Source organism: Dysgonomonas sp. ZJ279, assembly GCF_011039205.1.
Taxonomy (GTDB): domain Bacteria; phylum Bacteroidota; class Bacteroidia; order Bacteroidales; family Dysgonomonadaceae; genus Dysgonomonas.
Genome location: NZ_JAAKEL010000016.1, coordinates 1 through 57,671 on the forward strand (window position 1 = coordinate 1; position 57,671 = coordinate 57,671).

General features: G+C 37.0%; 61 protein-coding genes, 2 pseudogenes and 1 riboswitch (1 of these 64 running past the window's edge). Of the genes and pseudogenes, 43 read left to right on the forward strand and 20 right to left on the reverse strand.

Going from position 1 to position 57,671, the window contains the following annotated elements; genetic code table 11:
* The first annotated feature begins 676 nt into the window (after nt 1-676).
* The 4 genes from G7Y57_RS13390 to G7Y57_RS13405 all read left to right on the forward strand — a co-directional run bounded on the left by G7Y57_RS13390 (nt 677) and on the right by G7Y57_RS13405 (nt 2,417).
* Entirely contained in the window at nt 677-1,177 is a 501-nt protein-coding gene (locus tag G7Y57_RS13390) for a DUF3408 domain-containing protein (protein WP_165025011.1), read from the forward strand.
* Nucleotides 1,178-1,299: 122 nt separating this feature from the next.
* Complete coding sequence (locus G7Y57_RS13395; RefSeq protein WP_165025014.1) at nt 1,300-1,584, forward strand: helix-turn-helix domain-containing protein; 285 nt, start codon at nt 1,300-1,302, stop codon at nt 1,582-1,584.
* 13 nt (nt 1,585-1,597) lie between these two features.
* On the forward strand, nt 1,598-1,891 hold the full coding sequence (locus tag G7Y57_RS13400) for a helix-turn-helix domain-containing protein (protein WP_165025017.1): 294 nt from the start codon (nt 1,598-1,600) through the stop codon (nt 1,889-1,891).
* Between the two features lie 328 nt (nt 1,892-2,219).
* Nucleotides 2,220-2,417, forward strand: coding sequence for a hypothetical protein (locus G7Y57_RS13405; protein ID WP_165025020.1), 198 nt, complete (start codon nt 2,220-2,222; stop codon nt 2,415-2,417).
* Between the two features lie 15 nt (nt 2,418-2,432).
* Here the strand turns inward: G7Y57_RS13405 and G7Y57_RS13410 are convergent, their stop codons facing one another.
* On the reverse strand, nt 2,433-2,825 hold the full coding sequence (locus G7Y57_RS13410; RefSeq protein ID WP_165025023.1) for a hypothetical protein: 393 nt from the start codon (nt 2,823-2,825) through the stop codon (nt 2,433-2,435).
* 224 nt (nt 2,826-3,049) lie between these two features.
* Here G7Y57_RS13410 and G7Y57_RS13415 point away from each other — a divergent pair, with 224 nt between their 5' ends.
* Complete coding sequence (locus G7Y57_RS13415) at nt 3,050-3,940, forward strand: HEPN domain-containing protein (protein ID WP_165025026.1); 891 nt, start codon at nt 3,050-3,052, stop codon at nt 3,938-3,940.
* Nucleotides 3,941-4,041: 101 nt separating this feature from the next.
* Nucleotides 4,042-6,279 (forward strand): TIR domain-containing protein, encoded by a 2,238-nt coding sequence (locus tag G7Y57_RS13420; RefSeq protein WP_165025222.1) that lies wholly within the window; start codon nt 4,042-4,044, stop codon nt 6,277-6,279.
* A 249-nt stretch (nt 6,280-6,528) separates the two neighbouring features.
* On the opposite strand, the gene G7Y57_RS13425 is transcribed toward G7Y57_RS13420, so the two are convergent.
* From G7Y57_RS13425 to G7Y57_RS13450, 5 genes are all read right to left on the reverse strand, one after another.
* Nucleotides 6,529-7,839 (reverse strand): site-specific integrase, encoded by a 1,311-nt coding sequence (locus G7Y57_RS13425; RefSeq protein ID WP_165025029.1) that lies wholly within the window; start codon nt 7,837-7,839, stop codon nt 6,529-6,531.
* Between the two features lie 63 nt (nt 7,840-7,902).
* A complete protein-coding gene (locus tag G7Y57_RS13430) occupies nt 7,903-9,144 on the reverse strand; it encodes a site-specific integrase (protein ID WP_165025032.1) in 1,242 nt (413 codons plus the stop codon).
* A gap of 696 nt (nt 9,145-9,840) precedes the next feature.
* The gene (locus tag G7Y57_RS13440; protein WP_165025035.1) at nt 9,841-10,401 is read right to left on the reverse strand and encodes a helix-turn-helix domain-containing protein; all 561 of its coding nucleotides are present in this window, start codon (nt 10,399-10,401) and stop codon (nt 9,841-9,843) included.
* A gap of 114 nt (nt 10,402-10,515) precedes the next feature.
* On the reverse strand, nt 10,516-10,917 hold the full coding sequence (locus G7Y57_RS13445) for a DUF5856 family protein (RefSeq protein ID WP_165025038.1): 402 nt from the start codon (nt 10,915-10,917) through the stop codon (nt 10,516-10,518).
* Nucleotides 10,918-11,137: 220 nt separating this feature from the next.
* The gene (locus G7Y57_RS13450) at nt 11,138-11,875 is read right to left on the reverse strand and encodes an SDR family NAD(P)-dependent oxidoreductase (protein WP_165025041.1); all 738 of its coding nucleotides are present in this window, start codon (nt 11,873-11,875) and stop codon (nt 11,138-11,140) included.
* Between the two features lie 238 nt (nt 11,876-12,113).
* Here G7Y57_RS13450 and G7Y57_RS13455 point away from each other — a divergent pair, with 238 nt between their 5' ends.
* The gene (locus G7Y57_RS13455; protein WP_165025044.1) at nt 12,114-12,536 is read left to right on the forward strand and encodes an organic hydroperoxide resistance protein; all 423 of its coding nucleotides are present in this window, start codon (nt 12,114-12,116) and stop codon (nt 12,534-12,536) included.
* Between the two features lie 76 nt (nt 12,537-12,612).
* Here G7Y57_RS13455 and G7Y57_RS13460 read toward each other — a convergent pair whose 3' ends face one another.
* The 5 genes from G7Y57_RS13460 to G7Y57_RS13480 form a co-directional block, all read right to left on the reverse strand.
* Nucleotides 12,613-15,309, reverse strand: a complete 2,697-nt coding sequence (locus G7Y57_RS13460) for a cation-transporting P-type ATPase (RefSeq protein WP_165025047.1) — start codon at nt 15,307-15,309, stop codon at nt 12,613-12,615.
* Nucleotides 15,310-15,399: 90 nt separating this feature from the next.
* Entirely contained in the window at nt 15,400-15,888 is a 489-nt protein-coding gene (locus G7Y57_RS13465) for a glutathione peroxidase (protein WP_165025050.1), read from the reverse strand.
* 249 nt (nt 15,889-16,137) lie between these two features.
* Nucleotides 16,138-17,187: an NAD(P)-dependent alcohol dehydrogenase gene (locus G7Y57_RS13470; protein ID WP_165025052.1), complete on the reverse strand. Its 1,050-nt coding sequence runs from the start codon at nt 17,185-17,187 to the stop codon at nt 16,138-16,140.
* Between the two features lie 33 nt (nt 17,188-17,220).
* Nucleotides 17,221-18,360, reverse strand: a complete 1,140-nt coding sequence (locus tag G7Y57_RS13475) for a PTS transporter subunit EIIC (RefSeq protein ID WP_165025055.1) — start codon at nt 18,358-18,360, stop codon at nt 17,221-17,223.
* Nucleotides 18,361-18,463: 103 nt separating this feature from the next.
* Nucleotides 18,464-19,642, reverse strand: coding sequence for a hypothetical protein (locus G7Y57_RS13480; RefSeq protein ID WP_165025058.1), 1,179 nt, complete (start codon nt 19,640-19,642; stop codon nt 18,464-18,466).
* A gap of 150 nt (nt 19,643-19,792) precedes the next feature.
* On the opposite strand from G7Y57_RS13480, the gene G7Y57_RS13485 reads away from it, so the two are divergent.
* Complete coding sequence (locus G7Y57_RS13485) at nt 19,793-20,032, forward strand: hypothetical protein (RefSeq protein ID WP_165025059.1); 240 nt, start codon at nt 19,793-19,795, stop codon at nt 20,030-20,032.
* A 14-nt stretch (nt 20,033-20,046) separates the two neighbouring features.
* Nucleotides 20,047-20,427 carry an ATP-binding cassette domain-containing protein gene (locus G7Y57_RS13490; protein ID WP_165025080.1) on the forward strand — a complete coding sequence of 127 codons (381 nt, stop codon included), beginning with the start codon at nt 20,047-20,049 and terminating at the stop codon, nt 20,425-20,427.
* A gap of 259 nt (nt 20,428-20,686) precedes the next feature.
* Here G7Y57_RS13490 and G7Y57_RS13495 read toward each other — a convergent pair whose 3' ends face one another.
* The 8 genes from G7Y57_RS13495 to G7Y57_RS13530 form a co-directional block, all read right to left on the reverse strand.
* Complete coding sequence (locus G7Y57_RS13495; RefSeq protein WP_165025083.1) at nt 20,687-20,896, reverse strand: hypothetical protein; 210 nt, start codon at nt 20,894-20,896, stop codon at nt 20,687-20,689.
* Nucleotides 20,897-21,014: 118 nt separating this feature from the next.
* A complete protein-coding gene (locus G7Y57_RS13500) occupies nt 21,015-21,422 on the reverse strand; it encodes a hypothetical protein (protein ID WP_165025086.1) in 408 nt (135 codons plus the stop codon).
* Nucleotides 21,423-21,501: 79 nt separating this feature from the next.
* Complete coding sequence (locus G7Y57_RS13505; RefSeq protein ID WP_165025088.1) at nt 21,502-21,783, reverse strand: hypothetical protein; 282 nt, start codon at nt 21,781-21,783, stop codon at nt 21,502-21,504.
* A 17-nt stretch (nt 21,784-21,800) separates the two neighbouring features.
* On the reverse strand, nt 21,801-22,973 hold the full coding sequence (locus G7Y57_RS13510; RefSeq protein ID WP_165025091.1) for an OmpA family protein: 1,173 nt from the start codon (nt 22,971-22,973) through the stop codon (nt 21,801-21,803).
* Nucleotides 22,974-22,984: 11 nt separating this feature from the next.
* Nucleotides 22,985-23,488 (reverse strand): outer membrane protein, encoded by a 504-nt coding sequence (locus tag G7Y57_RS13515; RefSeq protein ID WP_165025094.1) that lies wholly within the window; start codon nt 23,486-23,488, stop codon nt 22,985-22,987.
* Between the two features lie 81 nt (nt 23,489-23,569).
* Complete coding sequence (locus tag G7Y57_RS13520; protein ID WP_165025097.1) at nt 23,570-23,842, reverse strand: GlsB/YeaQ/YmgE family stress response membrane protein; 273 nt, start codon at nt 23,840-23,842, stop codon at nt 23,570-23,572.
* A 278-nt stretch (nt 23,843-24,120) separates the two neighbouring features.
* Nucleotides 24,121-24,624 carry an RNA polymerase sigma factor gene (locus G7Y57_RS13525; protein ID WP_410492650.1) on the reverse strand — a complete coding sequence of 168 codons (504 nt, stop codon included), beginning with the start codon at nt 24,622-24,624 and terminating at the stop codon, nt 24,121-24,123.
* A gap of 157 nt (nt 24,625-24,781) precedes the next feature.
* Nucleotides 24,782-25,348 carry a helix-turn-helix domain-containing protein gene (locus G7Y57_RS13530; protein ID WP_221412133.1) on the reverse strand — a complete coding sequence of 189 codons (567 nt, stop codon included), beginning with the start codon at nt 25,346-25,348 and terminating at the stop codon, nt 24,782-24,784.
* 426 nt (nt 25,349-25,774) lie between these two features.
* On the opposite strand from G7Y57_RS13530, the gene G7Y57_RS13535 reads away from it, so the two are divergent.
* The 5 genes and pseudogenes from G7Y57_RS13535 (at nt 25,775) to fsa (ending at nt 31,585) form a co-directional block, all read left to right on the forward strand.
* Complete coding sequence (locus G7Y57_RS13535; RefSeq protein ID WP_221412134.1) at nt 25,775-25,918, forward strand: hypothetical protein; 144 nt, start codon at nt 25,775-25,777, stop codon at nt 25,916-25,918.
* Between the two features lie 302 nt (nt 25,919-26,220).
* Nucleotides 26,221-27,357 (forward strand): ADP-forming succinate--CoA ligase subunit beta, encoded by a 1,137-nt coding sequence (gene sucC / locus G7Y57_RS13540; RefSeq protein ID WP_165025099.1) that lies wholly within the window; start codon nt 26,221-26,223, stop codon nt 27,355-27,357.
* A gap of 25 nt (nt 27,358-27,382) precedes the next feature.
* Nucleotides 27,383-28,254, forward strand: a pseudogene (sucD, locus tag G7Y57_RS13545) (succinate--CoA ligase subunit alpha).
* Nucleotides 28,255-28,285: 31 nt separating this feature from the next.
* Nucleotides 28,286-30,904: a bifunctional acetaldehyde-CoA/alcohol dehydrogenase gene (gene adhE / locus G7Y57_RS13550; RefSeq protein ID WP_165025102.1), complete on the forward strand. Its 2,619-nt coding sequence runs from the start codon at nt 28,286-28,288 to the stop codon at nt 30,902-30,904.
* 24 nt (nt 30,905-30,928) lie between these two features.
* A complete protein-coding gene (fsa, locus tag G7Y57_RS13555; protein WP_165025105.1) occupies nt 30,929-31,585 on the forward strand; it encodes a fructose-6-phosphate aldolase in 657 nt (218 codons plus the stop codon).
* 60 nt (nt 31,586-31,645) lie between these two features.
* Here the strand turns inward: fsa and G7Y57_RS13560 are convergent, their stop codons facing one another.
* Nucleotides 31,646-32,656, reverse strand: coding sequence for a LacI family DNA-binding transcriptional regulator (locus tag G7Y57_RS13560; protein ID WP_410492651.1), 1,011 nt, complete (start codon nt 32,654-32,656; stop codon nt 31,646-31,648).
* Nucleotides 32,657-32,855: 199 nt separating this feature from the next.
* Between G7Y57_RS13560 and G7Y57_RS13565 the strand changes: the two genes are divergently transcribed.
* The 29 genes and pseudogenes from G7Y57_RS13565 to thiC form a co-directional block, all read left to right on the forward strand.
* Entirely contained in the window at nt 32,856-33,950 is a 1,095-nt protein-coding gene (locus G7Y57_RS13565; protein ID WP_165025111.1) for an alcohol dehydrogenase catalytic domain-containing protein, read from the forward strand.
* A 153-nt stretch (nt 33,951-34,103) separates the two neighbouring features.
* The gene (locus G7Y57_RS13570; RefSeq protein ID WP_165025114.1) at nt 34,104-35,102 is read left to right on the forward strand and encodes a dihydroxyacetone kinase subunit DhaK; all 999 of its coding nucleotides are present in this window, start codon (nt 34,104-34,106) and stop codon (nt 35,100-35,102) included.
* Nucleotides 35,103-35,124: 22 nt separating this feature from the next.
* Nucleotides 35,125-35,784, forward strand: a complete 660-nt coding sequence (gene dhaL / locus G7Y57_RS13575; RefSeq protein ID WP_165025117.1) for a dihydroxyacetone kinase subunit DhaL — start codon at nt 35,125-35,127, stop codon at nt 35,782-35,784.
* A 21-nt stretch (nt 35,785-35,805) separates the two neighbouring features.
* The gene (gene rpiB / locus G7Y57_RS13580) at nt 35,806-36,267 is read left to right on the forward strand and encodes a ribose 5-phosphate isomerase B (RefSeq protein ID WP_165025120.1); all 462 of its coding nucleotides are present in this window, start codon (nt 35,806-35,808) and stop codon (nt 36,265-36,267) included.
* An 8-nt stretch (nt 36,268-36,275) separates the two neighbouring features.
* Complete coding sequence (locus tag G7Y57_RS13585; RefSeq protein ID WP_165025123.1) at nt 36,276-38,303, forward strand: transketolase family protein; 2,028 nt, start codon at nt 36,276-36,278, stop codon at nt 38,301-38,303.
* A 41-nt stretch (nt 38,304-38,344) separates the two neighbouring features.
* Nucleotides 38,345-39,142 (forward strand): hypothetical protein, encoded by a 798-nt coding sequence (locus tag G7Y57_RS13590; protein ID WP_165025125.1) that lies wholly within the window; start codon nt 38,345-38,347, stop codon nt 39,140-39,142.
* A 91-nt stretch (nt 39,143-39,233) separates the two neighbouring features.
* On the forward strand, nt 39,234-40,535 hold the full coding sequence (locus G7Y57_RS13595; RefSeq protein WP_165025129.1) for an MFS transporter: 1,302 nt from the start codon (nt 39,234-39,236) through the stop codon (nt 40,533-40,535).
* Nucleotides 40,532-40,972, forward strand: a complete 441-nt coding sequence (locus G7Y57_RS13600) for an RpiB/LacA/LacB family sugar-phosphate isomerase (RefSeq protein ID WP_165025132.1) — start codon at nt 40,532-40,534, stop codon at nt 40,970-40,972. The genes G7Y57_RS13595 and G7Y57_RS13600 overlap by 4 nt, the downstream gene beginning before the upstream one ends.
* 87 nt (nt 40,973-41,059) lie before the next feature.
* Nucleotides 41,060-41,671, forward strand: a pseudogene (gene ribB / locus G7Y57_RS13605) (3,4-dihydroxy-2-butanone-4-phosphate synthase); the annotation flags it as partial.
* A gap of 425 nt (nt 41,672-42,096) precedes the next feature.
* Entirely contained in the window at nt 42,097-42,228 is a 132-nt protein-coding gene (locus tag G7Y57_RS18025; protein WP_255491457.1) for a hypothetical protein, read from the forward strand.
* Between the two features lie 713 nt (nt 42,229-42,941).
* Entirely contained in the window at nt 42,942-43,739 is a 798-nt protein-coding gene (locus G7Y57_RS13610) for a site-specific integrase (RefSeq protein WP_165025137.1), read from the forward strand.
* A complete protein-coding gene (locus tag G7Y57_RS18030) occupies nt 43,726-43,932 on the forward strand; it encodes a HEPN domain-containing protein (RefSeq protein WP_255491458.1) in 207 nt (68 codons plus the stop codon). Before G7Y57_RS13610 ends, G7Y57_RS18030 begins: the two co-directional genes overlap by 14 nt.
* 33 nt (nt 43,933-43,965) lie before the next feature.
* The gene (locus tag G7Y57_RS18035; RefSeq protein WP_255491460.1) at nt 43,966-44,145 is read left to right on the forward strand and encodes a hypothetical protein; all 180 of its coding nucleotides are present in this window, start codon (nt 43,966-43,968) and stop codon (nt 44,143-44,145) included.
* A 188-nt stretch (nt 44,146-44,333) separates the two neighbouring features.
* Nucleotides 44,334-44,657, forward strand: a complete 324-nt coding sequence (locus G7Y57_RS13620) for an ArsR/SmtB family transcription factor (protein ID WP_165025140.1) — start codon at nt 44,334-44,336, stop codon at nt 44,655-44,657.
* Nucleotides 44,658-44,739: 82 nt separating this feature from the next.
* A complete protein-coding gene (locus tag G7Y57_RS13625) occupies nt 44,740-45,207 on the forward strand; it encodes a GNAT family N-acetyltransferase (protein WP_165025143.1) in 468 nt (155 codons plus the stop codon).
* Between the two features lie 5 nt (nt 45,208-45,212).
* Nucleotides 45,213-45,635, forward strand: a complete 423-nt coding sequence (locus G7Y57_RS13630; RefSeq protein WP_165025146.1) for an arsenate reductase ArsC — start codon at nt 45,213-45,215, stop codon at nt 45,633-45,635.
* Complete coding sequence (gene arsB / locus G7Y57_RS13635; RefSeq protein WP_165025149.1) at nt 45,632-46,678, forward strand: ACR3 family arsenite efflux transporter; 1,047 nt, start codon at nt 45,632-45,634, stop codon at nt 46,676-46,678. The genes G7Y57_RS13630 and arsB overlap by 4 nt, the downstream gene beginning before the upstream one ends.
* Nucleotides 46,679-46,682: 4 nt before the next feature.
* A complete protein-coding gene (gene arsM, locus G7Y57_RS13640; protein ID WP_165025152.1) occupies nt 46,683-47,492 on the forward strand; it encodes an arsenite methyltransferase in 810 nt (269 codons plus the stop codon).
* A 516-nt stretch (nt 47,493-48,008) separates the two neighbouring features.
* Nucleotides 48,009-49,025, forward strand: coding sequence for a hypothetical protein (locus G7Y57_RS17870; protein WP_185153941.1), 1,017 nt, complete (start codon nt 48,009-48,011; stop codon nt 49,023-49,025).
* Nucleotides 49,026-49,319: 294 nt separating this feature from the next.
* Nucleotides 49,320-49,823: a cupin domain-containing protein gene (locus G7Y57_RS13650; protein ID WP_165025153.1), complete on the forward strand. Its 504-nt coding sequence runs from the start codon at nt 49,320-49,322 to the stop codon at nt 49,821-49,823.
* A 635-nt stretch (nt 49,824-50,458) separates the two neighbouring features.
* Nucleotides 50,459-51,691, forward strand: coding sequence for an FISUMP domain-containing protein (locus tag G7Y57_RS13655; protein WP_165025156.1), 1,233 nt, complete (start codon nt 50,459-50,461; stop codon nt 51,689-51,691).
* Between the two features lie 409 nt (nt 51,692-52,100).
* On the forward strand, nt 52,101-53,114 hold the full coding sequence (locus G7Y57_RS13660; RefSeq protein WP_165025158.1) for a hypothetical protein: 1,014 nt from the start codon (nt 52,101-52,103) through the stop codon (nt 53,112-53,114).
* Between the two features lie 222 nt (nt 53,115-53,336).
* Nucleotides 53,337-54,077 carry a fibrobacter succinogenes major paralogous domain-containing protein gene (locus G7Y57_RS13665; protein ID WP_255491461.1) on the forward strand — a complete coding sequence of 247 codons (741 nt, stop codon included), beginning with the start codon at nt 53,337-53,339 and terminating at the stop codon, nt 54,075-54,077.
* A 202-nt stretch (nt 54,078-54,279) separates the two neighbouring features.
* A riboswitch (TPP riboswitch) is annotated at nt 54,280-54,371 on the forward strand.
* A gap of 50 nt (nt 54,372-54,421) precedes the next feature.
* The gene (gene thiD / locus G7Y57_RS13670) at nt 54,422-55,261 is read left to right on the forward strand and encodes a bifunctional hydroxymethylpyrimidine kinase/phosphomethylpyrimidine kinase (protein WP_165025164.1); all 840 of its coding nucleotides are present in this window, start codon (nt 54,422-54,424) and stop codon (nt 55,259-55,261) included.
* Nucleotides 55,251-55,451, forward strand: coding sequence for a sulfur carrier protein ThiS (thiS, locus tag G7Y57_RS13675; protein ID WP_165025167.1), 201 nt, complete (start codon nt 55,251-55,253; stop codon nt 55,449-55,451). Before thiD ends, thiS begins: the two co-directional genes overlap by 11 nt.
* Nucleotides 55,452-55,453: 2 nt before the next feature.
* The gene (locus G7Y57_RS13680; protein ID WP_165025170.1) at nt 55,454-56,059 is read left to right on the forward strand and encodes a thiamine phosphate synthase; all 606 of its coding nucleotides are present in this window, start codon (nt 55,454-55,456) and stop codon (nt 56,057-56,059) included.
* Nucleotides 56,059-56,691, forward strand: a complete 633-nt coding sequence (locus G7Y57_RS13685; RefSeq protein ID WP_165025234.1) for a thiamine phosphate synthase — start codon at nt 56,059-56,061, stop codon at nt 56,689-56,691. The genes G7Y57_RS13680 and G7Y57_RS13685 overlap by 1 nt, the downstream gene beginning before the upstream one ends.
* Entirely contained in the window at nt 56,688-57,455 is a 768-nt protein-coding gene (locus G7Y57_RS13690) for a thiazole synthase (RefSeq protein WP_165025172.1), read from the forward strand. The genes G7Y57_RS13685 and G7Y57_RS13690 overlap by 4 nt, the downstream gene beginning before the upstream one ends.
* A 7-nt stretch (nt 57,456-57,462) precedes the next feature.
* Nucleotides 57,463-57,671, forward strand: partial view of a phosphomethylpyrimidine synthase ThiC gene (thiC, locus tag G7Y57_RS13695; RefSeq protein WP_165025175.1) — the start only. It continues 1,498 nt past the right edge of the window; the window shows 209 of its 1,707 coding nt (coding positions 1-209); it begins with the start codon at nt 57,463-57,465; its stop codon lies beyond the right edge, outside the window.

The following is a 57,671-nucleotide window of genomic DNA, read 5'->3' on the forward strand; positions in this document are numbered from 1 at the left end:
ACTCTTACGACCACTTAAATAGTCCTGAATAATCTCTTGTTTTAATAATCGAGGCAAGCTACCTCTTCTTTTTTGTCCTGTCATTGGTTTACATGTTTTATTGTCAACCTATTTTAGGACAAGACAAAAGTTGTGTCATTCTGTAATTGAAAAAGTATCGGATTGCAGAATGGCAAAATTGAGAGATCAGGTAATTGCCTGACCATGCGATTCTAAAGTTGAAAAATAATAATACCAAGTAGTTGCCGGATTATAAAGTTATCGGATTGTATAATACTAAAATAAGGTAGTTGTTCCATTATAGGATTGTAAAGTTATCAGACCAGGCAGTTATTAAGTTGTACAGTTACCGGATTGAAAAATGATAAGATTGTGTAGTTGTTCGGTTATAGAATTAATCAAAAGTAAAACATTATGAGAGAAGAAACATTATTCAGGACGATCAGTCATCAAGAAAACAGAGTTGAAAAATCTGTTATTACGATTTTGATTTCAAGTGATCCACTCCTTATAAAAAAGAAGAATACAGGGAACTTCAACTGTGCTTTCGGGTAATACTCCCAATTTAACAGGAAGAAGAAACCATCGAATTTAGGAGATACCTGTAAGAAACAACAGCCAGAATACACAGAATACATTAATAAAACGAGTAATTAACAGCATAAAATTATAAGCTATGGCTAAAAGAAAGAGATTTGAAGTTGATGAGGAAAAGCTAAAAAGGATGATAGCAGGAGAAATCCCTATAAAGGCAGACCCCGAGAAAGATATAATTTTCTTAGATGATGAACCCGAAGATCAAGATAGCGGACCTGCTGCGAATAAACCGGTTGAAAAACCGGGCGATACGATTCCACAAACAGTAAAAGCTAAGCCTGAGACAGCAGGTAATGAAAAAGAAGATATTGTGGAATCTGCAAGGAACAGTAAACGTAAGAAGAATAAGCAGTCATACACTGAACTCTTCTTGTGTAAATCGGTTATGGGTGCCCGCAGACAAACATCGATCCACATGAATGAACAGAATTATATGAATATCTCAAAATTATTGAAAACAACGGATGGTATCAGTATGTCCAACTTCATCAATAACCTGCTGGCAAACCATTTTGAAATCTATACAGAAGAAATTGAGGAAGCCTTACGGGATTTTATAGAAAGCCTAAGTAAAAAGTAGCAGCAGGACATTTGCGGACTAATGCGGACTTACATACTCAGGCAAACACAGGTGTTATCACTTATCATTTTATTTGCTGACAATAAATCAATTCTAAAATATAAACTAAAAAAAACAGTAGCATGGATATTGTGATTATAGAAGGAGACAGTTTCGAACAACTCCGTAAAAAACTCGAAGCAATCAGGAACAGGTTAAAACAAATCTGCAAAAAAGGTAACGGTTCAGAAAAATGGCTGGATAATCAAGACGTATGTAATCTCCTGGGTATATCCAAGCGTACCCTCCAAAGCTACAGAGATAAAGGCATACTCTCATTTACACAGATCAGGCACAAATGTTACTATAAACAAACCGATATCCAGCAGTTTATAGAGAAAACGAAACAAATAACCCGTAAACCCTAAAAAAATAAATAAGATGGATATTTTAAATAAAAACTCTCCCGAAGTAAAAGACTTAATCGGTATCCTTGAAGATATAGCCGATTGTGTAGAGTATAGCGTGAAAAACCATGTTCCCCATTTGACCGGAGAACGTCTCTTAGACAACAAGGAGGTATGCAGATTCTTAAATATAAAAGACCGCACCTTACAGGAATACCGCAGTAAGGGTATTGTATCCTTTTATAAAGTCGAAGGTAAAATCTTCTACAAAGAGTCCGATATACGGAAGATGCTCGAAAGCAATTATTATAAAGCGTACGATCAGTAAAAGAAAGCGGAATCAGATACACAATCAGACACACAGTTTATATGCAGAAGAGGAGGCGTGCAGCTTTTGTCCCCCTAAAATACTATTTATACCCTATTTATTATGACTATAAAATCAGCGTTTCACTTTTATATGCGTCGGAATCGGCTCCGCATGCTATGTCCCTTTGGCTGCCATTAATGCAGTGTGCGAAACGTCAAATTTTTAGCGAAAAATACGACCCGAAGGCAAAGCGAAGGGTGGAGATTTTTCAGCTAAACCGTCAGGCTTGAATTTGACCAGTGAGCCACACAAATATAGATTTGCCAAAGGGACATAGTGCGAGCTGATGGTTATAAGTGATATGCTGATGGAATGGATAAACGACTTTTTTTCTATTACAGGAGAGAAGATAAAACAAAACGACATTAATTCCGACTCTCCATATTTTAAGATAAGATTGGGGCAATTGTGTCCATTGATATATAATATACTCGTATCAATTAAAATAAACAGGCAAGACCCTAAAGTCTTGCCTGAATTATAGTAGTAAGCCCGATTATCAATAAAAAGATTTAAAGTAAATATCGTCTTTCGTCCTTTCTATGGAGATGAAAGAATTGGGTAATGTCCAATAGCTTCGAATATAGTCATAAGCGTAAGTCTTATTGAGATAACTGATATAGTTGCTCAACTCGTCTAAGTCATCAAAGAATATATGGGAAGCATTGCAGCTATTGTTCTTGTCAAAGGTGCATGACAGGGTTGCTTTTTGGTCTTCGAAGAGAAGGTCTATTATGTTCTCTTTGATTTCATTTTCAATGTACTCGGCTACATACATGGGATTGTCTGAGTAGCTTTCTTTGATTTCATCATGGGAGAGCTTTAATACCAGAGAAGAACAATTTATCAGTATTGCACAATATTCGGTTGAGATTGTTTGTTGTGTTGTCATATATATGTCCATTTTTAAGCCTGATTGGTTAATCAAGCCGATATAAATACTAAAATAAATAGTTTATATCGCTGCGTTATCTTTTGTCGGTTTGAACGGGATGACTAAACCCACAATAACAGGACATGAATACAAATATACAATTTAGAGTGAAATGTTAACTGCTATTTTTCTTTTTTCCATATCTTTATGTTCGTAACTTTGAGGTTTAAGAATTAAAACAGATGAAAAAGTCAATAGCCTATTTACCCCCTGCCAATCAACAAGATTTGAACTTTATTGTTGAAACCATACTTAAACGGCTAAAGCAAACCGAAATGATTATTCTATTCGGCAGCTATGCCCGTAATGACTTTGTGGTTTACGATGAGAAATACGAATTCGGTAAAGTGCAATTTTATGTGAGTGATTATGATATACTGGTTGTTACAAGTGGTATATCGGACGGCATTGCAGGGAAAGCTACGGACAATGTGGAAGATGCTTATTACAGGCTTGCCAAAGATCCAGACAGACAACCGCCTGTACAGTTTATCAATGAGGACATAAAACATCTGAATAAAAACCTGAATGAAGGGCGTTATTTTTATACTCAAATCAAACAGGAAGGCGTTGTTCTATACGATAGCGGAAAACATAAGTTAGCTCGCAGACGTAAACTTAACTTTGACGAGATTAAGCAACAGGCTCAGGAGTATTTTGATAAAAAGCTTGAGTACGCTAATGAGTTTGTAAATTTAGCAAATGATTCATACAATAGAAATAATTATCAAATGGCTTCTTTTTTACTTCATCAAGCCTGCGAAAATTATATTTATGCTATTCGTTTAGTTTTTACATTGCAGAATCCTAAGCAGCATAATCTATCCAAACTTTTAAATTCGGTAAAGAAGTATTCAGATGATTTTATTAAGGTATTTCCTTGCGACACTGTGGAGGAAAAACGACTTTTCAATCTTATCAAAGCGGCTTATGTTGAAGGGCGTTATAATCCTGATTTTTTAGTAACGAAGGAGGATATTGATGCTCTTTTGCCGAAAGTGGAGTTGCTGAGGGATATTACTAAACGTATCTGTGAAGTGAAGATTGGGGAGTATGGGCAAATGAATAAATAATATCATAAAAAATATAATTATGGCAAAAGCATTCTTATCTCATAGCAGTAATGATAAATCATTAGTGCGAAAAATAGCCAAGGATCTAGACAAGCAATTGTATATTAGATGAAATAACATTTGAGGCTGGCAGAAAGACTTTAGATCAAATTTTTTCAGAACTTGATAAAACAGACTTATTTGTCCTATTTATTTCAGATAAATCTTTAGATTCTAAATGGGTTCAAGATGAAATAAATAAAGCTAAAGAAAATATTTCCAATGAAATCATTGATAGAATTTTGCCAATAATTATTGATGAAAATATAACTTATTCAGATAAACGAATTCCTAAATGGATTGGCAAACCATATAATTTAAAATATATTGAAAATGAAGTTATTGTTTTAAAGAAAATAAAACAAGCTTTAAGAGAGATAAATTTTAAGAGAAATAAATTTAATACTGAAATAGAGAAAAATTTTGTTGGTAGGAATGAGCAGATTGAGAAATTTGAAAACGAAATAAATAATCTTGATAATTGGGTCCCAACTTATATAATTGCTTATAACTATTTTGAAGGTATTGGTAGAAGAACGTTCTTGAAAAATGTGTTAAGAAAATCAAATTTAATAGATTATACATATGATCCTGTTATAATAACTGTTGATTCAAAAGAAAGCATAGAGAATTTCATCTACAAACTTAATTCGATAAGCAAAATTGATGAAATAAGTGAATATGATTTTTCAGAAGAGAGTTTAGAATCCAAAATTGAGATTGCAAAAAAAATTGTTAAAGAGTTTATTTCCTTTAAGGAGCTACTCTTTATAATTGATGATGGTGGCATTGTTTTACCTAACAATGAGATTGTAGAATGGTATCAGAAAATAGTAAATGATTCAGATTTTACGAATCAATTAACATTTTGTCTAATTTCTAAGTATCGGCCTAATGAAATCAAACTGAAGAAAGAAAAGAAATCCTTAACTTACAGGCTACCTGAGCTTTCCTCTTTGGAAACAAAGAATTTATTTTTGAAGTTACTTAATATTTATCAATTGAACAATATAACTAAAGAGAATAAACAATTTTTCATTGATAAGTTAAATGGAATACCTTCTCAAATAATATTTGCAGTAAATCAGATAGAAATTGATCTAATGTCTGCAAAAAAAAATATTAATGAAATTATTGAATTTACCGATAATTTTAGTAGCACAGTACTAAATCATATAAAACTCAATAATCCAATTGCATACCAGATCATAATTTTACTTTCAAAAGAAGAGATTATTAGTTTCGACATCTTAAATAAGGTGTTTGGTGATAATGATGTGACATATTCTTCCATACAATTGCTATATGACTTATCCGTTTTCAATTTTGTTTTATCAGGTTATGAATATCTTAAATTAAATCCAATTCTATCCGATTACATAAATAGATCTAAACTAACTCTTGATTCAAAATACCAATCTGAATTTAGTAAAGTATCAAAAGAGTTACTTGAACAAGATTTGGATGATGTGTTGAAAAATGATTATTCTGAATTTATGCTAACTATCCAGAATATGTTAGAAGATGGGAGAAAAATACCAAAAAAATACTTTATACCATCTTTAATCATAAAAAATATTATAAAAAAGTATGATAAAGGAGAATATGATGATGTTATTAGAATTTGTCTTGAGTTATTGGCAAAAACAAACTATGATGAGCAAATAATTTGGGAAACAACTTATCGCCTTACATTAGCATATGCACGAACTAAAAATGATAAATTCTTTGATTATATTTCATACTTTAGGAACGAGTCTAATAATTTAGATTATTATTTTTTATTAGGATTCTATCATCGTCATGCAAATAAGAAAGACAGGGCACTTGAATATTATTACAAAGCGTTAGGAGTTTACCCTGAACATTCAAGATCGAAAAGAGAAATTGTAAATATATTATTATCACAAGGAAAATATGAAGAGGCTTTAAACTTAGCTAAGGCTAATTACGAAAAAAAGCGTACAAATATTTTTCATATACATTCCTATTTTATTAGTATTATTAGAAGACGTAAAAAAATTACATCTGAAGAAAAGACTATTCTAACAGAATTAATTGAATCGATAAAAAGGAGTAGTGATATTAAGGCTGAAGATATTACCCGATGTATGGAGGGCGAATTTGAATATTATGTGAAAAATAATTTGACTAGAGCCATAGATATTTTAGAGGAAGCTTTTAAATTAAACGATAACAAAATATATCCACAGAAATCTCTTTTAGAAATTTATAAGCGTAGAGGTATGAAAGATGCTTATGACAAGCTTAAAAAAAATAAAGATATTGATGAAGATTAAATTATTGGATACAAATCCTCTCTTCCTCTTTTAATAGAAAATAATATCTCTAGTTGACTAGTTTTGTCAAAAGATGTGTAAAGGTAATAAAATTATAATAATTTATGTTTTAGTTTTCAGCGTTTTAATTGACAGATTTAATCATTTCATCAAAGAGGACCTTAGGGAAAGAACATTATAGTATAAAGCAAGAAAGCGAGTTTTTAGGCTCGCTATTCTTATTTAGTCTTCTAACCATCCAAGGAATTATTACTTCACCTTATTATCTATCAGATAAAACTGATTCCGTTTAAAATCCTCAGGAATATCCTCCTTCGGCATCATATACCTGTTCTCAATACGCTCCGACAACAACCTCATATCCTCCGCCACCTTCTTATTGGTAATATGTGCATAAATCTGCGTAGTCCTGACCGACTTATGCCCCATCATCCGACAGACCGTTTCGATAGGCACCCCCTCATTGAGCGTAACACGGGTCGCAAAATTATGCCTGCTCATGTGGAAAGTAAGATTCCGTTCTATCTGACAGGCTTTAGCTATCCTTTTCAGGTTAATATCCGAACATCCGACAGTAATTACATTAAAGACCTTATCGCTCTTCCGTTCGTTTTTGTATTTATCTATAATAGCCAGCGGAATATCCAATAAACGGATGGTGCTCTCCCCGCCTGTCTTTTTTCGGTTAATCTTTATCCACCAGGTACCGTCCGCCTTTTGTGTCAGGTCTTTCTCCGACAGGCGTTTTAAATCGGCATGAGCGAGTCCTGTAAAGGACGAGAATACAAACATGTCACGGGTAAAGGACAATGTTCTTGAAATAAGAGGAGTGGTTATTATCCGTTCAAATTCTTCAGCCGTCAGGTGCCTGTGTTGTTTTAAGGGCTTTTTGGCTACATAATTAACAAAAGGGTCTTTACGCAGTAAGCTCTGATTTATTGCCCGTCTGATGATCTTTTTCAGTATTATGATATGCCCTAAGAGGGTATTGAGCTTCATGGCCTTGTCAACCCTCAGGTAGAAGTCATAGGCATTGATAAAATTGCTGTCTATCCGGCTAAAGGTAATATCATCGCATCCATAGCGTTGTTCTATAAAGCTTTTCAGGTGTTTCTTAGATAACAGATACATTTCGTAGGTTTCCTGTACTCTGTTTATGCCTACACGCAGTTTAAACTCTTTGTTATGCTCATCAAAGAGTGCCAGCAGTGTATTGGCTTTTGCTCCTACACCCAAGATGGCGTTCTTGACTGATTCGGCGGTCACATAGCCGTGCTTGTCTACCAGATTCCTGTAAATTGTATTGATATTATTTTGCAGATGGTCCAAGTAGCGGTTGGTATCGGTTGCCTGTTTTCCTTTACCGGTCATTCGTGCTGTCTTGGCATCCCATGCTTTAGGGTTTATATCGAGTTTACAGCTGAACTGGGCGACTTTGGCATCAATGGTGATTCTTCCCATCAGCGGACATTCTCCGTTCTTCTTTTTCTTGGAACGGTTCAGATAGAATAAGACAGCAAAGGTGCTTCTTAAGGTAGGTGTATGTTTGATTGATTTCATATTCTTTGTTTTAATAATAACTCATAATTAACAACTCATCATTTTCACTTTACAACTAAGCAATCAGATCGCCGGGTTGTATTTTCCTTTGAGCCTTGTTTCGAGATTTTGCATATCTTCTGCTATCTTGTCATCTGTTATCTTAGCATAGATCTGTGTAGAGCGTAAATCACGGTGTCCCAGCATACGGGATACGGATTCGATAGGTACGCCTTGCGACAGGCAAATTTCACTGGCATATGTATGCCTTCCCATATGGAAGATAAGTCGTCTTTCAATGTTGCATAGTTTACCGATTACTTTCAGGTTCTTGTTCAGCCTGCCGCAACTAAGCATCGGCAGTAGCTTATTGTCTTCGGCTATTCCTCTATATTTCTCCAGTATCTGCAAAGGGATGGGTAATAAGGGTATATGGGCGGGTGTTCCTGTTTTCTGCCGAAAGGTCTTTATCCAGAGTTTTCCGTCCTGTTCCTTAACCAGTTCCTTGTCTGTCAGGTTGCACATATCCCGGAATGCGATACCGGTAAAACAGGAGAAGAGAAACATATCACGTGTCAGATACCTGCATGGATGATCGAGCTGCGTATTGATAATACGGTCCAGTTCTTCACGTGTCAGGTATTTTTGCCTGGCTTTGGGTCTTTCGGGTGTATAGGCTTCGAAAGGGTCTGAGGTAATTATATCTTCAGCGATAGCCAGCTTTATCATTTTACGCAGGTGGCGTGTAATACCCAGTATCGTATTGGACATACGCTTTAACTCAATGCGTAAGTAGAAGTCAAAGGCTTCGATAAAGGACAGGTCTAACTGTGAGAAGGGGATATCGGATAGTTTATACTTTAACCGGATAAAACGGGTTAAGTGTTTTAATGATATTTCGTATTGCTGTACGGTGGAGGCTTGCCTGTTGATACCGATGCATTTTTGAAATTCCTGGTTATGGTTATCAAAGAATTTAAGGAGGGTCTGCTGTACACCGGCGATTCCCTGAAAGGCATTTTTTATCTCATGGGCGGTAATAGTAATATCGGGACCTTTGTGTTCACATAAAATACGGTAATGGTTATTGATGGAAATGCGTATTTTGTCGAGCTTGTTGTTCAGTTCAAGGGCGGATTTGCTTTTACCGGATGCTTTTCCGTTCCTGGTATCCCACAGGTTCGAACTGAAGTTGCATTTGAGACTGAACTGTACCATTGATTGACCGATGGTAATGCGTCCCATCAGGGGACAGTTACCAAGAGTATCTGCTTCGTTCTTTTTGAGGTAGAACTGTACTTTTAGGACATTGTTTTTTGTTTTCATAAAACTCTATTTTACAGTGAATAAATTTACCGGTTTAGAGTTATTGTGGGATGTGCAAATTGCAGTGTCGGAGGGTATGAAAACCTTGGCTTTCGACTATTGACAGACTAGTCCCAAATAGTTGTTTCCAAAGCGGAATACTATACTAACATCCAATGAAAACGGGTTACGGATAAGTAATGCAACTCGTGCTTGAATGCTCCGGATTCTGCGTTTTTGCTGTGATGTAGATTAAAGCGGATTAGTGTATATGAGTGCTGATTGTCTAATGGTTACCGATAGATTCCATTATTTGCGTAAAGGGGTATTCTTTTGCAACAACCGTTACTCTGGCTAACGGAGTACCTATTGAAAGTGTTTCGAAGATGTTGGGACACAGCAGCATTAAAACAACTGAAATATATGCTAAAGTACTAAACATGAAGGTTAGTAATGATATGAACGATCTAGCCTTTAAGTTGAATAGAAAAAGGAAAAGCAGTTAATAGCATAAAGTTCTCCAAAATATTTTGGAGAACTTTATGCTAGAATAAGAAACTGTATATCAGTGTTAATTCCAATAGCAAACTTTTTAAACAGCTCAATAAGGGGTCTAATATCCTATAAAATGTATAAAATGACTATATCTTTCCGAGGGGAAAATATGGTCATTTAAAGCCTCAAGCCAACGATTATAAATGTAATAAATTATATAATTTAAAGGCTTTCGAGATTCATAAGAACTTTATCCTTCTGCAAACGGAAAGAAGACGGTGTTATTCCTGTCTCTTTTTTGAACTGATTGGATAAATGTGCAGGGCTGCTATAATCCAATTTAAAAGCGATTTCAGCAATATTCAGTTCATCATACGTTATGAGTTCTTTAATGCGTTCTATTTTATTTCTAATTATAAAACGCTCAATTGTACTCCCTTCCGATTCGGTAAATAGATTAGACAGGTAAGTGTAATTGCGTTTTAGCTTAAGACTCAAATAAGTCGAGAAATTTACTTTTAATGGTTCGTGCGGATAATGAATTAATGCAATAATTATTGTTCTGATTTTTTCTATTAAAATAGTCTTTTTATCTGTTATAATTTCTAATCCTGATTCAAAAAGGCTTAATCTGATTTCTTCAAATTTACGAGCTGTTATATTTCGATCTGTTTCTATTATCCCTAATTCAATTGATATACAATGTATTCCATATCTTTTTAGAATATCCTCTACCCGCATCTCGCACCGATGACTTACCATATATTTAATATGTAATTTCATGAGCAATACGTTTTTATTGTTATTAACTATAACTAAGAAGATAATAATACAGAAATTATTTTTATAAGCAATTTCTGTATTATTATTATTATTATTATTATTTAAGTAAAACCTTTATTGCAGTCTTTTAAGACGAAATAATAATTGCTGTATTGCTTCCTGATAATCATCAATAATGGATTGAGTGAACAGTGCAGGGAAGAGTTCACGATTAGATTCTACTGTATCATAAAAATTTTCAGCGTGCTTTACGATATCTGATGGCGTTGATGTCGATGGGATACTTATATCCAGATTCCCTAACAGGGAATAGCAAGTCTCTGTAATCAGATCTGTTTCATCCGATAAGGAAGCTATAGCCTGATCCAAGGCAATATGCTGAGCATAACTACTATTACCTGTTACATGCCAATGATAAAGTTTCAAACTGTTATTAAACGAAAATAAATTTCCGATAAATTTTGCTATTTCTGTATTAGCAAATACTTTTGGTTCTTTTACTGTCAATGTACTCATAGTGTTTATTTTTAGTTGATATAAGAATAGGAATTGTGTCATCCGTATTTTACGATTGATCTTTTATTTATATTTCCAAAAACATCAGATTCTGCGAAAAGTGGTGTATATGGATGGTATAAGACAGGTTACTTTATATAAACAATCTGCGATAACTATTTGTTTTTAAATTGTTTAAATATTAGTCATTTATTCGGTGCTTGTGATTACCTGTGGCTTATTAAAGTACTTGTGTCGCATGTAAAACGAATATATCTTGTACCTTAACATGGGCTGGCTGAGATAAAGCATAGCTTATTGCATTTGCTATATCTTCCACTTTTAAAGAGGTATATATTTCATATATATTTTTTGCTTGTTCCGTATCGCCTTTGTAACTGACAAGGGCAAAGTCGGCTTCTACTCTGCCGGGACATATCTGTGTAACTCGTATACCATACTGTTGTAAGTCTAAACGCATACCTTTGCTCAATCCATCTACCGCAAATTTTGTAGCACAATGTACATTTCCATTCTGGAAAGTCTCCCTTTCCACGGTAGAGCCAATGTTGATAATATGTCCTGATCTTCGCAAAACCATACCAGGTGTTATTGCACGTGTTGCATATAATAACCCCTTTATATTTGTATCTATCATATCATTCCAATCTTGGGTATCCCATTCGTGAATAGGTGAAAAACTACCTAAGCCTGCATTATTGACCAGAACGTCAATTTTACTCCACTCTTTTGGTATGTTCTTCAAAAGTGCGTCTTCAACTTCTGTATATACTCTGATATCAAAGCTAAGAAGTAAAACTTTTGACTTATATTTCGATTCTATTTCCTTTTGCAGTTCAGCCAATCGGTCTGAACGTGGTCCTGCAAGGATTAGGTTATAGCCTTCTTTGGCCAGTTTTAAGGCTGTAACACGACCTATACCTGAGGTTGTTCCTGTTATTAATGCTATTTTTTTCATAATAGTACCAATTTTTAATTTATACTATAAAATTTCTCAGCTATCCTATCTCTAAAATTTACATTTAGAATGGATACAGCGGGCATTTTACATTAAAATTAAAGGTAAAAATATCTCTGCAGTTTTACTTATAGAATTATAAAAATAACTTACATAATTTACAGTATATCAAATAACAAGCCAAATAAATGTATTAATTTGCTGCTATTCGAAGTATAAATCAAAATATATAAATGGTATGAAAGTAATGTATACAGCCGTTGCAACTTCTGTAGGCGGAAGAGACGGCAAAGTTAAATCATCGGATGGAGTATTGGACTTTGAAGTAAAACCACCAAAAGAAATAGGTGGTCCGGATGGTTCATATACTAATCCTGAACAATTATTCGCAGTAGGCTATTCAGCCTGTTTCGGGAGTGCCTTAAATCATGTGGCATTATTGAAAAAGAAAGAAGTCATCCCAACGGTAACGGCAAAGGTTAGCATTGGTAAGAAAGACGATGGTGGCTACCAATTAGCAGTAGAGATGGATGTGAACATTCCCGGAATGGATCAAAAAGAGGCGGAAGAATTAGTTGAAGAAGCCCATCAGGTTTGCCCTTATTCCAATGCTACACGAAATAATATCGAAGTGATTTTGACCGTTACTACTACAGCTTAAGTGATAATGACAAAAGAAGTTCCTATGGCTTTATTTCAAAAGTAATAGGAACTTCATTTTTATCCGGCAAATTCAATTAAATTATTCCCCTACGTTTATCCATACGTCTCATGATAGCCTTTTCAATTTCTATAATGAAAAATATACCTAGACCAAACAGAATGGGATACAACCAATCAAATGCAGGTAAAGGTTGTGTAGCAAACAATCTGTTCATAAAAGGCAAATAGGTGATGCTTAATTGCAGGATAATAAGTATAGTCGATACTACATAAATTGCTTTATTATTAAAGAAATTTTTATTAAAAGCAAATCCGCGGATGCTCCGGCAATTAAATAAGTGAAACAACTGAGAAAAAACAATAACCTGTAAGGTAATCGTTCTTACGATATCGGCATCATATCCACGACTGAGCAATATCATATTGAGAATTAAAGTACCCCCGCCAATAAGTACCGATATAAATAATATTCGCCATATAAAATATCCGCTTAATAAAGGTGTATTTGGCAACCTAGGCGGACGTTCCATCGTTCCGGGTTCGATATTCTCAAATGCTAAAGCCAAAGAAACAGTAATGGATGTTATCATATTGATCCATAATATCTGCACAGGGGTAATCGGTATCATTGTTCCGAATAATATACTGGCAATAATCAGAAAACTTTCCGCTCCATTTGTGGGAAGAATAAACAAAATTGTTTTCTTCAAATTGGAGTAAACACGCCTGCCTTCTTCAACCGCCGAAACTATGGTTCTGAAATTGTCATCTACCAATATCATTTCTGCTGCGTCTTTAGCAACCTCTGTTCCTTTTATTCCCATTGCAATACCTACATCTGCTTTCTTCAAAGCGGGGGCATCATTTACGCCATCGCCGGTCATTGCACAAATAGAGCCATCTAATTGCTGCACATTTACCAATCTGAGTTTTTGTTTAGGAGTCGTACGTGCAAATATATCGTATTCATGCACAGCTATCTCCAGTTCATCATCAGTCATTTTCTCTATATCCTTTCCCTGAATGGCTCTTTTCCCATCACCAATACCCATCTCCAGTCCAATTGCTTTTGCAGTATTTACGAGGTCACCTGTAATCATTTTTACACGTATTCTCGCTTTAGCACATTCCTTGATAGCTTCGATAGCGCCACTGTGTGGAGGGTCGATTATTCCTGCCATACCCAGAAAAATCAAGTCTTCATATATATCTTCATGTTTAATATCGCTCTTTCCTGAATCAACAACTTTATAGGCTGCTCCAATTATACGTTGTCCTCTGTTAGCCAGATCAGTAACCTTATCATTCCAATAAGTAATATCTAAATCTTTAACACCATGGAGTGACTGCTCTTTGGAGACCATCTCGAAAAGACGGTCGGGAGCACCTTTCACAAAAATGATATTTTCACCACCGATATGAGTCAAAGCTGCCATATATTTATACTCCGAATCGAAGGGTATGGTAGCAATGCGTTCTGATTGGTTAACTTCAAAATTGGCCTTCCGATACAATGTAATCAATGCTCCCTCTGTAGGGTCACCTTGTACTGTCCACAATCCACCCGCATCCTCGCTTATTGCCGCATCGTTGCATATCTCCATACAACAAATCAATCTTGTCAGGACTGATTGTTGATTAAAATCAACAGGTTCTTCGTTTTTCAAAATAACACCTTCAGGTATATATCCTATTCCTGTTACCTTAAACTCATCGTCTGCGGTTTGCAATGTTTTGACAGTCATCTCATTTTTAGTGAGAGTACCGGTTTTGTCGGTAAATATTACTGAAACAGCCCCTAGCGTTTCTACCGAAGGAAGATGGCGTATGATGGCGTTTCGTCGAGCCATATTCCTAACTCCTATAGCCAGTATAATCGAAAGAATAGCAGGCATACCTTCGGGTATAGCTGCTACTGCAAGGCCAATAACAGACAATAACAGTACTTCGGTCTGATAATCGCGAAAAAAATAACCGAACACGAAAACAAATAATGATATAACGACTATAACTATTGATACCATTTTGCCGAAGTAAGCCGTTTGTTTTATTAATGGTGTAGTTATAGCAGGCACTTCATCCAGAAGTTTGTTAATCATACCTATCTCTGTATTCTCACCCGTGGCAACGACTGCACCTATTCCTGTACCTGTACTTATTGCAGTACCCGAAAAAGCCATATTTGTTTTATCAGCCAATATAGTATCAGGGTCAAGTGTGCTGACTACCTTTTCGGCAGGAACAGATTCGCCTGTTAGAGTAGACTCATCTATCTTGAGATTATCAGCTGTTATTAACCTTAAATCGGCAGGCACCTTATCACCGGGAGCTAATAAAACAATATCACCGATAGTGAGATCGGTAGTATCAATCTCTTTTCGTATTCTATCTCTTATAACCTGAGCTTTGGACGATAGCATCTTCTTTATTTTATCCAGTGCTTTTCCCGCTTTATTTTCCTGAACAAATCCAATAGATGCATTGATCAAAGTGACAAGTAGTATAAATATTGTTTCGAAATATTGTCCAAGTACTGCTGTTACGATGGCTGCGACAAATAGCACATAAATTAAGATACTGTCAAATTGTTTCAAGAAGCGAATGAATTTATTCTCTTTCTTTTTTTCAGGAAGATCATTCTTGCCAAATTCGTCAAGTCTGTCTTTAGCTTCTTTTTCCGATAGTCCATTTACGACATTTGTATGTAGTATATCAATGACAGCATTAGCATCTATTGCACTCCAATTATTATTATCATATTTTTTTTTCATAAAATCCGATTTGATAATTTATGTATATAAGTAAAGCGAGCCAAGTAATATACCAGCTCACTTTAGATTTTTTTTTTTCAATTTGTTGAATTATGATTGATCGATCCACTTGACAATGCTATCAGATAACGGACTTGCAGTAGGAGCAATAAAGTTTACCAACTGCCCATTTTCCGAAATCATAAATTTTTGGAAATTCCAATCAATTACAGCATCAAATTTTCCGTTTTCGCTTTCTCTTGTCAGCCACTTATAAATTGGCGCAATGTCAGGCCCGTTTACCGAAACTTTGGCCATTATGGGAAAAGTTATATTGTAATCTTCGCAAAACTGTTTAATTTCGGCGTTTGTTCCGGGTTCCTGCCCTCTGAAATCATTGGATGGAAAGCCTATGACAATAAAGCCTTTATGCCTATTTTTCACATACAAGTCTTCCAATTCCTTGTATTGAGGTGTCAGACCACATTCTGAGGCTACATTTACTATCAAGACTTTTTTCCCTTCAAGGATAGCCATATTAAATTCCATATTGTCAATATCCTGTACTTTAAAGTCATATAACGTTTTTATTTTAGACATAATATTTTATTTTTTAGTTATAATTAGATTGGTCATAAGCGTTATGTCTGTTTATTCTATTATTCATCGAACAAGAGCAGCATAACGCTTAACCAATCAATCTTATAAAGTTTCTAAAACGAATAAATTAAAAGATTTATCTTTATTCGTTTTTTATTAAGTAATGTGAAATAGTTATTACTATATTCTCTGATCATAAAACAGTATTTGGTTGTTATACTTGACAAAGCAATAAAAAGGTCTGAGACTTTAATCTGCAATTTTCACTACCGATTTCACTATATTTTCTTTGTCCTGCACACTACTATCCATCGCATTCTGAATATCGTCAAATTCAAATATATTTGTTACCACATTTTTTAAATTAATTTTCCCATTTGCTACCGCCTCAATAGCCATTGGATAAATATGACGGTAGCGGAATATAGTGGAAATCGATAATTCTTTATCCATTGCCAGACTCATAGGCATATTTACGAAACCCGATTTGGTATAACCTACAAAAACGATGGTAGCCCCCTTTTTAGTTATATTGAGAGCTTGCTGAGCTGTTATCTCGGTTCCTGCTGTTTCTATAACCAAATCGCAGCCCCTGCCATCTGTTAATCTATTTATTTCTTCCACCACGTTTTGCTCTCCTGCGTTAATCACACTAGTGGCTCCCAGTTCCAGAGCTTTGCCCAGTCGTTTTTGCACCACATCTATCATATAAACCGTGGATACTCCTTCGGCTTTAAGTGCCAGCATACACATTAGTCCGATACAACCCGACCCGAAAACGGCAGCTGTTTGTCCGGCATGTGCCCCGCCTTGGTTAGCTGCATGAAATCCAACCGCCAAAGGCTCTATCAATGCTCCTTCTAAAGTGCTTACATTATCCGGCAATTTGAAACAGAGTCCGGCTTCATGTGCTACATATTCGAGAAATACGCCGTCAATGGGCGGGGTAGCAAAGAAGATTACATCAGGACATAAATTGTATTTCCCTGTTTTGCAGAACTCGCAATGCCCGCACGTTTTCCCCGGTTCTAATGCAACTCTGTCTCCTATTTTCAGATGTTTTACATCTGTACCTACTTTTACTACTGTACCTCCGGCTTCATGCCCTAATACAAAAGGAGGTTCTACAATATAATTTCCGATTGCCCCATGTTCATAATAATGCAGGTCTGATCCACAAATGCCTACGTACTCCAGTTTGATCAATGCTTCTCCAGCTTTCGGAACGGGTATATTTCTTTCTTCAAACCCCATTATTCCGATGCCGTTCATAACAGCTACTTTCATTTTTGTTTCCATTGTTTTTGTTTTTATATAATTCTGACTGCGATTCTATTTATTGGACAATATTTTATCCATCGCCCGTTCATCGAATTTGATTAAATACGTAAGAATAAAACTTATTGTAAAGCCCAGTGCACAGGCGATCAGAAATCCGAGGAAGCCTTGCCCCAAAAAAACGGGTATAGTGGCTAAACCGGGGAATGCAAAGGACATAGCTGTTGCTCCACTTGCTCCGGCAACCCCTCCGGCTATTGCTCCGGCTATACATACTATAATTAGCGGACGCTTTAATGGCAGTGTTACCCCAAATAGTGCGGGTTCTGTTATTCCAAACAAAGAAGATATTCCGGCAGAGAATGATATTGTTTTTAGCTTTTTGTTCTTTGTTTTTAAGCATACGGCAAAGGAAGCTCCTGCCTGAGCAAAAGCGGCTCCTGCAAAAAGAGGAAGTATAGTATCAGAGCCATATAAAACGATATTATTAAGAGCCATAGGTACCAAGCTCCAGTGGAAACCAAATATGACCATAAGCTGAATTAACCCACCTATAACTATACCTGCCAGAATAGGGCTCCAGTTATATACCGACGAGTAACCGTTGGCCATTACATCACCAACTACTGCTCCGATCGGACCAAATAAAAAGAGTGTAGCAGGAACTATAATGAGGATAGATAAGAGTGGGGTAAATAGCTCCCGTATAACTTCAGGCAATATTTTGATAAGCAGGGTTTCTGTGTATTTTAGAAGAAATATTGATAAGATTATGGGTATTACACTCGAAAAATAGGTTACAGGAATGATTGGTATTCCTAATAATGCAATCTCATCTTTCGACTGCATTAGTTGAATCATCCCCGGAGAAAGTAAAATAAGGGCTATCAATACAGCGGTGAAAACATTTGTCCCGAATTTTTTAGCTGCCGTTATTGCTAAAAAAACGGGTAGAAAATAAAAGCAAGCGTCGGCTATCGCATAGAAAATATGGAAAGTGCCTGTAGCTTCCATTACAACACCTGTTGTTAATAGAATTGCTAAAATACCTTTCATTATACCTGCCGCACTAAGGATATTGACTATTGGCAAAAATAGTCCGGCAATCACGTCTATTGCACTATCCAGTAATCTCTTGGGATTTAACTTACTTCTTAGCAATATTATCCCGCTTGTATTTTCATGTTTATTCATAAATTCAGAATTTATTATAAAGAAGAGATAACTGACAGGGTAATACTACTCTAGCATATTGCAATATCAATCTGATAATTATAAAATTGCTTGATATTGTTTGTTAAGTTATCTGTATTACTCTTTCCTGATGGTTTTTGCTATAAGACACAATATATTCATTCAACAAATAATGTGGTATAATATGATTTGCCTTTAACTTATCAAACATACGCTTAAAAGACTCAAAACTATCCGGTTCTATTTCTTTAAAACCTAATTTGCGCAGTTTTCCCGAATCGAAAAAGATATCATATACATCACTGAATATAAAGTCACTATAAGACCATTGCAGGATTCGTGTTATATTGTCATTCGTAAGTTGATGTTTCTCACATGTTTCTTTCCATAGCGTGTTTTTATCTTTCATATAAACTGCCAGAGAGAAATCATGCGGTTCGCCAACTGCTACTCCAAAATATTCGCAGATTTTTACCCATAATTCTTTCCACCGTAAACTATCTCCATTCGTAATATTGAATATTTCTCCTTTACATGAATCTTCCAGCGATACATATTCCATACTTTTTGCCAGCAATTCTATGTCTGTTACATGAACCGTTGTTTCATAGTTTCTTATATTGCCCGGAAAAGACATTGGTATATTAAGCTCCCTGCAAAGTGTAGCATAAACTGCTATCTGAGTTGCAATATTCGTTGGGTTATCAATGGCTGAACCTATTAATATATTGGGACGGAGAGATGTCCAACTCCATTTTTTTCCGATAGATTGCTTTCTCAAAAAATCTTCTTGAAGTGAATAAAAATTATAAAAAAAACTGGGCGAGAAATATTGATATTCTTTGTTACTCACTATTTGTTTGATTCTCCCGAAATGCAGATCATATGCTTTATCTTTTTGGATAAATGTAATATGTTCAAACAAAGGAGCTATTTTTTCGATTCCTAATACGAGATTTTCAAACAATTGGAGATTAAATTCCGGTTTATCTGTTAAAGCCTGTTTCTGATTATAGGATCCGAAAAAAACATGCGTTACTTTTTGTAATTTTTCCTGCTGCATCTTTATTGCATCAGGCTTATTGAGATCCATTTGAATATATTCACAACGGCTTGTATATTGCCAATAGTTAAGAGGTGTATTAGATACAATAATTATATCCCAATTTCCCTTAGCTTCGAGGCAGTTGATTATATTACGTCCCAGAATATTGTTTCCTTCTATAACCAATGCCGTTTTTCTTAATGTTCTCTGAGAACCTATTCTTTTTCTTTTTTCCATAATTTTATAGACTTGATTTACAAGATAGCTATCAATTGAAAGCTAGTTATTACATAATCAGAGTATAAAATTGCATAATTCACAGGTTTCTAATATTAGCTTGCTTAAGGTCTCTTATATTCGTAACTTTATTCATTAAGAATATAGAATATGAAAGACCAGTTTATTATTATAAAAGGAGCCAGAGAAAACAATCTGAAAAACATATCGGTCTCTATACCCAAAAAGAAAATAACAGTTTTCACAGGCGTTTCAGGTTCCGGTAAGACATCGTTAGTATTTGACACTATTGCAGCCGAATCACAAAGGCTATTAAATGAAACTTACAATAGTTTTATCCGCCACCGTTTACAACATTCTTTGCTGAACACGAAATATACTCAATATTAGACCGACTGTGTAATGTGGGATTAGGTTATTTAACTATAGGTCAATCTTTAAATACCCTATCGGGTGGGGAGCGTCAACGTTTAAAACTGGCAAACGAATTAGGAAAAAAAGGTCAAATTTATGTATTAGATGAACCAACAACAGGTTTACATGGCTCCGATATATCAAAACTGCTAAAACTTCTTGACGAATTAACGAATGAGGGTAATACAGTTATTATTGTTGAGCATAATCTGGATGTTATCAGTCAAGCAGATTGGATTATTGATATGGGGCTCGGTGCAGGGCGTAATGGTGGTAAGATTATATTTGAAGGTTATCCTGATGATCTAATAGAAAGTATGATTTCGCTGACCGGTAGATATTTGAAAAGATATATGATAGGTACTAGGTAAAGAAAATGGAATGAAAAATTAGAATGAAATATGTAATATATTTTTATCAATGGTATAATCCACTAGAAGATCAACGCAGAGCCATAAAAGGTGTAAGCTTTTTTTAATTAAAAGTACTTGAACTAGTGGATCGAAAACATAATAGAGGACGAAAAAAACACTCACCAGCTAATTGCTGATAAGTGTTTAAATATTATATAGAAGGAGTCACCTGAAATAGTCACGATTTAATCTGACACTTACTTGAATAAATTATTATTTATTTTAGTAATTTGTCTTCTACACGGTCTTTCAAATACTCGGCTTCATTTTTGGCAATGTCGCCTATATTTTTTACATTTTTCTTTGACTTGCTAAAAAGTTTTTGTGCACTGTCGCAAACACAATCAAATTGACCATCGTCCTGCATTTTTCTGATACAATACCCAATAGCAGACCCGATAACTAAACTTACTATTATTTTTTTCATAATTATTTTTTATTAATTCATTTGAGATAATATGTATGTAAACAATACGAATAAAAAGAATAAATGCGAACTATAAATATCGGTTCGCATTTACCCATTTTTTCTACTAAAGAGTTACTTAGATCGGAATTATAAGATCTATATTTTTCTCATCATTTCTTTTTATGGTAACTGATTGGTCACCTGCCTTAAAGACAACATTATCCCCAATTCTGTAATAAACTGCAAAATACAGATTAGTCTTGGATTCGGTAATGTTTAATTGTGTCAGGTTCAACTTAAAATAAGCAGCTCCGTCCTGATTAGTAAGTTCCTTCTTAGATGCCGAACCCGGATCTGTCGATTCTTCCGGCTTAAGGTCTTTGAACATATAGACCTCAACATCTTTCTGGACTATTCCTGCAAGATTCTTTACTGTTACTTTTACATTAGCACCCAATATCGGGGCATCACCGTCGTCATTTCCACATGACATAAATCCAATCGAAGTCATAGCTATTATACTATAAAATATTAACTTTTTCATATTCTTTTTTTTGATCAAAATAGACTAACCATTTTATTTATTGTGGTTATTGGTTAGCATTTCCCACATGGTTCAGATATCAGTCTGTTTTTTTCTTAATATCTTTTTTCACCTGCTTGACATCCTTTTTCACGTCGGCTTTTATACTATCGGTTTTTTTATCAACAGCCTTTTTCGAATCGTCCAATGCATCCTTTACATCTTCAGCACCTTCTTTTGTCTTATCTTTTACTTTATCAGCCGACTCTTCTATCAGATGTTTTGCATCTTTAGCATCTTTTTCAGCACCGTTTTTAGTATTACAGGATGTGAAAATTAATACACTTGCCAAAATAAATAATATGCTTAAAAACTTTTTCATTATTTCTGTTTGTTAAATTATTCAATATATAAGATCACAGCGCGATTCCATTCCTTTACATCGAAAGGAGGATTAGCCTGTCCTTCCCATTCTACGATGACACGGCTTTGATCTATTCCGTATCTGCCGGTCATAATATCTGCTACGTTCTGAGCTCTCTGTCTTGATATTCTTTCATTTATAACTGCAGTTCCTGTTTCTTTATCCGTGTAGCCAATAACTCTGACTTTCTTCCCCGGATTTTCTTTCAGATATTTGGCGACATTATATACATTGACTTCTTGATTGGATTCGACTTTAACTTTGTTTATACCAAATAATACAACATTATTGACCGGTTCTTCATTGACTTTAACTTCTCTGATGACTTCTTTTATTACTACAGTAGGTTCAGCCTGTTCAACAGGGCGCTGAGCTAACCTAGCTATATCAGCTCGTTGCATATTTATTGTATTATTCATATTATCAATCTCACGCTGATCCCTTAATACAGCTTCGGTAAATACAGCTTTCTTCCCGATGTTGAAAACAAGGCTTGCAGATGCTGTACCTAAAAGGTCATAACCTCGTTTGCCTCCTGTCCGCTGATCGAAATTATCTTTAAGCATTTTTCCGGACAATTCAATGTCCAAAGACACTCTTTCAGAAAATCTGAAGCGATTGATAATACCTGCGTCAAAAGTGATACTGTTGACATGATGGCTGTTGCTCGCATATTCAGGCAGGTCTTTATAATCCCAGCCGTAAGCCCAACCTGCACCGATGTAGGGTATGAAACTATAAACCCTGTTTGCATTATAGTTCATCAGATAATCAGTCATGTTCCACATGTAATTAAGTTCGGCACTGACATAACGATTACGGGTCATCAGTGATGCTTCGTTATTGAACGTATGGATGTTGGTACCTCCCGATAATTTTACTCTGGCACCTGAATATGGATTAAACCATTTTCCGAATTGAAAATTAGGAGTTACAGTCATTCGTCTCCAAAAAGAAGCATCGACATCCTTATCTCCAAAGTAGATATTAGAACCGGCACCTGCTCCGATAAACCAGTTATCCCAGAAACCGTTATCTATAAACGTTGTATTCCGACCGGCACCAACACTGGTACCATCTTTCTCCTGAGCAAATGCTACAGTAGCTGCTGAGAGAATAAATACGAATAAGAGTATACTTTTTTTCATAATCTAATTTTTTAAAATTTATAACCGTAACCAATCATAACCACAGCACAATCATTGTCTCCTAATATGAATTTCACTTCCGCATTCAAAAAGGTTTTAGCTCCTATCAGATAACTAATACCTCCGCCGAGATTGAATGCTAAATCCGTTTTGCTATGGGAATCTGTTTTCTGTTCAATTCCACCGATTACAATGTTTTGTTTGCCATAAAAGTTATTCTGGATACCTATACCTGCTAAGGGGTAGACAGAGAACTTATCCTGCGGAAAACGAAACACATAGTGGGCATTTATCATTACATCCACCCCTGTAACTTTATCCTTAGGAAAGTAAAATGTAATATCGGGAGCAATACGCACATTGTCCAGAATATGGTATCTTCCCTGTGCCCCGATGGCAAATCGTTTGTAGTCGGTTTGATACCCTAAGCCGACAATGGCAGATGTCTCTCCCTTCTGAGCCGACATGCTTAAGGTCATTGCTAATAAAGCAGCTAATAATAAAATCTTTTTCATAGAATCTTTTTGTTTTTATTAAAACTAACGCGGCCTATTCATCACGTAACTCTCACTACTTTGTTAGCATAGTGCGATGTGTTACCCTGAATGAATTTTAGCCTTTTTTGTTGGGGCAAACAGAAACAGTATCCATAAGAAAATTATTGCGCCAACTACGGACATTATTAAATATCCAAATACTCCCATAACTTCCGCTCCTATAAGATGAAAGAGGAAGCCGCCGAATACGGCTCCGATTAAACCTACAATAAGATTCACGATTAAGCCGAATCCTTTTCCTTTCATTATCCTGCCAGCAATAAAGCCTGCCAGAATTCCAATAATAATTGAACCAATAATACCTAATTCCATTTTTTATTTTTTTAAATTTATTTGTTAATTTACTGAATGATATATAAGGCCGGATTTACCGACTAAAGCAAATAGTTCATAAAGGAGGGTGGAACGAGTCTTTGTCTTCTCGTTACTATTAAAACATCTAAGAAATAGATGTGGCCTGATTATCGATGAATTATGTAAATACTAATTAAAATTGTATAATAATTAATTAGGTGAACAGTGCATTACTAATAAATGGAATCAATGGGGTGGAGATATTAGTAGCCAAGGGTAGGAAGGTTTAATAAATTCTACTTATAATCAATAAGTATTTCTTGTAATCGTTTTCTAGCAAAGAATATACGGCTTTTGACTGTTCCTACAGGAAGTTCCATCATTTCAGCTATTTCAAGATATCTGTATCCTGAGAAGTGCATGGAAAAAGGTGTTTTGTATTGTTCATCCAAACTATGGATAGCTTCTATTATCTCTGAATAAGCATAATCGCTTTCAGAGTTATTGAACGCTGAGTTTTGAGGCAAATTCAACAGGAGTAAATTATCCGTATGATCCAAAATCGTTTTTTGACGTAAGGCCTGACGATAATTATTCACAAATATATTGTGCATAATCGTAAATACCCATCCTTTAAAATTAACATTGTCGTAATATTTATCAAAATTGCCCAATGCTTTCAGAATAGTTTCCTGACAAAGATCTCTGGCGCTATCTTTATTTGCGGTAAGCATTAAAGCATAATTCTGCATATTATTCTGTAAACCGACTAAACTATCTTCCATCTTTTTTGAAGACAGGCTATGAACAATCAAAATAGTTTCTTTTTCGGAAATATTGAGTATTTGCATAAACTTGTAACTTTTAAATAAGAGTATTTCTAAGATGCAAATTTACATGCTCTATTGCTTAATATTTTACACAATTAAATTATAAAATTATATAATTCATAGATTATCAAAGACTTTCAATATTTGCCCTGCGTTTTCGTTTAAGATTTTTAAAAAAAGTAGGGGTTAATCCGGTTATCTTTTTAAATTGGTGGGATAGATGGGCGACACTGCTGTAATGTAATTTAAAAGCTATTTCGGTCAGATTCAGCTCGTCATATATGATTAGCTCTTTGACTTTCTCTATTTTGTGTATTATCATAAAGTGCTCAATAGTACAACCTTCCGCTTCTGAAAAAAGAGTGGCGAGATAGGTATAGTTATAACCTAATTTATCACTCAGGTAATCAGACAAATTTGTTTTTATCTCTTCATCGGAATAATGTACCAGATTAATAATTATAGTTTTGATATGTTCTATAAGGATTGCTTTCTTATCATCTATCAGCTCTAATCCGGCTTTACTTAAAGCAACTTTTATCTGCTCATGTTGTTGTGCTGATATATTCTCTAAAATATCTATTTCACCTAAGTTCACTGAGATATAATGAAGTCCTAACTTTTTCAGTTCATCTATTACATACATTTTACATCGGCGGCTGACCATGTATTTTACATATAACTTTTCTCCCATATACTGAAATATTGAATTAGTCTTTTAACCCTAAGTAAAGATAGGGAATACTATCCGGAAATCCCTGCAACTATTGTTCTTATTGAAAACTGCTAATGAAATTTAGGTATATTCGGGTTAGATCCGTATGCTGTTACTTCGATTTGATTAGTTCTCATAGGAATTTAAACACTCTCTAACTAAATACTGATGAGGATTTACTATTGAGTTGGGTTTTACAACCGAGGGTCATTTGTATAAGTTCTTTAAAAAGCAAAAAGGTATATAACCGAGCGAATTTAGGAAAAATAATATTGAAAGTATTTTATAATAGGGTCAAACATAAATTATTATAATAAGATCACCCTTTTCCCTCTGCCGACGATAAAGTTCATTAATCACATCTCTATTAGCTTCGAGATGCTCTCATAAAACAGTATCAACATAGTGGAAAGGGCAAAAACGGTTGTTATTCCTGATGATGTTTTACAGGAACATTTGGATAAGGTAATCATCGCTCAATACAAAGCGGGGAATGTGGGTATTTATTCTATTACGGTGACAGGGAGTAAAATATCAAAATGTTTCTAAAATTTTAACACAAGAAAAGGAGCATCACTGCCACAAGTGATCGGAAGAAAAATCCGATCACTTTTTGTTTCTACATTTTAAAGAAAATAGCAGGATCTCCTCCACACCTTACAACAATCATATATATAATCAGATTCCTCATTTGTCTGAAAAATATATATTGGGAACGGTTGCACAAAATGGGAACGGTTGCGGGAACGATTGCTTTAAACATTTACTTTAGATATTTAGTTTATAATATTATATAGTTGTAAATTTAGATACATAAAGCCTAAGCTAGTTATTAAATAAAATGATTAAAGATGAAAACACACGAATATCAGGCGAAGCAGTTATTCATGGATTATGGGATTCCTATTCAGCCCTTTATCCTATGTCAAACTACACAAGATGCAGTTGAGGCATACAGAGTATTAAATGCACCACTAGTGGTTGTAAAAGCACAAGTACTGACAGGGGGAAGGGGAAAAGCCGGAGGAATTAAACTGGCAAAAGATGAACACGAAGTTCTTGAATATTCACAAAAAATACTTAACCTGATGATCAAAGATTTTCATGTTGAGAAACTTATCGTAAATCCGGCTGTCAATATACAATCCGAATATTATGTGAGTTTTACCATAGACCGGAACACAAAATCAGTAAAACTGATTATGAGTGCCGAAGGAGGAATAGATATTGAAGATGTAGCCCAAAACACTCCCGGAAAAATACACCAATTTGTCATAGATCCATTTATTGGCATACCCGACTATTTAGCTCGTAAATTTGCATTTCTCTTTTTTAGCGATATTCTACTAGTTAACCAAATGGTCAGCATCATTCAACATCTATATCGTTTATTTATCGAAAAAGATGCTTCCCTGGCAGAGATCAACCCACTGGTTGTTACTAAAGAAAATGAATTGATAGCTGTGGATGCCAAAATGGTTTTTGATGACAATGCTTTATATCGCCAACCTGAAATAAATAATTTGTATGACCCTACTGAAGAGGAAAAGACAGAACTCTATGCCAAAGAGAAAGGATTTAGTTTTGTGCATTTAGACGGCGAAATAGGTTGTATGGTAAATGGAGCCGGATTAGCAATGGCTACAATGGATCTCATAAAACTTTATGGCGGAAACCCTGCCAATTTTCTGGACATAGGAGGTAGCTCCAATCCTCAAAAAGTAATCGATGCCCTAAATTTACTTCTAAAAGACACACAAGTCAAAGTTGTCCTTATCAATATATTCGGAGGTATAACCCGATGTGACGATGTGGCTAACGGTTTACTTAAAGCATTTGAAAAGATAGAAACTAAAATACCTATTATTGTGCGTCTGACAGGTACAAACGAATTGGAAGGGCGTAATTTATTACAAGGCTCAAAGTTCAAGGTTGCTCAAACGATGAGCGAGGCTACTCGTATGGCTGTCAAAATTAGTAAACAGTAAATTCAAAACTAAAAAATCAAACGCTATGAGCATACTTATAAGTAAATCAACGCGACTAATAGTACAAGGAATAACAGGGCGTGATGGGAGTTTCCATACACAAAAAATGATAGACTACGGAACTAATATTGTGGGGGGAACATCTCCGGGTAAAGGAGGAACCAGTGTACTTGGAGTTCCTGTTTTTAATACAGTGTACGATGCTGTAGAAAAAACCGAAGCGAATACATCCGTTATATTTGTTCCGGCTCGTTTAGCTGCCGATGCGATTATGGAAGCAGCTGATGCAGGGATAAAGCTGATTGTATGCATATCTGAAGGTATGCCAACTCTCGATGCAATAAAAGCATATCGTTATTCTCAACAGAAAGGATCTGTGCTTATTGGTCCTAATTGTCCCGGATTGATGTCGCCCGATGAATGTCTTGTTGGAATACTACCCGCACAAATATTCAAGAAAGGAAATATCGGTGTTATTAGCCGAAGCGGTACACTTACCTACGAAGTGGTTTATCAGCTTACTGCAAATGGCATGGGACAATCTTCTGCCGTGGGGATGGGAGGCGACCCTGTTGTAGGACTCTATTTCTGTGAATTGCTACAGATGTTTCAAGATGATCCCGAAACCGAAGGAATCGTGATGATTGGCGAAATAGGAGGGAATGCAGAGGAGCTGGCCGCCGAATATATAAAAAACATATAACTAAACCTGTTGTTGGATTTATAGCCGGACAGGCAGCCCCGTCAGGGAAACAAATGGGGCATGCCGGAGCTATCATATCCAGCGGTGCAGGAACGGCTGCCGAAAAAATATCGGCTCTCGAATCGGCAGGTGTACCTGTTGCTAAAGAACCTGAGGAAATCCCTTCATTATTGAAATCAAAATTAAGTAAATAACAGTTGTCTCACAGTAAACACATTCAAAATTATGGTTGTTACCACTATTGAGCAATTAGATGCTCTGATCAAAAAAGTAAAAAAGTCTCAACGAGAATATGCAACATATACTCAGGAGCAAGTAGACAAAATCTTCCATGCGGCAGCTATTGCAGCCTCTGCTATGAGAATCCCTTTAGCTAAAGCTGCTGTTGCAGAATCGGGCATGGGGATTGTAGAAGATAAAGTGATAAAGAATTTATTTGCATCGGAGTATGTTTATAATAAATTCAAATCTGAAAGAACCTGTGGAGTTGTCGAAGAAAATGAAGAGATGGGAACAATTACAATTGCTGATCCTGTAGGAGTAATATGTGGGATAGTTCCTACAACAAACCCGACATCAACAGCAATTTTCAAAGCACTCATCAGCTTAAAAACCCGGAATGCAATTATCTTTTCGCCGCATCCCAGAGCCAAAAAATCGACAAACGATGCAGCCAGAATTGTTTTGGAGGCTGCCGTTGCAGCCGGTGCGCCCCCCAATATAATCGGGTGGATCGATGAACCATCTATCGAACTGTCAAATCAGTTGATGCACCATCCTGATGTAGATATTATTCTTGCCACAGGAGGGCCGGGAATGGTAAAGGCAGCTTATAGCTCGGGTAAGCCCGCATTGGGAGTTGGAGCCGGAAACACCCCTGTCGTTATAGATGAGACAGCAGATATCGATCGGGCTGTGGCATCTATCTTGATGTCCAAAAGCTTTGACAATGGTGTCATTTGTGCATCAGAGCAATCAGTAGTTATTGTTGAAAAGGTATATGATGCGGTTTTGAAACGTTTTGCCGAGTTGGGTGCATACCTCCTTAAAGGAATAGAGCAACAAGCAATACGCGATATAATACTCGTAAAAGGAAACATAAATGCGGCAATAGTAGGTCAGTCAGCTTTCAGAATTGCTGAGCTGGCAGGATTCAAAGTGCCGAAAAAAAGTAAGGTGTTAATAGGGGAAGTATCGGAAATCAGTCAGAGTGAACCATTTGCTCATGAAAAGTTGTCTCCTGTTTTAGCAATTTATAGTGCCAAAAATTTTGGTGATGCAGTAAACAAAGCTCAACTATTGATAGAACTAGGAGGCCTGGGGCATACTTCGGTACTATACACCGATCAGGACAATAATGCGGACAGAATTGCCGAATTCGGATTAAAATTGACAACAGGACGTATCCTGATTAATTCGCCTGCATCGCAAGGAGCAATTGGCGATTTGTACAATTTTAATATGTCACCTTCATTAACATTAGGTTGCGGATCATGGGGCGGAAATTCGATTTCCGAAAACGTTGGTCCTAAACACCTCCTGAATAAAAAAATAATTGCAAAAAGAGAAGAAAATATGTTATGGCTTAAATCACCGCAGTCAATCTATTTCCGTCGGGGTTCATTACAAACCGGATTAAATCAGTTAGTAAAAAAAGGCGATATGAAAAGAGCCATTGTTATTACAGACAGCTTTCTCTATAACAATGGATACGTAAAACTGATCTCTGATATTCTTGTTCCACAAGGAATCAGCGTCGATGTTTTTTCAGGAGTTGAAGCCGATCCTACTCTGAGTGTAGTCAACAAGGGCGTTGAACAAATGAAAGCCTATAAACCTGATACAATCATTGCTTTGGGGGGAGGTTCTCCCATGGATGCTGCCAAGTTGATGTGGCTGATGTATGAACATCCCGAGGTGAAATTTCAAGACTTGTCTATGCGTTTTATGGATATCCTCAAACGTACATATCCTTATCCCGAATTAGGCGGAAAAGCGAAGCTTGTATGTATAACCACAACATCGGGCACAGGGTCGGAAGTAACACCATTTGCTGTAGTCACAGATGATGAGACAGGGAAGAAATATCCATTGGCAGACTACTCTCTTATGCCCCATACAGCTATTGTAGATGCCGATTTAGTAATGAATATGCCAAAATCTCTATGTGCATTCGGGGGTGTCGATGCAGTGACTCATGCTATCGAAGCATATGTGTCAGTTATGGCAAACGAATTTACCGATGGTCAGGCATTACAGGCTCTCAAACTATTAAAAGACTATTTGCCTAGCAGTTATAAAGATGGAGCTAAAAATCCGATAGCTCGCGAACGTGTGCATCATGCTGCTACATTAGCCGGAATAGCTTTTGGCAATGCTTTTCTAGGCGTTTGTCACTCGATGGCACACAAAATCGGAGCAGCATTTCATATCCCTCACGGATTGTCCAATGCACTTATGATCTCCAATGTGATTCGCTATAATGCAAATCCCAACCCGACCAAACAGGGTACGTTCAGCCAATATTCTCATCCTAAAGCGCATCTTCGCTATGCCGAAATAGCAGACCATCTACAATTAACTAGTGCTAAAGATGCTGTAGATGTAAAAGTTGAAAAACTTATTGCTTGGATTGAAAATCTGAAAGAACAACTGAACATTCCGAAATCGATTAAGGAGTTTGGAGTAGACGAGAAACTTTTTATTGAAAAAATCGACTTATTAGCCGATGATGCATTCGATGACCAATGTACAGGAACAAATCCCCGCTATCCACTCATTTCGGAGCTAAAGCAAATTTTGCTGGATACCTATTATGGTAGAGAATATAAAGAAGAAAATTGAAAAACTTATTAAAAAAATAGACCTATGAAATTTTTTATCGACACGGCTAACCTCGACCAAATTCGGGAGGCCAATGATCTGGGAGTACTCGATGGTGTAACTACCAATCCCTCATTGATGGCAAAGGAAGGAATAAAAGGAGCAGATAATCAGCAAAAACATTATCTCGAGATCTGCAAAATAGTAGAAGGAGATGTGAGTGCGGAAGTAATTGCAACCGATTATGAAGGAATTATTCGCGAAGGTGAAGTTTTGGCAAACCTTCATCCTAATATCGTAGTGAAAGTTCCTTGTATCGAATCCGGCATAAAAGCAATCAAGTATTTTAGCCAAAAAGGCATCCGAACAAATTGTACGCTGATATTCTCGATAGGGCAGGCACTACTTGCAGCAAAAGCCGGTGCAACCTATGTTTCGCCTTTTGCGGGCAGGCTCGACGATATTGCCAGCGATGGTATAGGGCTGATTCGTAGCATTGTCAGCATGAATGCTACATATAGTTTCGAAACGCAGGTTCTGGCAGCCTCCATCCGAAGTGTACAGCATATAATCCAATGTGTCGAAGCAGGTGCAGATGTAGCTACTTGTCCATTGGCTCCTATTAAAGGGTTGCTTAAACATCCGTTGACCGATAGCGGACTCGCAACTTTTTTAGCCGATTACAAAAAAGTGAATGGATAAATAAACGCAAGCAGGGCTAATTACTAAAGAGGGTAAAATCAATTTTATCCTCTTTCTTTTTTAAGTAGACTGTCTGATAACTATTTCGGCATCTAAGATTATAGTTTCACAAGACGACTCGGGGTCATTAATTTTCTTTATTATTTGTTCGGCAGACACCCGTCCCATTTTTTCGAAAGGTTGCTGTATAGCGGTTAGTTGTGGGGTTACGATAGTGCTTAAATAAGTTCCCGAAAATCCGCAGATCGCTATTTCTTCGGGCACCTTTATTCCTTGCGATTGTATATAACTCAGTGCTCCTATTGACAAAGTTTCTCCAAAACTGAAAATAGCATCGAAGGGTATTTTTTTTCTTAGAAAATCCCTTATTACACGTTCGCCTTCCGAACGTTCATTTTCACCTTCTATTAACAATTCGGGATCGAAGGGTATTTTAAATTTAGCCAAAGAATCCTTATAAGCCTTTTTGCGTTCTTCGGTATTGGGGATTCTCGCTGGTCCTGCAAGATGAAGAATACGTTTGCGTCCCGATCTGATCAAATGCTCCATCATAAGCATCGATTTGACGTAATCGTTTACAATAACCTTGCATGCATGTATCTTAGATGGTACACGATCGAAAAAAACAATAGGAATACCCTCTTCCTGTAAACGGAAATACTCCTTCAGGTTTATATCACTATGACATACACTCATAATAATACCATCTACCCTATAGTTCTCCATCAACTTCAGATTATACGATTCGGCTTGAGGGTCTTCGTGCGATTGTGTAATGATAACTTTAAACCCTTGCTCATCCAGTACCTTCTGCGCACTCATGATTACATACATGAAAAAGGGGGTAACCATTTCGGGAACAATAATTCCGACAGTCTTACTCTGTTGCATACGAAGGTTTGCAGCTATATCGTTACGCTTATACCCCATTTTATTTGCTAATGCCACTACTTTTTCACGTGTCTCCTTACTCACATTACTATCGCCTGATAATGCTCTCGATACAGTAGATTTTGAAATATCGAGTTCTTTGGCAATATCTTTAATAGTAGTGTATTTCATGATTTTCAGCTTTTTAGTTTCTTAAATATAAGCTTTTTTTTCCATATCTCAAAATAGGGAACGATTGCGGGAACGATTGCATTAATTGGGAACGATTGCGGGAACGATTGAAATAACAAGATATGTTATATACACTGATTTCCAATTTTATAAGCCATATTTTAGTATTCGGATAATATATCCCAATTAATCTTTTAAAAAAAATATCATGAATACAATTGAATTACCGAAAAAAATGAGAGCAGTGGTAGCCTACGCACCGGGTGATTATCGTTTCGAAGTGGTTGACACACCTCGGGCAGGGGAAGGCGAAATGATACTTAAAGTAGAGGCTTGTGGCGTATGTGCAGGCGATACAAAAGCTTTTGGTGGTGCACCCAGCTTCTGGGGAGGCGACGGAAGCCCTTCTTATATCAAAGCACCCATGATACCCGGGCACGAATTTGTAGGGACCGTAGTTGAAATGGGACCCAAAGTAAAGGGGAAATGGAAAATCGGCGACCGTATTTGTCCTGAACAAATAGTGCCATGCGAAGAGTGTATGTTTTGTAAGACAGGACGTCATTGGATGTGTGAAAAGCATGACCTATACGGATTTCAGAATAATGTGAACGGGGGAATGGCTGAATATATCAGATTGACGAAAGAATCGTTAAATTACCTTGTTCCGAAAGAGCTTCCAATCGAAAAGGCGGTACTTATCGAACCTTACGGATGCTCATTCCATTGTGTAAAACGTGCAAACGTAGGTGTTACAGACGTTGTTGTGCTTTCCGGAGCCGGAACTCTTGGTCTGGGAATGGTTGGGGCAATCAAACAACATAATCCAAAATGTTTAGTTGTACTTGACATGAAAGACGAACGTCTCGAACTGGCTAAGAAATTTGGAGCCGATATTGTATTGAATCCGGCAAAAACCGATGTCGTAAAAGAAATTAAGGATATGACAGGAGGTTATGGCTGCGATATCTACATAGAGGCTACAGGACACCCATCCAGTGTTCGTCAGGGACTGGAAGCAATCCGTAAAATGGGGACTTTTGTTGAGTTCAGTGTATTCGGAGACTTAGTTACAGTAGATTGGAGTATTATCAGCGACCGTAAAGAGTTGAATCTTTTAGGTGCACATCTTAGCCCATACTGCTATGATACTGTGATAGAATGGCTAGGAAACGGGAAATTACCAAGTGAAGGTGTAGTGACTCACAAGTTTCCGCTTGAAAAATGGGAAGAGGCTTTCCATTTAGCTAAAACAGGAGAAAACGGAGCATTGAAAATTATTCTTGTTCCCGATATGCAATAAATACAAGCCGTACTATACTCAAGATATGGAGCCGGAATAAAACTGATTCTTTCTGCTAACAGTGCCGGCTCTTTTCATAAGTTTTATTAAAATATTTAGGTGTATCGAAAGATACGTCAGGGCATTCTATGCTTTTAAAAAACCAAAAATACCATGCAAAGAATATTAAACGATCCGGACAATATAGTTGATGAAATGCTCTGCGGCTTTCTGAAAACTCATAACGATATAGTTGAGAAGACAACAAACTCACGAGTTGTAAAATCGGTCGAACCAGTTAAAGAACGTGTTGGCGTAGTTACAGGAGGCGGTTCAGGACACAAACCTGCATTTATAGGATATGTAGGAAAAAACATGTGTGATGCTGTTGCCGTTGGCGAAATTTGCTCTTCACCCACAGCTGTAGCATTTCTCGATGCTTGCAAAGCAGCCAATGGAGGTAAAGGTGTCGCATGCCTTTACGGAAACTACTCAGGCGATAATATGAATGTGAAGATGGCTGTAAAAATGGCGGCTAAGGAAGGTCTAGAGGTAAAAACAGTTGTTGCAAACGATGATGTAGCCTCAGCTCCGAAAGACCAACGGGAAAAGCGTCGTGGAGTGGCCGGTGAGATTCTGATGTGGAAAGTGGGTGGTGCGAAAGCCAATATGGACGGATCGCTCGACGAAGTAATTGTAGCAGTACAGAAAGCCATTGACAATACACGCAGCGTTGGTATTGGTCTTACACCATGTGTATTACCTGCTGTTGGACATGCGAATTTCGAAATCGAACCGGGAACAATGGAAGTGGGAATTGGTCATCACGGCGAACCGGGTATCGAAGTATGTGCTTTGGAGACGGCAAACGAAATGGCTAAACGTATGGTAGATGTAGTGCTTCCCGATTATCCATTTGTCGCAGGCGATGAGGTTGTGGTTTTGGTGTCAGGGCTTGGAGCTACTCCGGTTATGGAACTTTACGTTCTTTATAACGAAATCGAAAAACTGATCTCAGAAAAAGGAATCAAGATTCACCGATCGTATGTGGGAAATTATTTCACATCGCTCGAAATGATGGGAGCTACACTCACTGTAATGAAACTGGATGACGAATTGAAAACTCTGATCGATATGCCTGCCAACAGTGTAGGACTTAAACAATGCCGATAGTTTACAAATACAACGAAACAATATGAGAACATTTAATAATAACGAAGGTAAACCCATTCTGATGGCTATGGTAAAAGCCATTCAGGAAAATAAAGGATATTTGAGCGAGGTAGACGGACTGATTGGAGACGGCGACCATGGCATGAATATGAACAAAGGCTTTACTGTTTTCGAGACCCGTATTAAGGATAAAGACATTTCTTTCACTGAAGGTTTGGACGAACTCGGTACAATTCTTTTAACTGAAATCGGAGGATCAATGGGACCTATTTACGGGACAATATTAATCGATATGTCGGATGTAGGTAAAACGTTTGAGAAAATAGGGTTGAAAGAATTCAGCACTATGCTTGCCGCAGGATTGGAAGGGCTAACCGGAATTGTTGAGGCTAAAGTCGGCGATAAAACCTTGGTTGATACACTTGCTCCTGCTGTTGACTCTTTGAGCAATGCAGTGGCGGAGGGTAAATCGTTCTCAGTAGCATTGGCAGAGATGAAAATAGCAGCCGAACAAGGCAAAGAATCTACAAAAGAGTTAGTCGCAAAGTTTGGTCGTTCAAGCCGCTTAGGCGAACGATCAAGAGGTGTTATAGATGCAGGGGCAACATCCTGTTGTATTATCCTCACGGCGATAGCTGATGCTATAGATATACTGTTGTCTGAAAAACATGAACTTGCATAATAATCCTAAAAACAAAAAGCGATGAAAATAGCAATCGGTTGCGATGAAGCAGCATACAGCCTAAAGGTTGAGCTGATTAAACATTTAGATAGTAAAGGTATCGAAGTCAAAGATTTCGGAGCCAATGCCGGAGAGGTAGTTTTATACCCCGATGTGGCAGTAGCAGTAGCTCGGTCTGTTGCAAATGGCGAATTCGAGCGGGCAGTTTTGGTCTGTGGCACAGGAATAGGCATGGCTATTACAGCCAATAAAGTTCCGGGAGTAAGAGCTGCTGTTTGTCACGATCCATTTTCAGCTCAGCGTGCCCGTAAGAGCAACGATGCACAGATTATTTGCTTCGGAGAGAGAGTTATCGGTGTAGAACTGGCTAAAAATCTGCTTGATATTTGGTTAGAATCCGAATTCGGTGGTGGAGGTTCGACATCTAAAGTAGAGCTAATCGCTCAATATGAACACGAGTTTATGAAAGAAATAGCAAAGTAAGAAAAAGTATGAATGATATAAACACAATAAGTAAGGCAGCCGATAATATCCGCTTGTTATCGGCCGCAATGGTTGAAAAGGCCAAATCGGGACATCCTGGAGGAGCAATGGGAGGTGCCGATTTTATCAACGTCCTTTTTTCCGAATATATCGAATACGATCCTCTAAATCCGGAGTGGGAAAATCGTGACCGCTTCTTTCTCGACCCCGGACACATGTCGCCCATGTTGTACTCTACACTGGCGTTGACCGGCAAATTCAGCATTGATGATCTTAAACAGTTTCGTCAGTGGGGAAGCGTAACACCCGGGCATCCCGAGAGGGATTTGTCAAGAGGGATCGAAAATACATCGGGTCCTCTGGGGCAGGGGCATACATTTGCTGTTGGAGCTTCAATAGCTGCAAAATTTTTACAACATCGCTTCGGAGAAATAATGAGTCATAAAATTTATACTTTTATTTCAGACGGAGGAGTTCAGGAAGAAATTTCGCAAGGAGCAGGCAGAATTGCCGGGCATTTAGGGTTAAACAACCTGATTATGTTTTATGATTCGAACGGTATACAATTATCTACCGAAACCAGCGAAGTTACCCAAGAAGATGTAGCCGCAAAATATAAAGCCTGGGGATGGCGTGTAATAGAGATCGACGGACATAATATTGCTCAGATAAGAGCTGCATTAGACGGTGCTAAATCCGAAAAAGAAAAACCGACTCTTATCATCGGGAAAACAATTATGGGTAAAGGAGCATGCAAGTTCGATGGATCGAGCATGGAAGGTACAACAGCTACTCACGGGCAACCGTTGAGTGCAGCAGGTGCATGTTTCGATTCCACTATCAAAAATTTGGGAGGTGACCCTTCCGATCCTTTTGCTATTTTTCCCGAAACAGAAATGCTTTATGCCAAGCGTACGTCAGAACTGAATACAATAGTTGCCCGCAAAAAAGTTGAAAAATCAGTTTGGGCAAAAGCCAATCCCGAGTTGAAAGTTAAACTCACATCTTGGTTTGCAGGAGAGTTGCCTGTTATCGATTGGGGAAATATCGAACAAAAGGCCGATCAGGCAACACGTACAGCTTCGTCCACCGTTTTAGGAGTACTGGCAAAGGGGATAGAAAACATGATCGTTTCGTCCGCCGATCTTTCTAATTCTGACAAGACAGATGGTTTCTTGAAATGTACGCGCAGTATACAAAAAAACGATTTTGGGGGAAAATTTCTTCAAGCAGGTGTTTGCGAACTTACAATGGCTTGTCTTTGTATCGGTATGACTCTGCATGGAGGTGTAGTAACGGCTTGCGGAACATTCTTTGTGTTCTCGGATTATATGAAACCTGCTGTCCGCATGGCGGCACTAATGGAAATACCTATTAAGTTTATTTGGACACACGATGCTTTTCGTGTAGGTGAAGACGGACCGACACACGAACCCGTTGAGCACGAAGCCCAGATACGTTTAATGGAAAAACTTCAGAATCACAGTGGACAAAACTCGATGCTTGTTCTCCGTCCGGCAGATGTAACTGAAACAACCATGGCGTGGAAAATGGCAATGGAGAACAAAAAAACACCTTCGGCATTAATCCTTTCGCGTCAAAACATCAACGATCTGCCACCACACGCAAACCGCTATAAAGAGGCATTGGAGGCTCAAAAAGGAGCGTATATTGTTTGTGAAAATGACAGATACGACGTAATTCTTCTAGCCTCGGGTTCAGAGGTGTCTACCTTGGTAGATGCTGCCAATATTTTGAAAGATAAAGGTATTAAATCGAGGATTGTATCTGTCCCATCCGAAGGCTTATTTCGTTCTCAAAGCAAAGAATATCAAGAATCTGTAATCCCGGCAGATAAAAAAATATTCGGGCTTACAGCAGGCTTATCTGTCACCCTCGAAGGCTTAGTAGGAAACAATGGTAAGGTATGGGGATTGAATTCTTTCGGTTTTTCTGCACCATATACTGTCCTTGATGAAAAGCTTGGTTTCACAGCTATTCAGGTGGCGAGACAAATTGAAAATCTCTTGAATTAATTTGAATATACTCCGGTATTAACCTATATCTAATAAAGACCATGAAATATTTAAAATCCATACTAGTGCATATTGCTATAATAGCAAGTATGTGTTCGGTGTACGCCCAAGATATGGACGAGGAAAACCTATCGCTCACCAGTAGTAATAATATAGGAGGTAGTATTCAATTAAAAACAATGCATCTTTGGCGTGGAATTGAGGTTTCGGATGAAGTTTCGGTCACCTCAGACATTTATCTCAAAACCAAGAATGATGCCTTCAGGTTTGGTATATGGAATGGTATGGGCATAAATGGTAATTTTAAAGAATTTAATTACTATGGAAGCTTCAAGCGATCGGGTTTTGAGGTTTCCCTTTGGGATATCTATAATTTTTCTCCGGGTGCTACTTACAATAATGAGGAAGCATTCAATTACAAAGCCAGAGAAACCGGACATTTTTTCGATTTGAGATTATCGTATCATTTTCAAAAGAACTTTCCCTTAAGGCTTTTCTGGGCTACCATACTATATGGACGAGATCGTGATATTCTGAACGAAAGAAACAGATATTCATCCTATTTCGAAATAGAATATCCTGTATACTTTCACGATGGGTATACTCTCGATGCAGGTATAGGGGGAGCGTTTGCTTTGGTGAAAGGTAACGATATAAATGGCGAAAAGACAAAGGCACATTTTTATGGTGAAAAACCTAATGTGGTAAATATTCATTTACGCCTCTCCAAAATCTTTAAATTAGGGAATTATAGCTTACCGGTTATTCTTATGCCCATGTGGAATCCCGAAAAAAACTACATGAATATGGAGGTATCATTGCAATTGCTTTCTTTTTAAATTATAATTAACGCCAGTCAATAGTTGAATTGTCTGTAACAAACATTTCAACTATTGATTCGCATAAATATCTTTTTAATATAATAATACCATGGAAAAATACAAAGAGAATATTTTAGATAGAATTGGTATTCCACATGCTTTGGCATGGGGATACCTGGGGATACTCATTTTTATGATGGGAGACGGAGTTGAACAGGGTTGGTTGAGTAAATATTTGATAGATGGTGGACTGACCGAAGCCGAATCGGCTCTTGTATTTACAGTATATGGAGTTACTATTGGCATATCTTCTTGGCTTTCGGGCGTTCTGTCTGATATGTGGGGTGTAAGAAGGACAATGTTCTACGGACTGATAATTTATCTGCTCGGAGTCATCGGTTTTGTAAGTATTGGTTTGGGAGGGTTCAATTTTGCTCTTATGCTGATTATGTACGGAATCAAAGGCTTTGGCTATCCTCTGTTTGCCTATACCTTCCTTGTATGGATCGCTAAAAAATCTCCCGGTTCGATGCTCGGAAAAGCCGTAGGTTGGTTTTGGTTTGTATTTACCGGAGGATTAAGCGTATTAGGAGCAATATATGCAAGTTGGGCGACAACGGCGATCGGTTATATTCCAACCCTGTGGTCGGCTGTTATATGGGCATTGATAGGTGCATTGTTTGCACTGGTTTTTATGAAATTCAAAACAAAAAATGAGACTGAAAAAGCCCCCTCTGAGAAGGCTACTATGAATGGTTTGTTCAATGGATTTACAATTATAAAAAAAGAACCTAAAGTTGGTATTGCCGGTATTATACGGTTAATCAATACTATAACTCTATTTGGTTTCCCTGTTTTTATGCCCTTGTATATGGAGGGAGTGGGATTTACAGAGTCGGAATGGCTTCATATATGGGCTGTAGCTGTTGGAGGTAACATTATTTTTAACCTAATATTCGGCTTTGTCGGCGATATGATCGGTTGGAGAAAAACTATTATGTGGTTCGGATGTGTAGGATGTACAATTACAACGCTGTTGTTTTATTATTCTGCTCAGATTTTCCCCAATAATATAATTTTTGTAATGATCTGCGGATTCCTTTGGGGAATGACTCTTGCCGGATATGTACCATTATCTGCACTTGTACCTTCGCTAGTGAAGGAAGAAAAAGGAGCGGCAATGTCGATTCTTAATCTCGGTGCAGGTCTGTCGGCCTTTTTAGGTCCGGCAATCATTGGTATCGTCTATTGGCTTGGAGGTAGCGGTACAGTTATTATCTGGACATTTGCTGCCTTATATATCATTACAGCTTTTTTGAGCCGCTTTATTGCTCTCCCCGAAGAAAAGTTAGGAACCCCAAGACAAATACGTAAATTGGAATTGGCACAGTTAAAATTGACAGAAAAATGAGTAGTCTTGTAGGTTTGGCATCTGATCATGCCGGTTTCGGATTAAAACAATATGTGAAATCTTTTTTACTTGAAAACAGTTTCGAGTGTGAAGACTTCGGTACTGATGACGAATCTAGTTGCGATTACCCCGATTTTGCACATAAGTTAGCTTTCGCTATTGAGAAAGGGCATTGCAATTGGGGTATTGCGATATGTGGTAGTGGTAACGGAATCAATATTACTTTAAATAAGCATCAATCAATTCGTTCGGCACTATGTTGGCTACCCGAAATTGCATTACTTGCACGACAACACAATGATGCTAATGTTTTGGTTTTACCCGCTCGTTTCATTTCAGAAGAAGATTCAGTGCCGATAATAAGGAGTTTCATGGAAGGTTGTTTCGAGGGAGAAAGACATCAAACGAGAATAGATAAAATAAAGCTTAATACATAGTTTCGTTGATATTTATAAATATTTTGTTAGTATAGTGGTTGACTAGTAGATCAACCACTATACTGTTTATTTTTAATATAAAATAATATGATAAGTAAGATTGAAGAGGTTCTGGAAGATTTGTGTGCAGGAAAGATAATAATTGTGGTAGACGACGAAGATAGAGAAAACGAGGGAGACTTTGTTGTTGCTGCCGAGATGATAACGCCGGAAACGGTAAATTTCATGCTGCATAAAGGCAGAGGGATTTTATGCGTTTCTCTTCCTGAAGAAAGGTGTGTGAAATTAGAATTACCCATGATGGAAAGGAATAATACATCATTACTTGGCACACCTTTTACTGTTTCTGTGGATTTACTTGGAGAGGGATTTTCTACAGGGGTATCCTCTAGTGAAAGATCTGCTACAATAAAAGCTTTAGTAGATTCAGATACTAAACCCTCGGATCTAGGACGCCCGGGACATATATTTCCTTTAAAAGCACGAACGGGTGGGGTGTTGGAACGCCAAGGCCATACCGAAGCTGTTGGCGATTTGATGCGTTTCGCAGGACTGGAACCAGTTGGGGCTCTGATTGAAATTATGAACAATGATGGAAGTATGGCACGAATGCCTGAATTAATAAAGCTTGCCAAAGAATACAATTTGAAGATTGTAACTATTGCTGATATTATTGAATATCGGCATAAATATTCAAGCTCTAATTAACTATGCCAATCAGTAGTTGAATTATACCACACGTTCTGTTTTTCTGCTGTACCTCTGCCGAAGTTTGTTTTTCATTTTGCCTTGATGCAAAACGAAAAAAAATAAAGACTGTGCCTCTTCGCACAACCAATATGTGTTTGAAAGCGAAAACAAAAAAACTGCGTTTGACACAGCTATCTTTTTGTTTTTTTTACGCTTTCTTCCCATACCGAGTCCCCCGTGTAACCGGCAAGGTCGGCAAACCTGACGGGCGAAAGCAAAGCCGACATTTATTTCGGGGGTAAGCCATCCATTCAACGATGCGGTCGTTAAGATTAAAATGTAAAGAGTCCGATAGGACGACTTATTTTATTCCGACTGCAAGTTGTGGCTAGGAACAAATTTTATCTCGTAATAGGTGAGTGGTTAATTCGACTATGTTACTTACAACCACTACGAGTTCTTTCCTGAAAACTAAGGCTCAAAACGAAATACAATGGATTAGCAAGGTTAAGGATATATCGGAAAACAACTTTGTCGTTATTCCATGGAATGAAGTTGTAGAGTAAAGATGATTTTTCATTACTTATATAGAACTAATTATAAGTACGCCGTATCAATATTTCGGTAATGAATGGTAAGTTTTGTTTCAAAAATAGCTTTGACCCGATTAGGAGCCAACCTTAATAAGTCATTTGATCTTTTATGTTAATTGCCTCCACTTTTTAGTGGAGGTATATTTATTGTCATTTTTTTATTTACTAGTGAGATTTTCTGACAGCAAGTTTATCTGAAATCAATTCAGATTGTCTTTCTTCTTATCTTTCAATAGTTGGTTTAAAATTTTAGGACAAAATGTTTGCTTGTAAAATAAAAAATGATTATTCTTACCATATAATTATCTGTATAACAAATAGATGGATTGATCGAAAACAGTGGATGAAAAATCGTTACCAATTCGTTACCATCAATTATTTTGCTGCTTATATTTTACTGATTATCATGCAATTATAAAGGTTTACATCCGACCCTAGACAAAGTAAGACAAACTCCTGTAAATGATTCATTTGCGGGAGTTTTTTGTTTCCACCCAAGACATCCCTAAGACATTAAAATACCAGATTCGGACAAAGATTCGTTGCCAAATCGTACCCAAAAACAGCCCTTTTGATTATGGGTACGATTTAGAGTTTAAGTCCTTGATTTGTAGCATATTGTCTATGTTTTGTACACCCTGATTATACAAGTAATTAGTAGTTTTACAAACAAAAAAGTAAATAGTATGAAGGCAACTTTCAGAACACTTTTCTTTCTGAGAAAAGACCGTCCGAACAGTAACGGGCTTGTACCGATTTTAGTCAGGATAACTGTAAACGGCGATACAGCCCAGTTCAATACAAAACTGGAAGTAAATCCTGATATGTGGGATATAAAACTCGGTAAGGCAAAAGGCAGAACCGCAGAAGCAATCAACCTGAACTTAGTAATAGACAATTTACGTGCAAAGATGTTTTCCATTTATAATAAATTATTGGAAACAAAAGGCTATGCTTTGCCTGAAAGTATAAAAAACATCTTAAAAGGTATAGATCCCGAAAGAAAAACACTTCTTCAGTATTTCACCATACATAATGAGCAATACAAACTCAAAGTCGGAAATACAACCAGCCGGATAACTTATTCAAGATACGAACTGACCAAAGAACGTATTGAGAAGTTTATTAAAAAGGAATATAAGCTATCTGATATTCCACTTCCTGAAATAGATTTCCTATTTGTGGAGAAATTTTACCTCTTACTGCGTAACGATCATGATTGCAGTAATAATACTGCCATGAAATTTATTCAGCGGTTCAGGTCTGTATTTACTTTCAGTATTAACTTAGGAGCTGAAGTGAAAATAAATCCTTTCGCAAATTTTAAATTCCATAATGAGAAGGTTCATCGGGAAGTTTTGACGCAGGAAGAAATTGATACCATATATAGAAAAGAGTTCCTGACAGAAAGATTAAGTCAGATAAGAGATGTCTTTATTTTTATGTGTTATACGGGATTATCATACATAGATGTACTTCGATGACAAATTTGATAAAGCAAATGATTTTTTCAGAAGTGCCCGTCATGATATCGCAGATGAAAAATACCAAATGTGTTCTTTTCATATCCACCAAGCCTGTGAAAACTATTACTATTCTATCCGTTTGGCTTTTACGCTGAGAAGTAGTACACAACAGAACCTGACTAAACTGGCTGCGTCTATTAAAGGTCATTAGCCTGATCTGGCTAATGTTTTTCCTAATAATTCGGTGGAAGAAAAACGACTTTTCAATCTGGTAAAGGATGCTTCTATAGAGGCGAGATATAATCCGAAATTTATAGTTACTAAAGAGGATATTGATGCTCTTATTCCGAAAGTCGAGTTACTGAGGGATATTACTAAACGTATTTGTGAATTGAAGATCGGGGAGTATGGGGAGATGGAGTAGAGGAAGTAATATATTAATTATCAAAATATTATCATATTAAACTTTAACCTATCTTTAGCCTGCATCTGACTATCTCTTTTATTTCCGTTTGTTTGTCTCATTGAGAAACTTCAAATAATTACTATAATTTTTATTTTGCAATTTGAATATTGTTCGTATATTTGCGAACTACAAATAATAAATATCTTATGTCAAAGAAAGACTTAACAAAAGAACAAGAACAACTAGCACGCTTTGCTAAAGCAATGGGGCATCCTGTCCGCATAGCCATCCTTCAACTACTGGCAAGCCAAACGTGTTGTTATCATGGTGATATGTCTGAAATACTACCCGTAGCCAAAAGCACCCTTTCGCAACATTTGAATGAACTGAAAGATGCCGGACTTATACAGGGAACAATTACGCTTCCCACCGTAAAGTACTGCATTCACAGAGGCAATTGGGAAACAGCACAAAGATTATTCTCTGCTTTTTTCAAAGACATTCAGTTCGATTCGGATTGCGAATCATAAAAAATTTGCATTTATCATTCGTAGTTCCACGAATAGCGAACTATAAAAGGAATAGAAATAAGAATAAAAGATCAATAAATATATGAATACAATCCGACTGGCAAAAGAAACAGATATAGAGCCAATAAAGAAACTCTATCAAGAAACAATCCTATCCGTAAACATCAAAGATTATACATTCGAACAGGTTGACCTGTGGGCGAAGCGTGGAGTGGATAATAACGTTTGGTTGCACCGTATCAATGAAGAATATTTCATCGTCTGTGAAATTGAAAATCAACTAGTAGGCTTCTGCTCTCTCAAACCTGGTGGTTATTTAAATACTCTCTTTGTACACAAAAAATTTCAAGGGCAGGGTATTGCAAAGGCTTTGTTATTGAATATAGAGCAACACGCCCAAGAAGTCGGAAGCGAAGAAATAAGCGCGGATGTATCTCTTACTGCTAACGGTTTCTTTTTGAAAAACGGCTATATTGACTTAGGGCAACAAACTGTCTGTATAGGCATACCGATGATTAATAGTAAAATGATTAAACAACTAAAGAAATAATATAAATGAAAGTACTTATTCTTTGCACAGGCAATAGCTGCCGCAGCCAGATGGCTCATGGTTTCCTTCAATCGTTCGATCCTTCCCTTATCGTCTGCTCGGCAGGAACAAAGGCAAGCGGAAAACTAAATCCCAAAGCGGTTGAAGTAATGAAAGAAGCAGGGATAGATATTTCACATCACACCTCTGACAGCGTTGATAAATACCTGAATGACGAATGGGATTATGTAATTACTGTTTGTGGTGGTGCGAATGAAAGCTGCCCCACATTTACAGGTAAAGTAAAACACCGTTTACATATCGGCTTTGATGATCCTTCTGATGCTGTGGGTACACCTGAGTTTATACAATCGGAGTATATCCGTGTGCGTGACGAAATTAAAAAAGGATTTTATGAGTTTTACCTTAAAGAGATAAAAGGAAAATGAGTTTTTTAGATAAAAACTTAACCCTCTGGATATTCTTGGCTATGGCTATTGGGGTGGGATTAGGTTATTTCTTTCCTTCGGTATCTGCAACGGTAGATTCCATGTCTAGCGGAACTACAAATATTCCTTTGGCTGTCGGGCTTATTCTGATGATGTACCCGCCACTGGCTAAAGTTGATTATAAACTCTTACCAAAGGTCTTTACGAATGTAAAGATATTGGGTACGTCCTTATTCTTAAACTGGATTGTCAGCCCTGTATTGATGTTTATATTGGCTATTACATTTTTACAGGACTATCCTGAATACATGGTTGGGGTTATTCTGATCGGCTTGGCTCGCTGTATAGCGATGGTATTGGTCTGGAACGATCTGGCGGAAGGCAATACGGAATACGGTGCAGGCTTGGTTGCCCTCAATAGTATTTTTCAAGTGTTCTTTTACAGTTTTTACGCTTGGTTATTTATAACAATACTGCCTCCCTATTTCGGTTTCGAGGGTGCTATTGTCTATATATCTATTGGTACGATTGCCGAAACGGTAGCTATCTATTTGGGTATTCCTTTCCTGATGGGTATGCTTAGTCGTCTGATATTGGTAAAAGTGAAAGGGGAACTATGGTATAAGGAGAAATTTATTCCTGCTATATCGCCTATAACTTTAATTGCTTTACTGCTTACCATTGTTTTAATGTTCAGCCTTAAGGGCGAATTGATTGTACAAATCCCAATGGATGTGGTACGCATTGCTATTCCTTTGCTGATCTATTTTGTGGTGATGTTCTTTATCAGCTTTTTTGTGAGTAAGGCGATGGGGGCTAGTTATGATAAGAATGCTTCTATTTCGTTTACTGCCACAGGCAATAATTTTGAACTGGCTATTGCGGTTGCTATCGGTGTTTTCGGTATTCACAGCGGACAGGCGTTTGCAGGAGTTGTGGGTCCATTGGTCGAAGTGCCTGTTCTGATTGCTCTGGTAAATGTGGCTTTTTGGTTGAAAAAAAAATATTACAAAAATGAATTATCAAATAATATAAAACGCTGAACTGATGAAAACAAACAAGGAAAAAAAAGAGATGGTAAAGCAACAATATAGCGAATTGGCTTTGAATAGTGATCTGCTTAAATCGGGTTGCTGCTGCGGCACGAACCCCAATACGCCATCAAAAAAGGTATTTACTATAATGAGTGAAGATTACAGTGAATTGAAAGGATACGAAGCTGATGCGGACTTGGGTGTAGGTTGCGGATTACCGACAGAATATGCAGGGATTAAAGAGGGTGATACTGTTATTGATTTAGGATCGGGAGCTGGCAACGATTGTTTTATTGCACGAGCGGAAGCAGGCGAAAGCGGCAAAGTGATAGGCATAGACTTTTCTCCTCAAATGATAGAGAAAGCTCGCAAGAATGCATCCAAACGTGGATACACCAATGTTGAATTTATGGAAGGGGATATTGAAGAAATGCCTGTAGCCGACAATACTGCCGATGTGGTTGTAAGTAATTGTGTTCTAAATTTACTACCTGAAAAGGATAAGATTTTTAAAGAGATTTACCGTGTTCTCAAAAAGGGCAGCCATTTCTGTATTTCGGATGTGGTACTGAATGGTGTGTTTCCTAAAGAGTTTACCGATAATGCTTCGATGTATGCAGGGTGTATAGCCAGTGCCATTCAAAAAGAGGATTATTTAAAGGAAATAGAAAAAGCAAACTTCACTAATATTAAAGTGGAAAGAACAAAAACAGTTGTTATTCCTGATGATGTTTTACAGGAACATTTGGATGAGGCAACTATCGCTAAGTATAAAGCGGGTAATGTGGGGATTTATTCTATTACGGTGACCGGGAGAAAGTGAGAAATCCACAAACTCAATAAAAGGATCAAATTTTATTTACGTTAAAAGCCTGTCAGATTATTACCGACAGGCTTTTACTATGCTAAATGTTCAGCTTATCAGATTTCCGAAGAATAAAGTTGTGGAGTAAAGATCATTTTTCATTACTTATATCGAACTAATTATAAGTATGTCGTATCAATATTTCGGCAATGAATGGTAAGTTTTGTTTCAAAAAATAGCTTTGACCCGATCAGGAGCTAACCTCAATAAGTCATTTCGACTTTCTTTTTAATTACCTCAACTTTTTAAGTGGCGGTATATTTATTATCATTTTTTAAGATAATTTATCAAAAACAGCAATACCTTTGTAACTGAAACACTCAATTAGTCAGAACACTTTAAGCCATAGTATTGCATAATCATTGTTACTATTCACTAATTGGATATCCCGATTAAATAGGCAAACTCCATAGGTATATTCAATATTTTATATCTATTTTTGTTCAATACTGAAATATCTATTAATTATTTTTTATGCCAAGAATTTACTATAACAAAGAAGAACTAAGTGGAAATAGCATTAATACAAATCTAATTAATTTAGATATTTTTCAATATATAAAAGACAATACAAATAAGAACCTAATAGAGATTCCTCAGGTCAATAAATCTTTTTTTGGAATACTTAGAAAGCCAATTCTAATGTTTAGTTATGTTCTTATAAGTCGAGACGATTTTGAATACAAAACTTCCGAAGGGACTTTCTATCTGCCAGATGCTCTTATTTTCTATGATATAAATGATGCTCCTTTTCCTTCAAAATTCTACTTTATTGCGCGAATCAAGGATAAAATAGAACTGCGAGAATGTTATGCAGGCGAAGGGGTAAAATGGTTCCAAATCCCGAATCTACACACAGAAATTAGCGACAAATCAATTGTAACCAAGATAGAGAACACCTTGAAACAAACTCAAAAGCTTGTGGCTACGATTTACAATATTGAAACCGAAAAAAATAAAAAAAAGAAACTAGAAGAAGAGCATTTAGAAAAAGAAAGACAGAAACCTTACATCAGTCTGGAAGAGAAAGGTGCTTATCAAAAAATAGGTGAGATATGCTTAGCTGATAAGAGGATGAAATCGGAGTTCAATGATTTTCTTGATGGGCTGAAGAGTTATGACAAATACGAAACTTTAGATTCAGTGATAACATATCTAAATGATAGAAATATGTGGTTAATAATGAATCTTGATTGGAAAGCAGGAGTTGAAGATTTAGAATGGAGCATACAATCTACTCTAAAACAAAATTTCACTCAATCCATTCCTTTACCTCAGGCAGAGGATATGGATGATAATATTACCATTTCACACAATGGCGTATTTGCTAAGTTTGACAATACTCTAAGAGAAAATGGTCTGCAAATAAGTTTAATAGATACTGAATCTGATGAATATCTATTAATGATACATACTATAGAGAGGAAGCTGGAAGTGAAAGAAGCTGTTAATAAAACAGGATACAAGTATCAAGAGGTAGCAAATTTGTAGTGGAAGTATAAAGCGAGACAAACTATCCTAATTCAGTTTGATGAAAATGAATCAAGATAATTTGACTTCGCGACAGTTTTGAACATTCCGTCTTTTAGTAAATAAGGATTATTTTCCCAATCTACTTGTTTCAAAATGCGTTTAAGAGGATGCGTATAATAAAGCAGCAGAACCCAAAGAACTGTTTGTTGTTCCCGGAGCTTCACACGTCGATCTGTACGACAGACCTGAGTATATGGCGGTATCACTACCCAAAATGGATTCATTCTTTAAACAATATCTTAAATAACAATCATGAAAAAAATTAGCATAGCATTAGTAGCTGTTATAGCATTTGGATTCACTGCATGCTGCAATAATCAAAAAAACACAAATGAAATGGAAACAGCAAATAACAAAGAAACAACTCTGATTTTTCCAAAAGGAGATGTAATCAATAATGATTATTTCAGTGGAAAAGCATGGCTGAAAATGTTGGTTACCGATAAAGAAAACTTTGATGCAACTGTCGGAAACGTGATATTCGAGTCCGGAGTCAGAAACAATTGGCATTCGTATCCGGGCGGTCAAATATTACTCTGCACAAGAGGAACAGGCTACTATCAGGAAAAAGGGAAACCGATTCAACTGCTCACTGTAGGCGATGTTGTTGAAATTTTACCCGATATCATCCATTGGCATGGTGCAACACCCGATAGTGAATTTGAGCATATAGCAATCGGCACACAGTCAAGTAAAGGTGCTGTTGTATGGCTAGAACCTGTAACTGATGAAGAATATAATAGTTATAAGAAATAAACAGACAGCCTAAAACATAAGTAAAATTAAATAATAGTGTAAAAACATCAATTTTAGGCTTTGGAGTATATTAAATAAAATCTAAGGAAACCTCTATAAATTAATTATCTCTATAGAGGTTTTTTTACAAAAACACCTCTTATGACAGTAGAATATCAAATTAGGACAACAAATCGAAACCAAATATATCGGTAAAAAATGATAACTATTCGTCAAATAATTCCATGATTCGTCTATGATATTTATAAAATAACTTTTAGAAACATTTTCTACCTTAGAAAAAATTGTCCGAATATTAACGAGCTTGTACCTTTAAAACACTCTATTTGATCTTGATCCTGAAAGGAAAATACTCCTTCAATATTCTAGCTTACATAATGAACAATACATACTCAAAGTCGGTAAAATTATCAGCTAGATAACTTACTCAAAAGAACATGTTTAGTGGCTAAAAAAATAAGATAAATAAACTTGATAAAAATATATTAAGTAGTACATTTACACCTGATTTTTAATTTATTTCATTGTTCTATTATTCCTTTAACGGATAAAGTATAAAGACAAATGAAATCATAAAAATTGAAAAATTACAAAACTAATCAATTTGAACTTACAAATTAAAATGTACATCAACAATGAGAACAATACATTTAAAAAAATTAACATTTCTCATTTTCGGACTACTGGTGTTGCATGCACAGGGTCAAGTAACAATAGGCAGTAACAACGCACCCAACAAAGGGGCTTTGCTTGATCTGAAAGAAACTGTGGATGGAAATTCTAATAAAGGATTAATTTTGCCTCGCGTTGCTCTAAATTCATTAACTACTACGGTTACAGATCTTAAAGTCACAATAAATGGATCTGTAGGTAGTATTCCATGGGACATCAACGAGCATATAGGTTTAATGGTGTATAACACGAATGAAGATCGTTGCGCAGCTACCCCTATCTATAAGGGTTTATATGTTTGGAACGGACAAACCTGGCAATATTTGGGACAAACCAACCAACCTTCTCCCAGTGTTTATGAGGTATCTGATCCACGGGATAGTGAAGTGTATCTGGCACGTAGCTTCGGAGCAGCTGGTGATTGGATGCTTGAAAATATACGTTACGATCCAATTATCCATCCTTATACCGGTTTTACTGGTTTCACGCATACCGCAAATTCTGCGGTATCCCCTTATACCAACAAATATTTTGCTTATGCTGAAGGAGATACAAATCCTTATATTCCTGCTAACCATCCATCTTCTGACTGGAGGCTAAAGATAAAAAACGGCTTGTTATACAACTGGGCAGCTGCTACCAACGGAGAAAACCCTTCCGTAGCTAATCAAGGACAAACACCTACAGGTACCGATCCGGTAGCTTCTGTTCAAGGTATTTGTCCTAATGGATGGCATGTGCCAAGTGATAAAGAATGGAATGACTTGGAACGCCACATTTATAATAATGCTCATTTGTACAGCAGCTATAGCGAATCGGAAAAAAATACATGGGTTCCTTGGGAAACTGTTTGGGAATACGGTACATCATTTCCTGGATATGGATGGCGTCCATCATCGACCGCAACCAATGCCCAAGGAGCGGCTATAAAATCGGTATGTCCACCAAATGGTAACAGCACGGTCACCAATGGCAAAAGTTTCTCTGCGTTATTAGGTGGATTTAATGCTCTTCTTGCCGGTTATGCTTCCGGTGGCTCCACTGGCAATTACGGTTACGGTTGTTTCTTTTGGTCGTCAAGTAGCAGTGGTAATAGCAACGCATGGTTCCGGAATCTGACTGATAGTAATGCATCGGTGTACAGATTTGAGAATTCTCGCTCCTTTATGTTTTTTGTTCGTTGCAAGAAAAATTAGTAATTTAAATATTGGTTTTGATTCTGTGAATAGCAACCAAAAATTAATATTAACATAAAAAAACTTGCATAAACTAAATAAATGTTATCTTAGCACCATAATAATTATAAAAATAAGTTTGTTAAGGAACTTAATATATTTATAATACTAAAGAATTAAATGCTCAATTTCGGTCAAAATTAAATGACTTCCCACGTCATTGTTATTTCTGAATATTTTATAGTTAATCCTATTTTAAAAAAATGGGAAACTAGTTTTAGCCAACCCCTTCCAAAGAGAGGTTTAAATAGTTTATACATATCGTGCAAATTTGCGCACAGTCTACCCAATTTTTTTTTTATCTTTATAGAAATAACATATACACCTCTATGCCATCCTTATCAACAATTAATTCAAATACTTTATCAAAATGAAAATCAAAAACTTTACATTGCCCATACTTTGTACAATGCTATTTCTCATTCCTGCCACTTTGGTCGGACAAGTAACGATTGGCTCTGGTACTGCTCCTCGCAAAGGCGCATTGCTAGACCTAAAAGACAGCGACTCCCACGCCAATCCACAAGTGACGGCCAATAAAGGTTTTGCAATGCCTCGGGTAAAACTCACTGATATGGATAACCTCTATCCTATGTTTACGGGAGACGAATCAGATTATGCAACTCAAAAAATGAGTCATGTCGGCTTAATCGTTTATAACATATCGGGAGAATCCATACCCAGATGTGCCCCTATACCCGATGGCTTATATTCGTGGGATGGCGAAAAATGGCGAAGTATATGGAGTCCTGATGAACCTGTCTCCATCGCCTTGGGCACCAAACGATATTATGACCTACCCAGTGGGCACGATGCTCGCGGAGCTATCAACATGCAAAGTTTTGATGTAACATGGTCTCCTGCCGGATTGCTGACTTATACTGAAAAAGCAATAACAGGTGCTAGTTTACAAGAAGGCGGTGTACTTTTTAGCAATGTAAATAGAACCGCTAGCCCTCTGAAAGCAAGCCCGGCAATCTTTAGCATGATACCCGATGCGATGACTATTAGTAATCCTGATTCGCCCTGGCAATCGAGAGAGACTGCATTGACTTTTACTATAAAGGACGAATGTGGCGAAACTGCAACCGAAACCATAACCCTCAATCAAACCAATTATGCTCTCAAAGTCAATAATCAGTTTAGCAGCAGTCAAAGTATCTATACCACTGCCGGAAACGTTAAGTTGCCTGTAGAAGGAAATGTGGCATGGACAACCGTCAAAACCGACCCGAGTAATATTCTCTCAAGCACCAGCCCGACAGTTGGCAGTACTCAGGGGAGTGACAGAAAAGACGGTACTACAGTCAATTCTAACTTCCAGTATACCGTTGCGGCAGGAAATAAATACCAGACTGCAGATATCACTTTTAAAGACACCTAAGCTATCAAACGCTTCGACGATATTAAGGTATCGATACTAAATTGCACCACCGAGCCTAATATGGGAGAATGGAAAATCCGCGCCGACCTCTCCGGATTTGCGAAAGATGTCCCACACCCTATCACCAAAATTGCCTGGCACACCGACCAAAATGATAATATTTTCTTCTCGGGGAACTTCGGCTACGAAGATGCACCCACTAACACCAAAGAACGTCGTTGGATGATTACCAACCTTGCCGCCACCAGTTTTGCTGATACAGATCGTACCGGGACCGATGATACCGTACTACAAAATTTGGGCACTAGCCCATCTGCAACCAACAATTCTCTAAATCCACTTTGGTGTTATCCTAACGGAGGCACCGATGGTGCCACAGCCACCACATTCAACAACAATCCTCGCATAGGTCGCTTATACAATTGGGCAGCTGCAACCAACTCTAAAGGAAATACTACTACCGGCGAAGAAGGTATCAATGAGGGTGAAGAACTACATAAAACCACTATTAAGCGCCAAGGCATCTGTCCTAATGGCTGGCATCTCCCGTCCGATGCAGAATATACAGAATTGGAACAGGAAATCAACCTCCATACCAGCCAATATAGCGGAATCGCTGATGCTAACGGAACAATTACCGTAGGTGATAATGAACGTGGCACTACTCACGGTCAGGGCATGAAAGACTCATGCCCTGCTCCTGATGAAACAATCGTCCCCAACGGTTCATCCAACATTATTTCTTCCACGCTTCGCGGTGGCTTCGGAGTATTATTAGTCGGTTATGCCAACGGCTCCAAAGCCAAGGAATACGGAGAAACAGGCATCTTCTGGAGTGCCAGCGGTAGTCCTCTTCCTTCCGGAGCGTGGTCTCGAAAGATACCTAAAAACTTAATGAATGTTACCCGTTATGCGTCAGTTCGGCACAGTTTGTTTTCCGTACGTTGCAAGAAGGATAATTAAAGTGCGTTTTTAATATATACATGCTAAAATTGTAATCAATTCATAAGATTAAAAATATTAGAGCCACAGAGGCTTATTTTCCTGTGGCTCTAATATTTTTACATAAATTATATTATCAGCACTCTAAATATCCAAATTAAAATAATCGTAAAAAATATATTCAAGTACCTATTTTATTTAAAATTTCCATTACATTTGTCACACAACAATCAAGGGGTGCTTTAAAAAGCTGAGATTATACCCTTAAAACCTGATGCGGGTAATGCCGCCGTAGGAATGACAAAAGAATACTTCTCCTTTAGCTAGGATATCTCTTGATTGGTTTTATTATCTAAATAACCAATATGAATAACAAGAAGAGATATCTGTCAGCATTAACAATTGCAGGTTCTGATAGTGGTGGCGGTGCAGGGATACAAGCCGACCTAAAGACATTCTCAGCAATAGGTGTCTTTGGGATATCAGTCATTACCGCTATTACTGCCCAAAACACACAAGAAGTAAGGGCTATAGAAACTCTCTCCCCTTCAATCATACATCAACAACTTGAAACCGTACTAGACGACATGCTAATAGATGCTGTCAAAACAGGTATGCTTCCTAATTCCGATACAGTAGAAATAGTTGCCTCGATTATAGATAGATATAATCTTCAAACGGTGATTATGGATCCGGTAATGATTTCTACTACTGGAAGTAAGCTCGTATCAGCATCAACAATTCATTCTTTCAGAGAAGAATTATACAAACGAATAACACTTATCACACCCAATATACCTGAGGCTGAAATACTTTCCGGAATTAAAATTACTCAGGAATCAGATATGCAAAAAGCTGCTGATGTGTTACTTAATCAAGGTTGTAATGCCGTCTTAATAAAAGGAGGACATTTGCCAAAGGCTAATGTTGTCGATATCCTTTTCTGTCAGAATAAAGCTTCAGTTTCCTTCTCTTCCGAAAATATCCGAACAAGTAATTTGCATGGTACAGGCTGTACCCTGTCATCCGCTATCGCAGCCTACATGGCTTTAGGTATGGATATTGAAATGGCTGTCAGAGCTGCAAAGCAGTACATTACCAATGCCATATATTACGGAAAAGATATTATCACAGGAAAAGGCTACGGTCCACTTAATCATTTTTTCAAACCAGAACCATTAAATACTAAACAATATGATTATTAAGTTAAATGACCAAAATCATGAAATAAAAGAGGGGGCAACTATAGCTTCTTTTATTGAAGATCTTGGGCTAAAATCGCAAGGTATTGCCATTGCTATCGATAATGAAGTTATTCCTAAGAATGAATGGGCAAAAACTATATTATTGGAGAATGACGAATTAATGTTGATACAAGCCGTATCGGGAGGATAACTATGACGAGTTTAATAGCAATCACCCTTGAAGAGATAATTGAAAATGAAGCCCAAATTCTCAATAAACTTTTCAAAAACGGCTTATTGACATTGCATCTGCGTAAACCTTTATCCTCCGAACAGGATGTATATTTTTTGCTATCTCAGATAGCTTCGAAATATCACGATAGGATTGTGCTACATGATCATTTCTCATTAGTTAATTATTTCGATCTGAAAGGAGTACATCTGAACAGCAGAAATACAATTCGACCAAATAAAGTATTGCTTTCTGTTAGTCGTTCTTGTCACTCTCTTGATTGTTTAGAAACTTCGGATGATTTTAATTATGTATTCTTGAGTCCTATTTTCGATAGTATATCAAAGTCAGGGTATAGCCGTGCTTTTACGCATGAAGAATTAATAGAAGCTACGAATCTGAATATAATAACAGAGAAGGTTATTGCTCTGGGTGGGATTGATTCAGATACTATTCCAATTGCTGTATCCTATGGGTTTGGCGGAGTAGCCGTTTTAGGCGGACTATGGAAAAACTTCAAAGAGAATAGAGATGAGAATGCTCTGTTAGAACGATTTAATAAACTTAAATCCATATGCAATCAATAATGAAAGGACTCTTATTTATAACACATCGAACACAACAATTCGATTACCTGCAATCGATAGAAATTGCATTAAAAGGGGGATGCCAACAGATACAATTACGAATGAAGGATACTCCCATAGATGATATAATAAGAACAGCTTTAGCTGCAAAAGACTTATGCAACGAATACGATGCACTGCTTTATATCGACGATCATGTGGTAGTCTGCCAAAAGGTGCAAGCTAAAGGTGTGCATCTCGGAAAGTTAGATATGCTCCCCAGTGAAGCACGAAAAATACTGGGGAAAGACTTCATTATTGGAGGTACAGCCAACACGTTCGATGATATAAAACGGCTCTATGACGAGGGAGTGAATTACATCGGCTTGGGTCCTTTCCGTTTTACAACAACGAAGAAAAATCTAAGTCCTATTCTTGGACTGAATGGTTATCAATTCATTATAAGGCAATGCAAAGAAAACAACATAAATCTGCCTATACTCGCTATCGGAGGAGTAACAATCAATGACATTCCCGACATTATGCGTGCAGGAGTATCTGGAATCGCCCTGTCTTCTACCATTCTATCCGCAGATAATCCGATAGAAGAAACACGAAAAATTATCAACTTAATCAATAAATATCAGCTATGAAAAATTTAGTGATAGCAGGAAAAGAGTTCGGATCACGACTCTTTTTAGGAACAGGCAAATTCAGTTCCAATGACGTAATGAGTAAAGCCATTGTTGCCTCGCAAACGCAAATGGTAACAGTGGCAATGAAACGGCTCGATCTTGAAAATAAAGAAGACGACATGTTGATCCATATTAAAAAACCGGGAATACAACTCTTACCAAACACATCGGGTGTACGCAATGCAAAAGAAGCCGTATTTGCTGCACAACTGGCTCGTGAAGCTTTTGAAACAAACTGGCTGAAATTAGAGATTCACCCCGACCCTAAATATCTTCTTCCCGACCCGATAGAGACATTGAAAGCAACGGAAGAACTAGCCAAACTCGGTTTTATTGTATTACCTTATATACAGGCAGACCCTGTACTTTGCAAGCTACTTGAAAATGCCGGAGCCGCAACCGTTATGCCCTTGGGTGCCCCAATAGGAACAAATAAAGGATTACGGACACGAGATCTGCTTGAGATTATTATAGAACAAAGCAATGTCCCTGTAATTATAGATGCAGGAATAGGCGCGCCGTCGCATGCGGCCGAAGCTATGGAAATGGGTGCTGATGCGGTGCTTGTAAATACAGCGATTGCTATTGCAGGCGATCCCATTGCGATGGCAAAAGCATTTCAACTCGCTGTTGAAAGCGGTCGCATGGCTTTCGAAGCACAATTGGCAAGTCAACTAAATTTTGCAGAAGCAAGTAGTCCATTAACCTCATTTTTAATGTAAGACAATTATGAAAATAAATCATCGTATTACTTATCCCTCATCGAAAAAGATATATGTAAAGGGAGAAATTCACAATATAAACGTGGCTATGCGCTCGGTATCATTGTTGGATACAATTACAGTTGTCGACGGAAAAGAGATAAAAGAACATAATGCTCCCGTTACTATTTATGATACAAGTGGTCAATACTCCGACTCGAATATTCCCATTGACAT

Coding starts and splice junctions, on each gene's coding strand:
- G7Y57_RS13390 (WP_165025011.1), top strand. CDS start 677: ATGGCTAAAAGAAAGAGATTTGAAGTTGATGAGGAAAAGCTAAAAAGG.
- G7Y57_RS13395 (WP_165025014.1), top strand. CDS start 1,300: ATGGATATTGTGATTATAGAAGGAGACAGTTTCGAACAACTCCGTAAA.
- G7Y57_RS13400 (WP_165025017.1), top strand. CDS start 1,598: ATGGATATTTTAAATAAAAACTCTCCCGAAGTAAAAGACTTAATCGGT.
- G7Y57_RS13405 (WP_165025020.1), top strand. CDS start 2,220: ATGGTTATAAGTGATATGCTGATGGAATGGATAAACGACTTTTTTTCT.
- G7Y57_RS13410 (WP_165025023.1), bottom strand. CDS start 2,825: ATGACAACACAACAAACAATCTCAACCGAATATTGTGCAATACTGATA.
- G7Y57_RS13415 (WP_165025026.1), top strand. CDS start 3,050: ATGAAAAAGTCAATAGCCTATTTACCCCCTGCCAATCAACAAGATTTG.
- G7Y57_RS13425 (WP_165025029.1), bottom strand. CDS start 7,839: ATGAAATCAATCAAACATACACCTACCTTAAGAAGCACCTTTGCTGTC.
- G7Y57_RS13430 (WP_165025032.1), bottom strand. CDS start 9,144: ATGAAAACAAAAAACAATGTCCTAAAAGTACAGTTCTACCTCAAAAAG.
- G7Y57_RS13440 (WP_165025035.1), bottom strand. CDS start 10,401: ATGAAATTACATATTAAATATATGGTAAGTCATCGGTGCGAGATGCGG.
- G7Y57_RS13445 (WP_165025038.1), bottom strand. CDS start 10,917: ATGAGTACATTGACAGTAAAAGAACCAAAAGTATTTGCTAATACAGAA.
- G7Y57_RS13450 (WP_165025041.1), bottom strand. CDS start 11,875: ATGAAAAAAATAGCATTAATAACAGGAACAACCTCAGGTATAGGTCGT.
- G7Y57_RS13455 (WP_165025044.1), top strand. CDS start 12,114: ATGAAAGTAATGTATACAGCCGTTGCAACTTCTGTAGGCGGAAGAGAC.
- G7Y57_RS13460 (WP_165025047.1), bottom strand. CDS start 15,309: ATGAAAAAAAAATATGATAATAATAATTGGAGTGCAATAGATGCTAAT.
- G7Y57_RS13465 (WP_165025050.1), bottom strand. CDS start 15,888: ATGTCTAAAATAAAAACGTTATATGACTTTAAAGTACAGGATATTGAC.
- G7Y57_RS13470 (WP_165025052.1), bottom strand. CDS start 17,187: ATGGAAACAAAAATGAAAGTAGCTGTTATGAACGGCATCGGAATAATG.
- G7Y57_RS13475 (WP_165025055.1), bottom strand. CDS start 18,360: ATGAATAAACATGAAAATACAAGCGGGATAATATTGCTAAGAAGTAAG.
- G7Y57_RS13480 (WP_165025058.1), bottom strand. CDS start 19,642: ATGGAAAAAAGAAAAAGAATAGGTTCTCAGAGAACATTAAGAAAAACG.
- G7Y57_RS13485 (WP_165025059.1), top strand. CDS start 19,793: ATGAAAGACCAGTTTATTATTATAAAAGGAGCCAGAGAAAACAATCTG.
- G7Y57_RS13495 (WP_165025083.1), bottom strand. CDS start 20,896: ATGAAAAAAATAATAGTAAGTTTAGTTATCGGGTCTGCTATTGGGTAT.
- G7Y57_RS13500 (WP_165025086.1), bottom strand. CDS start 21,422: ATGAAAAAGTTAATATTTTATAGTATAATAGCTATGACTTCGATTGGA.
- G7Y57_RS13505 (WP_165025088.1), bottom strand. CDS start 21,783: ATGAAAAAGTTTTTAAGCATATTATTTATTTTGGCAAGTGTATTAATT.
- G7Y57_RS13510 (WP_165025091.1), bottom strand. CDS start 22,973: ATGAAAAAAAGTATACTCTTATTCGTATTTATTCTCTCAGCAGCTACT.
- G7Y57_RS13515 (WP_165025094.1), bottom strand. CDS start 23,488: ATGAAAAAGATTTTATTATTAGCTGCTTTATTAGCAATGACCTTAAGC.
- G7Y57_RS13520 (WP_165025097.1), bottom strand. CDS start 23,842: ATGGAATTAGGTATTATTGGTTCAATTATTATTGGAATTCTGGCAGGC.
- G7Y57_RS13530 (WP_221412133.1), bottom strand. CDS start 25,348: ATGGGAGAAAAGTTATATGTAAAATACATGGTCAGCCGCCGATGTAAA.
- sucC (WP_165025099.1), top strand. CDS start 26,221: ATGAAAACACACGAATATCAGGCGAAGCAGTTATTCATGGATTATGGG.
- adhE (WP_165025102.1), top strand. CDS start 28,286: ATGGTTGTTACCACTATTGAGCAATTAGATGCTCTGATCAAAAAAGTA.
- fsa (WP_165025105.1), top strand. CDS start 30,929: ATGAAATTTTTTATCGACACGGCTAACCTCGACCAAATTCGGGAGGCC.
- G7Y57_RS13565 (WP_165025111.1), top strand. CDS start 32,856: ATGAATACAATTGAATTACCGAAAAAAATGAGAGCAGTGGTAGCCTAC.
- G7Y57_RS13570 (WP_165025114.1), top strand. CDS start 34,104: ATGCAAAGAATATTAAACGATCCGGACAATATAGTTGATGAAATGCTC.
- dhaL (WP_165025117.1), top strand. CDS start 35,125: ATGAGAACATTTAATAATAACGAAGGTAAACCCATTCTGATGGCTATG.
- rpiB (WP_165025120.1), top strand. CDS start 35,806: ATGAAAATAGCAATCGGTTGCGATGAAGCAGCATACAGCCTAAAGGTT.
- G7Y57_RS13585 (WP_165025123.1), top strand. CDS start 36,276: ATGAATGATATAAACACAATAAGTAAGGCAGCCGATAATATCCGCTTG.
- G7Y57_RS13590 (WP_165025125.1), top strand. CDS start 38,345: ATGAAATATTTAAAATCCATACTAGTGCATATTGCTATAATAGCAAGT.
- G7Y57_RS13595 (WP_165025129.1), top strand. CDS start 39,234: ATGGAAAAATACAAAGAGAATATTTTAGATAGAATTGGTATTCCACAT.
- G7Y57_RS13600 (WP_165025132.1), top strand. CDS start 40,532: ATGAGTAGTCTTGTAGGTTTGGCATCTGATCATGCCGGTTTCGGATTA.
- G7Y57_RS18025 (WP_255491457.1), top strand. CDS start 42,097: ATGTTACTTACAACCACTACGAGTTCTTTCCTGAAAACTAAGGCTCAA.
- G7Y57_RS13610 (WP_165025137.1), top strand. CDS start 42,942: ATGAAGGCAACTTTCAGAACACTTTTCTTTCTGAGAAAAGACCGTCCG.
- G7Y57_RS18030 (WP_255491458.1), top strand. CDS start 43,726: ATGTACTTCGATGACAAATTTGATAAAGCAAATGATTTTTTCAGAAGT.
- G7Y57_RS13620 (WP_165025140.1), top strand. CDS start 44,334: ATGTCAAAGAAAGACTTAACAAAAGAACAAGAACAACTAGCACGCTTT.
- G7Y57_RS13625 (WP_165025143.1), top strand. CDS start 44,740: ATGAATACAATCCGACTGGCAAAAGAAACAGATATAGAGCCAATAAAG.
- G7Y57_RS13630 (WP_165025146.1), top strand. CDS start 45,213: ATGAAAGTACTTATTCTTTGCACAGGCAATAGCTGCCGCAGCCAGATG.
- arsB (WP_165025149.1), top strand. CDS start 45,632: ATGAGTTTTTTAGATAAAAACTTAACCCTCTGGATATTCTTGGCTATG.
- arsM (WP_165025152.1), top strand. CDS start 46,683: ATGAAAACAAACAAGGAAAAAAAAGAGATGGTAAAGCAACAATATAGC.
- G7Y57_RS17870 (WP_185153941.1), top strand. CDS start 48,009: ATGCCAAGAATTTACTATAACAAAGAAGAACTAAGTGGAAATAGCATT.
- G7Y57_RS13650 (WP_165025153.1), top strand. CDS start 49,320: ATGAAAAAAATTAGCATAGCATTAGTAGCTGTTATAGCATTTGGATTC.
- G7Y57_RS13655 (WP_165025156.1), top strand. CDS start 50,459: ATGAGAACAATACATTTAAAAAAATTAACATTTCTCATTTTCGGACTA.
- G7Y57_RS13660 (WP_165025158.1), top strand. CDS start 52,101: ATGAAAATCAAAAACTTTACATTGCCCATACTTTGTACAATGCTATTT.
- G7Y57_RS13665 (WP_255491461.1), top strand. CDS start 53,337: ATGATTACCAACCTTGCCGCCACCAGTTTTGCTGATACAGATCGTACC.
- thiD (WP_165025164.1), top strand. CDS start 54,422: ATGAATAACAAGAAGAGATATCTGTCAGCATTAACAATTGCAGGTTCT.
- thiS (WP_165025167.1), top strand. CDS start 55,251: ATGATTATTAAGTTAAATGACCAAAATCATGAAATAAAAGAGGGGGCA.
- G7Y57_RS13680 (WP_165025170.1), top strand. CDS start 55,454: ATGACGAGTTTAATAGCAATCACCCTTGAAGAGATAATTGAAAATGAA.
- G7Y57_RS13685 (WP_165025234.1), top strand. CDS start 56,059: ATGAAAGGACTCTTATTTATAACACATCGAACACAACAATTCGATTAC.
- G7Y57_RS13690 (WP_165025172.1), top strand. CDS start 56,688: ATGAAAAATTTAGTGATAGCAGGAAAAGAGTTCGGATCACGACTCTTT.